At 24.4% G+C, this 57,671-nt stretch carries 47 protein-coding genes, 1 tRNA gene and 3 pseudogenes (2 of these 51 cut by a window edge); 10 read left to right on the top strand and 41 right to left on the bottom strand.

The genetic code is table 4. The annotated features are described in order from the left end of the window. Both NX779_RS02010 and NX779_RS02005 read left to right on the top strand, forming a co-directional pair. Window positions 1-1,810 carry the 3' portion of a BspA family leucine-rich repeat surface protein gene (locus NX779_RS02010; protein WP_259430534.1) on the top strand. It extends 902 nt beyond the left edge of the window, so 1,810 of the gene's 2,712 nt are visible here — the last part of the coding sequence; its start codon lies off the left edge, out of view; its stop codon occupies window positions 1,808-1,810. A gap of 18 nt (window positions 1,811-1,828) precedes the next feature. Beyond that, window positions 1,829-4,705: a BspA family leucine-rich repeat surface protein gene (locus NX779_RS02005; RefSeq protein WP_259430533.1), complete on the top strand. Its 2,877-nt coding sequence runs from the start codon at window positions 1,829-1,831 to the stop codon at window positions 4,703-4,705. 85 nt (window positions 4,706-4,790) lie between these two features. Here the strand turns inward: NX779_RS02005 and NX779_RS02000 are convergent, their stop codons facing one another. Next, complete coding sequence (locus NX779_RS02000) at window positions 4,791-6,182, bottom strand: BspA family leucine-rich repeat surface protein (RefSeq protein WP_259430532.1); 1,392 nt, start codon at window positions 6,180-6,182, stop codon at window positions 4,791-4,793. A 278-nt stretch (window positions 6,183-6,460) separates the two neighbouring features. Between NX779_RS02000 and NX779_RS01995 the strand changes: the two genes are divergently transcribed. Further along, the gene (locus tag NX779_RS01995; protein WP_259430531.1) at window positions 6,461-9,244 is read left to right on the top strand and encodes a BspA family leucine-rich repeat surface protein; all 2,784 of its coding nucleotides are present in this window, start codon (window positions 6,461-6,463) and stop codon (window positions 9,242-9,244) included. A 13-nt stretch (window positions 9,245-9,257) separates the two neighbouring features. Next, entirely contained in the window at window positions 9,258-12,128 is a 2,871-nt protein-coding gene (locus NX779_RS01990; protein ID WP_259430530.1) for a BspA family leucine-rich repeat surface protein, read from the top strand. A gap of 127 nt (window positions 12,129-12,255) precedes the next feature. Here NX779_RS01990 and NX779_RS01985 read toward each other — a convergent pair whose 3' ends face one another. Next, window positions 12,256-13,125 (bottom strand): thymidylate synthase, encoded by an 870-nt coding sequence (locus NX779_RS01985; RefSeq protein WP_259430529.1) that lies wholly within the window; start codon window positions 13,123-13,125, stop codon window positions 12,256-12,258. Window positions 13,126-13,133: 8 nt separating this feature from the next. Next, window positions 13,134-14,024 (bottom strand): J domain-containing protein, encoded by an 891-nt coding sequence (locus NX779_RS01980; protein WP_259430528.1) that lies wholly within the window; start codon window positions 14,022-14,024, stop codon window positions 13,134-13,136. Window positions 14,025-14,242: 218 nt separating this feature from the next. Here NX779_RS01980 and NX779_RS01975 point away from each other — a divergent pair, with 218 nt between their 5' ends. From NX779_RS01975 to NX779_RS01965, 3 genes are all read left to right on the top strand, one after another. Then, window positions 14,243-14,713, top strand: coding sequence for a MurR/RpiR family transcriptional regulator (locus tag NX779_RS01975; protein ID WP_259430527.1), 471 nt, complete (start codon window positions 14,243-14,245; stop codon window positions 14,711-14,713). A gap of 176 nt (window positions 14,714-14,889) precedes the next feature. Beyond that, window positions 14,890-15,099 carry a hypothetical protein gene (locus tag NX779_RS01970; RefSeq protein WP_259430526.1) on the top strand — a complete coding sequence of 70 codons (210 nt, stop codon included), beginning with the start codon at window positions 14,890-14,892 and terminating at the stop codon, window positions 15,097-15,099. Between the two features lie 22 nt (window positions 15,100-15,121). Next, entirely contained in the window at window positions 15,122-15,799 is a 678-nt protein-coding gene (locus NX779_RS01965; RefSeq protein ID WP_259430525.1) for a TIGR01906 family membrane protein, read from the top strand. Here NX779_RS01965 and NX779_RS01960 read toward each other — a convergent pair. Then, complete coding sequence (locus NX779_RS01960) at window positions 15,796-16,440, bottom strand: deoxynucleoside kinase (protein ID WP_259430524.1); 645 nt, start codon at window positions 16,438-16,440, stop codon at window positions 15,796-15,798. The genes NX779_RS01965 and NX779_RS01960 overlap by 4 nt on opposite strands. 160 nt (window positions 16,441-16,600) lie before the next feature. Between NX779_RS01960 and NX779_RS01955 the strand changes: the two genes are divergently transcribed. The 3 genes from NX779_RS01955 to NX779_RS01945 all read left to right on the top strand — a co-directional run bounded on the left by NX779_RS01955 (window position 16,601) and on the right by NX779_RS01945 (window position 19,255). Then, window positions 16,601-16,825: a hypothetical protein gene (locus NX779_RS01955; protein WP_259430523.1), complete on the top strand. Its 225-nt coding sequence runs from the start codon at window positions 16,601-16,603 to the stop codon at window positions 16,823-16,825. A gap of 269 nt (window positions 16,826-17,094) precedes the next feature. Then, on the top strand, window positions 17,095-17,910 hold the full coding sequence (locus tag NX779_RS01950; protein WP_259430522.1) for a BspA family leucine-rich repeat surface protein: 816 nt from the start codon (window positions 17,095-17,097) through the stop codon (window positions 17,908-17,910). 31 nt (window positions 17,911-17,941) lie between these two features. After that, on the top strand, window positions 17,942-19,255 hold the full coding sequence (locus NX779_RS01945) for a BspA family leucine-rich repeat surface protein (RefSeq protein WP_259430521.1): 1,314 nt from the start codon (window positions 17,942-17,944) through the stop codon (window positions 19,253-19,255). Window positions 19,256-19,293: 38 nt separating this feature from the next. On the opposite strand, the gene mtnN is transcribed toward NX779_RS01945, so the two are convergent. The 37 genes and pseudogenes from mtnN to NX779_RS01760 all read right to left on the bottom strand — a co-directional run. Next, complete coding sequence (gene mtnN, locus NX779_RS01940; protein ID WP_259430520.1) at window positions 19,294-19,965, bottom strand: 5'-methylthioadenosine/S-adenosylhomocysteine nucleosidase; 672 nt, start codon at window positions 19,963-19,965, stop codon at window positions 19,294-19,296. Next, window positions 19,958-21,063, bottom strand: a pseudogene (locus NX779_RS01935) (nicotinate-nucleotide adenylyltransferase). The gene mtnN and the pseudogene NX779_RS01935 overlap by 8 nt, the downstream one beginning before the upstream one ends. Window positions 21,064-21,090: 27 nt before the next feature. Next, window positions 21,091-22,008 carry an MSC_0882 family membrane protein gene (locus NX779_RS01930; RefSeq protein ID WP_259430519.1) on the bottom strand — a complete coding sequence of 306 codons (918 nt, stop codon included), beginning with the start codon at window positions 22,006-22,008 and terminating at the stop codon, window positions 21,091-21,093. 3 nt (window positions 22,009-22,011) lie between these two features. After that, window positions 22,012-22,278 (bottom strand): TIGR04561 family membrane protein, encoded by a 267-nt coding sequence (locus NX779_RS01925; protein WP_259430518.1) that lies wholly within the window; start codon window positions 22,276-22,278, stop codon window positions 22,012-22,014. Between the two features lie 93 nt (window positions 22,279-22,371). Then, window positions 22,372-23,115: an NAD(+) synthase gene (gene nadE, locus NX779_RS01920; RefSeq protein WP_259430517.1), complete on the bottom strand. Its 744-nt coding sequence runs from the start codon at window positions 23,113-23,115 to the stop codon at window positions 22,372-22,374. Window position 23,116: 1 nt separating this feature from the next. Continuing rightward, window positions 23,117-24,418, bottom strand: coding sequence for a GTPase ObgE (gene obgE / locus NX779_RS01915; protein WP_259430516.1), 1,302 nt, complete (start codon window positions 24,416-24,418; stop codon window positions 23,117-23,119). Window positions 24,419-24,455: 37 nt separating this feature from the next. After that, complete coding sequence (locus NX779_RS01910) at window positions 24,456-24,767, bottom strand: hypothetical protein (protein WP_259430515.1); 312 nt, start codon at window positions 24,765-24,767, stop codon at window positions 24,456-24,458. Beyond that, the gene (locus NX779_RS01905) at window positions 24,760-25,512 is read right to left on the bottom strand and encodes a DUF3196 family protein (protein ID WP_259430514.1); all 753 of its coding nucleotides are present in this window, start codon (window positions 25,510-25,512) and stop codon (window positions 24,760-24,762) included. The genes NX779_RS01910 and NX779_RS01905 overlap by 8 nt, the downstream gene beginning before the upstream one ends. Window positions 25,513-25,570: 58 nt before the next feature. Further along, window positions 25,571-25,647 (bottom strand) — tRNA-Arg (locus NX779_RS01900). A gap of 54 nt (window positions 25,648-25,701) precedes the next feature. Further along, window positions 25,702-25,965, bottom strand: a complete 264-nt coding sequence (locus tag NX779_RS01895) for a hypothetical protein (RefSeq protein WP_259430513.1) — start codon at window positions 25,963-25,965, stop codon at window positions 25,702-25,704. Window positions 25,966-26,153: 188 nt separating this feature from the next. Next, window positions 26,154-26,558, bottom strand: a complete 405-nt coding sequence (locus NX779_RS01890) for a hypothetical protein (protein ID WP_259430512.1) — start codon at window positions 26,556-26,558, stop codon at window positions 26,154-26,156. Between the two features lie 53 nt (window positions 26,559-26,611). After that, window positions 26,612-27,307 (bottom strand): hypothetical protein, encoded by a 696-nt coding sequence (locus tag NX779_RS01885; protein WP_259430511.1) that lies wholly within the window; start codon window positions 27,305-27,307, stop codon window positions 26,612-26,614. A gap of 10 nt (window positions 27,308-27,317) precedes the next feature. Further along, window positions 27,318-28,655: a methylenetetrahydrofolate--tRNA-(uracil(54)-C(5))-methyltransferase (FADH(2)-oxidizing) TrmFO gene (gene trmFO, locus NX779_RS01880; protein ID WP_259430510.1), complete on the bottom strand. Its 1,338-nt coding sequence runs from the start codon at window positions 28,653-28,655 to the stop codon at window positions 27,318-27,320. Further along, on the bottom strand, window positions 28,655-30,499 hold the full coding sequence (locus NX779_RS01875; RefSeq protein WP_259430509.1) for an ABC transporter ATP-binding protein: 1,845 nt from the start codon (window positions 30,497-30,499) through the stop codon (window positions 28,655-28,657). The genes trmFO and NX779_RS01875 overlap by 1 nt, the downstream gene beginning before the upstream one ends. A 15-nt stretch (window positions 30,500-30,514) precedes the next feature. Further along, complete coding sequence (locus tag NX779_RS01870; RefSeq protein ID WP_259430508.1) at window positions 30,515-32,386, bottom strand: ABC transporter ATP-binding protein; 1,872 nt, start codon at window positions 32,384-32,386, stop codon at window positions 30,515-30,517. A 119-nt stretch (window positions 32,387-32,505) separates the two neighbouring features. After that, on the bottom strand, window positions 32,506-33,276 hold the full coding sequence (locus NX779_RS01865; RefSeq protein WP_259430507.1) for a DNA-processing protein DprA: 771 nt from the start codon (window positions 33,274-33,276) through the stop codon (window positions 32,506-32,508). Window positions 33,277-33,279: 3 nt separating this feature from the next. Beyond that, a complete protein-coding gene (locus tag NX779_RS01860) occupies window positions 33,280-33,585 on the bottom strand; it encodes a single-stranded DNA-binding protein (protein WP_259430506.1) in 306 nt (101 codons plus the stop codon). A gap of 107 nt (window positions 33,586-33,692) precedes the next feature. Further along, a complete protein-coding gene (locus NX779_RS01855) occupies window positions 33,693-34,667 on the bottom strand; it encodes a Pr6Pr family membrane protein (RefSeq protein ID WP_259430505.1) in 975 nt (324 codons plus the stop codon). A gap of 77 nt (window positions 34,668-34,744) precedes the next feature. Then, window positions 34,745-37,006 (bottom strand): RelA/SpoT family protein, encoded by a 2,262-nt coding sequence (locus tag NX779_RS01850; protein ID WP_259430504.1) that lies wholly within the window; start codon window positions 37,004-37,006, stop codon window positions 34,745-34,747. A gap of 59 nt (window positions 37,007-37,065) precedes the next feature. Further along, complete coding sequence (locus NX779_RS01845) at window positions 37,066-37,578, bottom strand: adenine phosphoribosyltransferase (RefSeq protein ID WP_259430503.1); 513 nt, start codon at window positions 37,576-37,578, stop codon at window positions 37,066-37,068. Window positions 37,579-37,593: 15 nt separating this feature from the next. Then, window positions 37,594-39,159 carry a hypothetical protein gene (locus NX779_RS01840; RefSeq protein ID WP_259430502.1) on the bottom strand — a complete coding sequence of 522 codons (1,566 nt, stop codon included), beginning with the start codon at window positions 39,157-39,159 and terminating at the stop codon, window positions 37,594-37,596. 187 nt (window positions 39,160-39,346) lie between these two features. Continuing rightward, on the bottom strand, window positions 39,347-41,698 hold the full coding sequence (locus NX779_RS01835) for a protein translocase SecDF, variant type (RefSeq protein WP_259430501.1): 2,352 nt from the start codon (window positions 41,696-41,698) through the stop codon (window positions 39,347-39,349). Between the two features lie 111 nt (window positions 41,699-41,809). Continuing rightward, the gene (locus tag NX779_RS01830; RefSeq protein ID WP_259430500.1) at window positions 41,810-43,342 is read right to left on the bottom strand and encodes a YitT family ABC transporter; all 1,533 of its coding nucleotides are present in this window, start codon (window positions 43,340-43,342) and stop codon (window positions 41,810-41,812) included. Window positions 43,343-43,429: 87 nt separating this feature from the next. Continuing rightward, on the bottom strand, window positions 43,430-44,800 hold the full coding sequence (locus NX779_RS01825) for a DEAD/DEAH box helicase (protein ID WP_259430499.1): 1,371 nt from the start codon (window positions 44,798-44,800) through the stop codon (window positions 43,430-43,432). Window positions 44,801-44,802: 2 nt separating this feature from the next. Beyond that, complete coding sequence (locus NX779_RS01820) at window positions 44,803-45,594, bottom strand: Nif3-like dinuclear metal center hexameric protein (protein WP_259430498.1); 792 nt, start codon at window positions 45,592-45,594, stop codon at window positions 44,803-44,805. After that, window positions 45,581-46,257 (bottom strand): annotated as a pseudogene (locus NX779_RS01815) (tRNA (adenine(22)-N(1))-methyltransferase). The gene NX779_RS01820 and the pseudogene NX779_RS01815 overlap by 14 nt, the downstream one beginning before the upstream one ends. Window positions 46,258-46,259: 2 nt before the next feature. Then, window positions 46,260-47,690 (bottom strand): sigma-70 family RNA polymerase sigma factor, encoded by a 1,431-nt coding sequence (locus NX779_RS01810; protein WP_259430497.1) that lies wholly within the window; start codon window positions 47,688-47,690, stop codon window positions 46,260-46,262. 3 nt (window positions 47,691-47,693) lie between these two features. Continuing rightward, a complete protein-coding gene (locus NX779_RS01805; RefSeq protein WP_259430496.1) occupies window positions 47,694-49,175 on the bottom strand; it encodes a toprim domain-containing protein in 1,482 nt (493 codons plus the stop codon). Between the two features lie 98 nt (window positions 49,176-49,273). Next, window positions 49,274-49,510: a CHC2 zinc finger domain-containing protein gene (locus NX779_RS01800; RefSeq protein WP_259430495.1), complete on the bottom strand. Its 237-nt coding sequence runs from the start codon at window positions 49,508-49,510 to the stop codon at window positions 49,274-49,276. Between the two features lie 39 nt (window positions 49,511-49,549). After that, window positions 49,550-50,920, bottom strand: coding sequence for a glycine--tRNA ligase (locus tag NX779_RS01795; protein ID WP_259430494.1), 1,371 nt, complete (start codon window positions 50,918-50,920; stop codon window positions 49,550-49,552). A gap of 150 nt (window positions 50,921-51,070) precedes the next feature. Then, a complete protein-coding gene (locus NX779_RS01790) occupies window positions 51,071-51,649 on the bottom strand; it encodes a hypothetical protein (RefSeq protein WP_259430493.1) in 579 nt (192 codons plus the stop codon). Window positions 51,650-51,722: 73 nt separating this feature from the next. After that, the gene (gene recO, locus NX779_RS01785; protein WP_259430492.1) at window positions 51,723-52,511 is read right to left on the bottom strand and encodes a DNA repair protein RecO; all 789 of its coding nucleotides are present in this window, start codon (window positions 52,509-52,511) and stop codon (window positions 51,723-51,725) included. Beyond that, a complete protein-coding gene (gene era / locus NX779_RS01780; RefSeq protein ID WP_259430491.1) occupies window positions 52,511-53,416 on the bottom strand; it encodes a GTPase Era in 906 nt (301 codons plus the stop codon). The genes recO and era overlap by 1 nt, the downstream gene beginning before the upstream one ends. After that, the gene (gene ybeY / locus NX779_RS01775) at window positions 53,409-53,915 is read right to left on the bottom strand and encodes an rRNA maturation RNase YbeY (protein ID WP_259430490.1); all 507 of its coding nucleotides are present in this window, start codon (window positions 53,913-53,915) and stop codon (window positions 53,409-53,411) included. The genes era and ybeY overlap by 8 nt, the downstream gene beginning before the upstream one ends. Before the next feature lie 645 nt (window positions 53,916-54,560). After that, window positions 54,561-55,766, bottom strand: a complete 1,206-nt coding sequence (locus NX779_RS01770; protein WP_259430489.1) for a cysteine peptidase family C39 domain-containing protein — start codon at window positions 55,764-55,766, stop codon at window positions 54,561-54,563. 30 nt (window positions 55,767-55,796) lie between these two features. Further along, window positions 55,797-56,348: a DJ-1 family glyoxalase III gene (locus NX779_RS01765; RefSeq protein WP_259430488.1), complete on the bottom strand. Its 552-nt coding sequence runs from the start codon at window positions 56,346-56,348 to the stop codon at window positions 55,797-55,799. A 69-nt stretch (window positions 56,349-56,417) separates the two neighbouring features. Continuing rightward, window positions 56,418-57,671: pseudogene (locus tag NX779_RS01760) on the bottom strand (ABC transporter permease) (it continues 4,213 nt past the right edge of the window).

Below are 57,671 nucleotides of genomic sequence, written 5' to 3'. Positions count from 1 at the left end.
TCAATTTAAACAAGTTAATTCTAGAGTAGGAAACGGTAATGAACCATTAAAACTTAAACTTAATAATATTTTATATGAGTTTGAAATTGGAAAAGTGTGACCAGCTAAAGAAAATTTTGCAAGTGTATATCATGCACATCATTCAAGTGTTTGTACTGATATTGGATATACATGAGACGAACTCGAAGGATATAAAATAGAAACATTCAAAAAAACAACAACACTTGTTCCTAAAAAGTTGCCTAGATTTATCACGAATATTAGAAAAGCGTTTGAAGAAAATATCAATTCTAAAATTGAAGGAATTCAATATTGAAACACTAGAAATGTAACTAGTATGTGACGAACATTTGCTCAAACACCTAATTTTAATCAAGATATATCTAACTGAGATATGTCAAATGTAAGAAGTACTCAAACTATGTTTTGAAATGCAAAAAAATTTAATCAAGATATAAATAATTGAAACATGAGTAATGTTATTAATGCTGATTGAATGTTTGAAGGTGCATCTAGTTTTAATAAAAATATTAATGATTGAAAGCTTAATAATACTACTACAGTTAAAGATATGTTTAAAAACGCATCAAGTTTCGATCAACCTTTAAATAAGTGAAATTTAGATAGTGTAAAAGACGAAGGACATTTAAAGACTATGTTTACAGGTTCTAAAATAGATCTTTCTAAATTACCTGCAAGAGTGCAAGACATACTTAAATCAGAACATTCAAGAATGCTTATTGATAAAGTTGCATTATCTTTAGTAAGAACTGTATGAGATCAACATTTCAAAAGTGACGGGATAAAAGCTATGGCAAAACACTCAAATGTAATACCTTTATTACAAGGAAAGGTAAACCAAATATTAAATGTCATATCCGAAGAAAAAGGTTATCTAGGTATTATTCAACATTCACCAACAAACTCAAGATTTGCACTGAATAATAAAAATTCACACAAACCTTTTGATATAAAACTATCTGCTAATGGTGGTACAAGTAGCACGATATCTTTACCTGTTGATAAAATTTTAGAGAATGAATGTGATCCAGAATATAACCATGATATGACAGTTTGTGAAGTTATAGGGTTTTCGCATAAAAATATAGGTACAAGTAATTCAACTAAGTTTGAAACAATTAGAGCAACAAAAATGGCTAAAACTGTCAGAAAAGTCCCTGATTTTTTACCTGAACAAATTGATAGTATTCAATCTATCTTTAGAGATGCCGAAGTTGCACAAATTGAAAATCTTGATAAATGAAATACACGTAATGTAAAAAATTTCTCTTTTGCGTTTAAAGATAATGCCAGTTTTAATACTGATATTTCAAAATGAAATACTTCAAATGTTGAGTATTTTTGAGGTACGTTTGAAAATGCAACATCTTTTAATAAACCTTTGAATGATTGAAACGTTTCAAAATCTGAAAGATTTCAATTAATGTTTAAAAACGCTAAATCTTTTAACCAAAATTTAAATAATTGACAAATAAGCCCCGGAGGACATTCTGTTAATATGGAATCTATGTTTGAAGGAGCTGAGAAATTTAATGGAACTGTTAATAATTGAAATGTAAGAACTGTTAATAATTTTATAAAAATGTTTTTTAATGCGAAATCATTTATAAAAGATATATCAAGATGAGATATGAGTGGTATACCAGTTGATCAACTTAGATCTCAAACACGAGATATGTTAACAGGGACAGAATGAATTAAAAAACCATTCCAAAGTTGAGTGCCTAGAGCTCTGCTTGATAACCACATAATTAGACCTAGTAGTACTGGTCCTAAATTACCAAATTAGAAATAGGAGAATATTTATATGAAAAAATTAATATGTCTAATAACTAGTTTTCTATCTATTTCTGCTGCTACATCTTCATGATTATTAAGTAAATCTAGTAATTCAAATCCAATTATAAATAATAATCAAACTCAAACTGCTCAAACACTTATTGATAGTCTTAATAATCAAATAAATTATATTAAAACAAAAATAAAAGAAATTAAAGAAAAAATACCGTCATTAGAAGATTCTATACGTAAAGAAAAACAAAGAAAACAAGATCTAGAAACAAGACAAGGTAACCATTCTCGTGCAATAAGAGAAATCGAAACATTTGAAAAAATTATAACAGAAACTATTAACTCAATAGAAATACCTCAAAATATAAGAGAATCTAAAGATGATTTATATACAAGAATTGTTAGTATTTTAGATTTTTATAAAGATTGAAACAAAAATGTTCATGATCAAAATAACCCTAATAATATAGATAAACTTCTTGAAAGACTATCTAAATTAAAAAAACAATTAGAACAAAAACAAGAAGAAATTAAACTAAAAACAGAAATAAAAAATGTTTTAGAAAGAATTAATTCTGAACTACCTGAACTTATTGAATCTACTAAAAAAGAAATTAATGAATTAGATGTTTCTATAAATGAGTCTCAAGAAATAATAGCAAAATTAGAAAAAGGCAAAAAAGAACTAGAAAGTGAAGCTCAAGCTAACGAAGATAAAATAGAAGATCTAGAAGATAAATTAACTAAAACACAACGTTTTATTTATGATATAGCTAATAAGATATGAGAAGAAAAATTTAAAGATAATCTTTTAGAAAGTGAAAGCTTTGCTCAAATTAGTAAAGAGTTTGAAGATGAAATTAATAAAATGCTTGAAAAGAAAGTTACATTAAATGTAGTAAACGAACAAACTAATCCTGTTGCTAATACAAAAGATACAAATAATACAACACCTCAAAAACTAAAATTTAAAATTTCTGATGTTTTATTTGAATTTGATCTAGGTATTGTATGACCAAATAGAAATAAACCAGCTGTTTATGAAGGTCATTCAAAAAACAATTGTATTGAAATAGGATATTTTAAAAATAAAGGTGGTAACTGACAAATTGAAAGGTTTGATCGAAACACTCAAAAAGTTCCAAGTAAATTACCTAGATTTATAATAAATCTTGATGATGCGTTTAATGGAAACAAAAGTTCTGAAATTAGTGGAATTGAAAAGTGAAATACTTCTAATGTAATTGATATGTGACGAACATTTGCTCACACACCTAATTTTAATCAAGATATATCTGACTGAGATACGTCAAATGTAACTCTAACTCAATCTATGTTTTGAAATGCAAAGAAATTTAATCAAAATTTAAATAATTGAAATATGAGTAAAGTTACTACCAGTCAATTCATGTTTTATGGAGCTGTTGAATTTAATGGTAATGTTTCTAATTGAGATATGTCACAAGTTACAAATATGAAAGAAATGTTTTTTGGAGCCAACAACTTTAATCAAGACTTAAGTTCATGAATCATAGATAAAGCTGTAAATAACTCTCAGTACAAGGATTTATTAACCGGTACTAAAATTGAAAATGATCAAACAAAATGACCTAGAGCAATGAGAAAAGAAAACGCAGAATTTAATGGTAATGTTTCTGTTAGTGAAGCAATAGTTAAAAATATACTTCAAAGAGTGTGAAATGATAATTTTGCAAATAGACAAATTCCAGCTTTAAGAAAGTATACAGATGTTTTTCCTGATTATGCAAGTAAAGTACAAAGTTTTTTAAAAAATACTCATATAAAGGGATTAAATCTTAGACTTTCAGAACAACAAGAAAATGAAAGATTTCCATTATTAAATAATCAACCAGAAAATAGAAATAAAACATTTAATGTAGATCTTCTATTTCACAATAATTGAGTTAAACATACTTTTAAACTAAAAATTGGTGATATTGATGAAACACGCTCTATAGCTGAATATAATAGAGATCAAACCGAATGTATCGTTATAGGATTCGATGGAAGTCCTAGAGGATTTATTCAAGTTAAACAAATGCCAACAACTGTTAGAAAAGTACCAAAACTACTACCTCCTCAAATCACAAGATTGCAACGTATGTTCTATCAAAATGTAAATAGATCTATAGAAAATATAGATCAATGAGACACAAGAAATATTGATGATATTACAGAAGTGTTTAAAGAAGCTAAAAACTTTAATCAAAACATTAATAGTTGAAATACATCAAAAGTTGAACACTTTAAAGGTGCTTTTGAGCAAGCTGAAAATTTTAATCAACCTCTTTCTAATTGAAATGTTGCAAATGGACATGAATTTTCTAAAATGTTTAGTAAAGCAATTCGTTTTAGCCAACCTTTAAATAATTGAAGATTTAGTACTACAAAAACGTTTAAAATGGATTCTATGTTCAGTCACACCAAAGCTCGAACCGCGTTCAATCAAGATTTAGATCAATGAAACGTTGAAAATCTAACTAGTGCAGATCGTATGTTTGAAGAATCGTTCTTTAATGGATCTGTTCATACATGAAAAACAAATAATTTAAAAAATTTAGATTTTATGTTTTTTAGAGCAGGAGGTTTCAATAGAAGAGTAAATGAATGAAATGTCACAAATATACAAACATTTAAATATGTATTTCATAAGTGTTCAAGTTTTAATCAACCGCTATATAAATGAGATCTTACTCTAGCTGCAGGTAGTGGAGAATCAACTGCCAGTTTTAAAAATAGAGTTGAGGGTATGTTAGATGGTACATTTCTTGTGTCAAGAGGAAGAGCTTGTTGATATCCGAAAGGAATGGTACAACATGGTGTTTATCATTACTTCAATACCGATGAATGCCCTCCTGAACCACAAGACTAAAATAAAAATATTTGATGAATATAATTTAATCAAAATAAATTTATAGTAAATGAAAAACAAGATACGAATATCTTGTTTTTTTGTATTATTCTTCTTTCTTTTCGACAAACTTAGGTAATTTTTCTTCAGTTAATTTACTTCCTCTTGCGAAATCAGAAAAAGTTGGAATACTTATACGAGAACCATCTTCATCAACTCTATCTACATTTCTTTCTTTAACTTTATCAACGTTTCAATTAGATATATTATGATCGAATGAACTTGCATTTAAAAACACTTCATTCATTGAACTAATATTCGAAGTATCTCAAGCTTTGTATTTTTTACCATCAACTTCAATCTCTCTTGTTGAAATATCTTTATTAAAGCTTTTAGCGTTTTCAAACATTCCATCAATTTCATTTACACTACTTAAATCTCAAGTTGTAATGTCTCCATTAAAACTTTCAGCATTCTGAAATGTACCTACCATTTGAATGACTTTTGAAGTATTTCATTTATTTAAATCTTGATTAAAACTTTTAGCACCACTAAAAGTTCCAGTTAAAGCTACTAAATTTGAAGTATTTCAATCATTTAAATTCTGGTCGAAAGACTCTGCATTTCAGAAAGTGAAAAGTAAACTTTTTAGTTTTAAAGTGTTTCATTTACTTATATCTTGATTAAAACTTTTAGCCCCAGAAAACATAAAGTTCATAAATTCTACACTAGAAACATTTCATTTATCCAATGATTTATTAAAAGCACTAGCATTTTCAAACATTTTAATCATATTTGTTACATTTGAAACATCTCAAGAATTTATGTCTTGATTGAAGTTTTTAGCATTAGAAAATGTAGAACTCATAATAGTGATATTTGAAGTATCTCAGTTTTCAATACCTTTGATTGTTTCGTTTTGGTTATTACTAAAAGTTTGAACTAAAGCATTGATAAATCAAGGGTTTTTATCAGGAACTTGTTCTACAGTTGGTGGCATAGAGTTTAATGCAATTGCATAATTTGGTGCTTCAGATGATCCTGCATTAAAAACCCCTCATCCCATATCAGTACAAATTGTTTGATTTTCATTAAAAGTAGGTTGTTTGTTATCTTCAAGAAATTCTCCAAATGAAAATTCAAATTCATTGTCATTTTGCAATACCTTAATACTAGTTTTTCCAAGTAAAACTTGATCAGATAAGCTTGGATCAACAAGACTAACTTCATTAATATTGTGTCGTTTTAACTCTTTGTTAAATTGTTTGATTAAGTTTTTATGATAAATTGGTCGTATTAATTGATTTAAAAATTTTTCATTTCAAATGTCATTAATAATTTGTTTATTAAGTATCTCTAGTTGTTGTTTAGCTATTTTATTAACTACTATAGTTGTACCAGCAGCACTTCCTCCACCTAATAAAAGTAGTAATAAAGCAAGTAATGCTCATTTCTTTTTACCTTTTTTCTTTTCAACATTGTTTTGAATTTTTTCCATTACCTTCACTCCTAATCTTTTAGTAAATTTATTTTAAAACTTTTTATACCTATTTTCTAGACTAGAATTAATAATCTAGAATTAATAAATTAACACGTTAATATTTTTGATATCTTAAAAACATTTTTTCACTAAAAATCATTTAAATATAAGCATTAAACATACTTAAAAGAGGAAATAAAGGTCTTGCTCCAAAAAAAAAGTAAAATAATCTTGAATGCACTGCATATAATAGACAAAATGTTTTAAAAATGAAAATAAAATTTCAAGGAGGTTTTATGGTTTCAAGAAAAAAACTAAGTAGTTTATTTATTGCTCTATCATTGAGTTTATCAGCTATTGTTCCAACAAGTGCTGTTTTAATTAATAATCATATAACTAGACTTAGTTTGTCAAAAGATCAAAATGATGCCGAATCTTTAGTTAATAATTTAAATGGTCAAATTACAAATTTAAGAAATGCAATACAAAGAATTGGTCAAGAAATAGACGATAAAAGTTCACAATTACAAACATTAAAAGAATCTAATACAAAGCTACAAAGTGAAGTTGATGATTTAACTATTAAAATAGGTGCTTTTAAAAATTTTTGACCTACAATAGAAGAAGCATTAAAAGAACATAATATTGATTTTGATTATGAAAAAATAAAAGATCTAAATATTGAAAAACTAGAAGATGTAACTAATGAAAATAGAGAAAAATTCTTATTAGCTGTGCTTGCATTTTATAATTCTAGTAAAAAAGAATTTGAATCTAGTTCTAATGATATTAAAAATACGATTAGAACAAGTATAGAATATATAGAATCTTTAATAAGTCAAAAAAACTTTGAAATTGAACAATTCAAACAAGCTGTTCAACAATTAGTAAATATAAAAAGTTCACTACAAATTGAATTAACTCAATTAGCACCACACTTACATTTTAAAAAACTAGAATTAGAAAAGAAATTAAAAGAAGAGCGAGATTTAAACAATAAAATTGAGGATTTAAAATCTAAAAAAGAAAAACTAGATGAACAACTTAGAACTCTACCAAATCAGTTTAATGGTATAAATTCAGTTGTTAATAGTTTGTTTAATAAGATTTGAGAAGAAGAGTTTAAAGATCATTTATTAAATAGTGAAACTTATAGTGAAATTAAACAACAATTTGAAGATAGAATTAATCAGACTGCTAAAGAGAGAGTTAGTTTTCAATTAGTAAGTGAACAACAACAATTTAAACAAGATAATTCTAGAGAAACAAATTTTAATGAGCCATTAAAACTAAAGCTTAATGATAATTTATATGAGTTTAAAATAGGAAAAGTTTGACCAGCTAGAGAAAACTTTGAAGCTTTTTATCCCGATCAGCATCCAGATACTTGTACAGATATTGGATACACATGAAGTCAAGAAGAAGGGTATAAAATAGAAAGATTTAAAACAACAACAAAAGTTGCTCCTAAAAAATTACCTAGATTTATAACAACTCTTGATAGAGCGTTTGAGGGGAATGACAATTCTAAAATTGAAGGAATTCAACACTGAAACACTGAAAATGTAACTGGTATGTGACGAACATTTGCTCACACACCTAATTTTAATCAAGATATATCTAACTGAGATATGTCAAATGTAAAAATTACTCAAGAAATGTTTTGAAATGCTAAGAAATTTAATCAAGATATAAATAATTGAAATATGAATAATGTTCTTTATGTTAATTCAATGTTTGATGGTGCATCTAGTTTTAATAAAAATATTAATAATTGAAAGCTTAATAATGTTGTTCAAGTTGATGATATGTTTAAAAACGCATCTAGTTTTGATCAATATTTAAATAAGTGAGATTTATATAAAGTAAGTGATGAAGAAAAATTAAAGACTATGTTTAAAGGTTCTAGAATAGAAAAACAATTTTCAAAATTACCCCCAAGAGTACAAGAACTTCTTACAGAAGTACAAAGTAATTTATTGATTGATGACTTAATGGTACCTTTAATAAAAAATGTATGAAATCATAATTTTAAAAACAATAAAATAAAAGCTATGGCAAAATACTCAAACGTATTATCAATTTTTCAAGGTAAAGTTAATGAATTATTAGATGCTTTTTCTGATGAAAAAGGATATCTAAGACTAGCTCAACAAGAATCTCAAAAAAATGCTAGATTCCCACTAAATAATAAAGATAAAAATCGAACTTTTAATATACAATTAGTTGCTGGAAATGTTAAAAGTTCTGTAATAGTTCTACCAATCGAACAAATTGTTGATACTGAATGTGAAGCTGAATATAACCATGATAATACAGTTTGTGAAGTTATAGGATTTTCAAAAAATAATTCACCTCAATTCGGAAAAGTTAGAACAGAGCATATGCCAAAAAATATAAGAAAGGTCCCTGATTTTTTACCAGAACAAATTGATAGTATCGAAGGAATTTTTAGAGGTGGTAAAGTAGCAGAAATTGAAAATCTTAATAAATGGGATACAAGAAATTTAATGAATATTTCAAGTGCATTTAGAGATAATGATAGTTTTAATACAGATATTTCAAATTGAAATACTTCTAATGTTAAATTTTTTGATGATGTATTTAATGGGGCAACAAGTTTTAACAAGCCTTTAGATTCAAGATTTATTAGTATAGGAAACAGGTTTTTTACTGCTTGAAATGTTTCAGAAGCTCGTGCATTTAGAAGAATGTTTTTAAACGCAAAAAAATTTAATCAAGATTTAAATAATTGAGAAATAGGTGGTTCTAGAGGTCGTCATGTTGATATGGAATCTATGTTTGAAGGAGCAGAAAAATTTAATGGAAAAGTTAAAGACTGAAATGTAAGCAGTGTTATAAATTTTAAAAGGATGTTTTATAAAGCGAAAGATTTCTTGAGAAGTGTATCGAAATGAGATATGAGTGCTGTAAATAATTCTGAACTTAGAGCTCGTACAGAACTTATGTTCAATGAAACCGCTTGACTTCGACATGCATGTCAAGGTTGGGTGCCTAAAGTTCTGTTTAATGCACGTATCTATTTCCCTAGTACAGCATGTGCTGAATGAGTAAATTAGAAAGGATATTTATATGAAAAAATTAATATGTTTAATAACTAGTTTTTTATCTATTTCTGCTTCAACATCTGCGTGATTATTAAGTAAATCAAACCATTCAAATACAACTATAAATAATAATCAAACTCAAACTGCTCAAACACTTATTAACGGTCTTACTCAACAAATAAATTATATTAAACAAAAAGTGGCTCAACTTGAACAAAAAACAAGGTTATTAAAAGGTGAAATAACTCAAGAAAAACAAAAAACTATGCAATTAGAGGAAATGAAATCTGAACTTTCTAGTAAATTAAAATCATTTGAGCGATTTGAAAAAAAAGTAAATGTTCTAATCGCTACACTAGATTTACCTGAAGATTTAGCTAAAAAAGAAGATTTCACTCAAAAAGTTTTAGCTATTTTAGAATTTTATAAAAATACTATCAAAAACATTGATGATGAAAACAATCCAAACAGTTTTAAAAAACTTTTTGACAAACTTATAGAATTAGAAGAAAAAATAATAAATCGTCACATTAGTTTTGAACAAATAAAAGAAGAAAGATCTAACTTAGAAGAAGCAAATATAAAATTAAATGACCAAATTAGTGAAACTAGAAAAAATATTGATGATATCAATAAATCTATAACAGATTCTATTAATAGAAAACGAGAATTAGAAAGCAAAAAAAGAAAATTAGAAAGTGAAATCGATATTAATAGAGACAAAGTTATAAAACTAGAAACTAAAGTAAGTAAAATTAGTGAATTTATTTATAAAATTGCTAATAATATTTGAGAAGAAAAATTTAAAGATAATCTTTTAGAAAGTGAAAGTTTTATTCAAATAGGTAAAGAATTTGAAAATGAACTTAATAAAATGCTTGAAAAGAAAGTTACATTAAATGTAGTAAACAAACAAACTAGTCCTGTTGTTAATACAAAAGATACAAATAATACAGCACCTCCTCAAAAACTAAAATTTACAATTTCAGATGTTTTATTTGAATTTGATCTAGGTATTGTATGACCGAATAGAAATAAATCAGCTGTTTATGAAGATAATTCAAAAAGCAATTGTGTTGAAATAGGATATACTAAACATAAAGACGGCAAATGACAAATTGAACAATTTGATCGAAACACTCAAAAAGTTCCAAGCAAATTACCTAGGTTTATCACAAGTCTTAGAGACGCGTTTAAGCAAAATGTTAGTTCTGAAATTGAAGGAATTCAACACTGAAACACTAGAAATGTAACTAGTATGTGAGCAACATTTGCTCAAACACCCAATTTTAATCAAGATATATCTAACTGAGATATGTCAAATGTAAAAAAAACTCAATCTATGTTTTGAGAAGCAAAAAAATTTAATCAAGATATAAATAATTGAAATATGAGTAATGTTACTGATGTTATTTTTATGTTCAACGGAGCTACTGAATTTAATGGTAATATTTCTAATTGAAATATGTCAAAAGTTATAGAAATTGAAGATATGTTTAAACAAGCTACCAATTTTAATAAAGACCTAAGTGCTTGAATTTTAAATAATGTTAAAAAGCCTCATCTTAATGGTTTATTAGATGACACTAAAATTAAAAATGATCAAAGTAAATGACCTAGAATAATGCGAGATAGTCATCAACAAAGTGATAGTAACGTTTTTGTTGGTAGAAGAATAATTGAAAATATTCTTAAAGTAGTATGAAAAAATAATTTTACAAATAGACAAATTCCAGCATTAAGAAAATATGCTGATGTTTTGCCGGATTATTCAAAAAAAATAAATGATTTTTTACAAGATACACCTTTTAAAGGTATTGATGTAGAACTTTCAAAACAACAAGAAAATGAAAGATTTCCATTATTAAATAATCAGCCAGAAAATAGAGATAAAACTTTTAGTGTAACTGTTATATTTAATAATAATTGAATCGGAGATTCTTTTAATTTACCGATTGGTGATATTGATGAAACACGTTCTATAGCTGAATATAATGATGAAAAAACTGAATGCATTGTTATAGGTTTCTCTGAAGATTTGGGTCATATCAGAGCAAATCATATGCCACCCACTGTTAGAAAAGTACCAAAATTACTACCACCTCAAATCACTTCACTTGAGAATACGTTTCATAAAAGTGAGCAACAGTCTATAGAAAATATAGATCAATGAAATACAAGAAATATTATTCATATGTCAGATTTATTTAATGAAGCAACAAAATTTAATCAGAATATTAATAATTGAAATACAGAAAATGTTATATCTTTTAACCGTGCCTTTTATCGTGCTTCAAGCTTTAACCAACCACTTTCGAATTGAAAGGTTCAAAAATCTTTAAGTTTTTCTGCAATGTTTCGTGAAACAAGAGACTTTAATCAACCTTTAAATAGTTGAAGATTTAATACTAAAGAACTTTTTAGAATGGACCAAATGTTTTGAGCAGCAAAATCATTCAATCAAGATTTAGATCAGTGAAATGTTGAAAATCTAGAGAATACAGAGTTTATGTTTGCTGATACATTTTCATTTAATGCAAAAGTAAGTACATGAAAAACAAATAATTTATCAAAATTGGATTATATGTTTCATGGAGCAGGTAATTTTAATAGACGAGTATATGATTGAGATGTATCAAATGTAACAACATTTACCCATGTGTTTTTTCAGTGTGGTCAGTTTCTTCAACCACTAGATAGCTGAGATACTAGTATAAGGTTAGTAAATGAATCAACAGAAAGTTTTAAATCAAGAGTTAAAGGTATGTTAGATGGAACAAAACTTGTACAGGGTGGTGTATATCCTTGATATCCAAAAGGGATGGTACAACATCGTGTTTACCCTAGATCAGAACTCTACGATAATGGTTTTTATCCTGGTCATCCAGAAGATTAAAATATAAGATAAATTATTTTGTTAGAGTTAATTTAATTAACTCTTTTTTATTCTAAAGTTATTTAAATTGTAACCATAAAATATTTAAAAACAAAAAGATTTCATAGAAATCTTTTATCTAATTATTCTAAACAGCAACAGGTGCTTTAATTGCATCATGACAATCATAATCAATTATTTCAATATCTTCAAATTTACAGTCTAAACTATTTTTAACATGATCAGCAATTTTTAATTTAGGTAGTTTTTTACATTCTCGTGATAATTGTATTTTAACTTGATCGATATGATTCGAATAAATATGAGCATCTCCAATTGTATGAACAAAATATCTAGCTGTTAAATTACATTCTTTTGCAACTAAAGCTAATAATAATGAATAACTAGCAATATTAAATGGAACTCCTAAAAATAAATCTCCACTTCTTTGATATAACTGTAAATCTAAATACCCATCTTTTGAAACATAAAATTGATATAGTGAATGACAAGGTGGTAATAACATATCATCAACTTGACAAGGATTTCAAGCACTAACAATATGACGTCTTGAATAAGGATTTGTTTTAATCTCATGAATAACTTTTTTTAATTGATCAACACCATTAAAATCACGTCATTGTTTTCCATAAACTGGTCCTAAATTTCCTCATTGTTTTGCAAAATCATCATCTTGTTTAATTTTTTCAACAAATTCTTGTAGTGTTTCACCTTTATAAACATCACTTTTTTTAAAAGCTTCATAAGGTCATTCATTTCAAATATTAACTTTATTATCTACTAAATATTTAATGTTAGTATCTCCTGACATAAATCATAACATTTCATGAAAAATACCTTTATAAAACACTTTTTTAGTTGTAACTAGTGGAAAACCTTCTCTTAAATCATATCTAGCTTGTACACCAAATTTTGAAATAGTTCCTGTTTTAGTTCTATCATCTCTGATTTCACCATTTTTTAAAACATCTTCTAATAAATCTAAATATTGTCGCATGATATCTCCTATTTTCTATGTTTTTTTAATAAATTATATGCACTATTAATTTTTTTCATCATTTCTTGAGCTTGGTTATTATTAAGATTATTATCTGGATGATATTTAATAGCTAATTGTTTATACTTAGTTTTAATTTCATTTCAAGTTACATTATTTTCTAAGCCTAGAAATTCTAATGCTTTTAATTCATCACTAAAACTAGTTTCAAATAAATAATCATCATTTAAAAAATCATCAAAATTCTTTTTATAATCTGTTTTAGTTTGATTTGATATATCTTTTAAACCAAAAACTTTATAAATATATTGCAATTTAAGTTTAGTAATACTTAAAAACTTTTCACTAATTAAATCTAAAATACTAGTTAAATTATTATTTAAAATATTCAATTTAATATCATTATTATTTAAATAACTAACTTTTAAATAAGAATCAATTAAATGAGAAATGATATTTAATAACTGATTAGCTACAATTTCTTTAAATTGAAAATATAAATCAGATAGATAATTTGAAATTTCTAAATTATATTTTCTAACATTAATTAAATTATTTTTAGCATCATATAATTTGTTAATGTTATTTCAAAAAATATGATTAATTGTATTTGATATAAAATTTAAAGTTAACTTTAAATTTTCAATTAATTTTTCATCTAATTTATCATTATTTATTTTTATAAAATCTATGGTGTTATAAAAATTAATTTTAAAAATATCAGTTAAATATTCATTATAGTTAAATTGATCTAATTTAATAATTAAATTATCTTTATTAATATCATTAATTATGTAATTTAATTCAATTTGATTATTAAATTTTAATAAATTAAATGATAATGCTTCTTGATATTTTTGATAATTACTAGTTTTTAAGTTTAAGTCAATATCTTTCATATATACACCTACGAAAATATTTTATTATAGATATTTATAATAATTGTAATTTATCATTAATAATTAAAAACTTGAAATTCTATTCAATAAATAAAATATAAATCATAAATTTTATGTAATAATACTAGTTAATTAAATAAATAAGGTTAACAAACTAAAGCAATTTAATAATAAAGTATAATAAAAGTAGTAATCAATTTTTAGTGGGTGTATTTAAGATGATTTCATTAATTAAAAGTTTAAAAAGTCATGCAGATCTAAAAAATGGATCTGGTTTATGTTTATTTTCTAGTTATTTACTAGATCAAGCAATTAGTAAAAAACATTACCCTTCAATGAAACAAACTAGTGTTGAGTGTCACGTGAGTGAATCATCCGTAACTTTATTTTCTAAAAAACTAGGTTTTACAGGTTATAGAGAATTAATAAGTAAATTAAAATTTGAAATTACATATTTTTCAGTTGATGAAATTGATAAAGAAATAAAACAAGGACCAAAAGAAAAATTAGAAGAAACTGTTTTTTCTAGTTATAATAATAAACTTCAAGATCATATTGTAAAATTAAAAACTCAATTAAGTAAAATATCAAAATTAGTAGATAAATTTTATCAAGCTAAAAATATTCATTTATTTTCAGGTTATGTTTTACAAAAAGAATTAAATTGATTAAGTAATTTTTTGTTATAAATGAAGCAAGAGTTATTGAACAAACTAATATCTTTTCAGATTCATTTAAACTATATGAATTAAAAGAAAATGATCTAATTATTTTATTAATAGGTGATGAAAAAGAAATACCGTTTTTCCAAGCTATATTAGAAAACGTTCCCGATGAGTTTAAATCTAATTTATTTATATTTTCAATGTCAGAAATTTTAAGTAGTAATTTAGCAAATTTATATAATTTAAATTCAGATTCATTTATTAATTATGGGTGAAAATATCATCAGTTATTTGAACATAGTCAATCAATATTTTTAAAATATTTACTAGATCAATTAGCTTATTTAGTTAAATGAAAAAATAAACAAGACGAATTTGAAGAAATTCAACAATTAAAAAACGCTAAATAAGTAATTGTTGATGGAGAAAGTTATGAAAAATCAAAATAAATCAAACAATCTTTATAAGTTTATTAAATTTTTAAATGTTGTTTTTTATGTGTTTTTAATAACTACTTTTCCAATTGTTTTTATAATTTATTTCCGTCCATTTTATTATTGACAAATTAAAAGTTTAGATATTGAACAAACTTCACATTATAGTTATTCAACAATTAAAACAGCTTATGATTCAATTATGAATTATTTAAGTTGGTTTAGTTCTTATAGTGTAGGATCATTGAAAAGTTCAGTTGATGGTCAAGCTCATTTTCATGATGTTAAAATTTTATTTACTATATGTACTAGCTTATTTTTAATTTCTTTACTAGTTGTTATTAGTATAAGTATTTTCAAATTTAAACACAAAAATAATTTTAAAACTAAATTTAATCAAAGTTTTTATGCTTCGGTTTTTATAGTGATATTTGCTATTATAATTTCAATATTTGCTTTGATTAATTTTGATAAAGATTTTGAAATATTTCATAAAATATTTTTCTTTGAAAAATATAATTGAATTTTAAATCCTGATACTGATCAAATAATAAATATTTTACCTGAAGAGTTTTTTAGAAATTGTACGATATTTATTCTATCAACAACAATTATTATCTGTTGTTCAACTATAGTTTATAATCTAATAAAACTAAAAAAGATTACTAAAAACTAGTAATCTTTTTTATTATCAAACTTTTTAATTCTATCAACTATTTGTTTTGCATAATCTGAGTGTTCTTGATTTGTAGAATCAATTACCATAATTGGAAGAACGTCTTTATAAAATTGATATCAAGTTTCATAGTTTCGACATAAGCTTCTTCAGAATTTATCATTAGTTTTAATTTCTTCATTTCTATGTCTTTTATTTATTCTTTGTATAGCTGTATCTTCATCTACTTTTAAATAAATAACTAGATCATATTTAAATTCTTTTAATTCTTTGTCATAAAAATTAGGTACTACACAACTTAAAAAATAATCTTTAAAAACATTATAATCAACATCATTTAATCTACCATAATTATGATCAGTTTCAGCAAATACCATTGAATCTAGTAATGATCTATCATAAATTATATTTTTTTGATTTATATATTTTTTAAATGTTTTCATTCTATCTGTTAACATTCATAAATCTAATTTATAGTTAATAGTTTGAATATCATTACTATTTTCATCATATGCTTGTTCAAAATAAGGTGATTCAAAATTTTCATCAATAAATACGTATGAATCATCTAAAAGTGTTTTTAAATCTTTTAATAAAGTGCTTTTTCCTGCACCTGTTGTTCCAAATATAGCTACTCTCATAAAACCTCTATAATAATAAAATTTTAACAAAAACTTTTATTAATGTTAACCTAATAAATTCTAACAATTACCTATTTTATTAATATTTAAATTATTTTTAAAAATATGGTTAAAAAATATATAAATTTACTAATACATTATTGAAAGATAGGAGAGTAAAATGAAAAAGTTTTTAAAAATAATGTGTTTGGCTAGTTTATCAGTTTTAAGTGCTGGATCTATTTTTGGAGTAATTTATCACCAACATAATTCTAATCTAGTAAAAGAGAAGATAAATCAGTTAGTGATAAAAACACTGAAGATCAATCTGAAAATAACGATCAAGATAGTAACAATGCTAATGATGAAATTGACAAAGAAGATGAAAAAGATGATGAAAAATTAATAATAGATGACAAACCTGAAAATGAAAATATAAACTATGATACTAAAATTGATGAAAAAGAAAAGCAAGAAGTAATAGCTAGAAAAGAATTTGAAGATATTTTAGATCATTCTAATAAATCAAATAATGAGATATTAGAAAATTTAATTAATGATACAAAAGAAGAGTTAACTTCATTTGAAAAGAAAGCTGTATATAATGAAGATAAAACAATTTGTAAAGAAATCGGATATTTTAAAAATTATGATGGCGAAATTCAAATAGAAAGAATGCCTGAAACTGTAAAAGAAGTTCCAGAAAAATTACCTTGACAAATAAACTCTCTTGAAGAAGCTTTTAAGTGAAATAAAAATAAAGAAATTAAGAATTTAGAAAAATGAGATCTTAGATTTGTTAAAAATATAAATTTAATGTTTAATGAAGCTCATTTATTTAATCAAAATATAAATAATTGAGATACATCTAATATCGTTTCAATGAACGGTGTATTTTATAATGCTTGATATTTTAATCAACCAATAAAAAATTGAAATGTTTCAAATGTAATTAGTATGAAAAAGATGTTTAGATTGGCTAAAAGTTTTAACCAACCAATAAATAATTGAAATGTAAGTAATGTAAAAGATATGGAGCAATTATTTTCTTTTGCTGAATCATTTAATCAAGAGTTGAGTAATTGAGATGTAAGTAATGTAACTAATATGATGTTAATTTTTTGTGAAGCTCACTCGTTCAATAAAGATGTATCATCTTGATGTTTTTCTAAAGAACTTAGATCATTAGCTCATATGTTTGCTGGAGCTGAATCATTTAATAATGATGGAGTACCATTTATTTCTAGATTAATAAAAAAATCAAACGGAGAGACCGTTAAAAGTTGAGATATATCTAACATAACAAATATGGATGGTATGTTTGAACGAACAAAAAGTTTTTGTCAAGATATATCTAATTGAGATTTGAGAAGAGTTTCAACAAAGTTTTTTGTAACTGAAGGATCTGGAAACTGATTTAATCCAAATTGATCAAAAAATATACCCAAATCTGTACGTAATAGATATTATGACGGAGCTATATGAGATTAAAAAATAATTTTTACTAATAAAAGGAGACAAAATGAAAAAGTTTTTAAAAATAATGTGTTTAGCTAGTTTATCAGTTTTAAGTGCTGGATCTATTTTTGGAGTAATTTATCACCAACATAATTCTAATCTAGTAAAAAGAGAAGATAAGTCAGTTAATGACAAAGAAAAAGAAGATGAATCTGAAAATAGTAATCATAACAATAATGATTCTAATAATGAAACTGATAAAGAAAACGAAAACGATGATGAAAAATTAATAATAGATGATAAACCTGAAAATCAAAATATAAATTATGATACTAAAGTTGAAGAAAAAGAAAAACAAGAAGCAATAGCTAGAAAAGAATTTGAAGATATTTTAAATAATTCTAATAAAGCAGATACTGAAGTAATAGAAAGTTTAGTTAACGATACAAAACAAGAACTAACTGTGTCTTATAAAAAGGCCGTTTATAATGAAGATGCAACGATTTGTAAAGAGATCGGTTTTTTCAAAAATGATAAAGGTGAAATTCAAATAGAAAAAATGCCTGAAACTGTAAAAGAAGTTCCATCTAAATTACCTTGGCAAATAAATTCTTTAGAAAATGCATTTTATGAAAATAAAAATATAAAAATTAAAAATTTAGAAAAATGAAACCTTCAATTTGTTAAAAATATAGATATGATGTTTTATAAAGCTTGTTTGTTTAATCAAAATATAAATAACTGGGATACTTCGAATATAGTGTCTATGAAAGGGACGTTTCATTGAGCTGAGGAATTTAACCAACCTCTGAATAATTGAAATACTTCAAAAGTAACTAATATGAAAGAAATGTTCCATTATGCTAAAAAATTCAATCAACCATTAAATAGTTGAGATGTATCTAATGTTGAAAGTATGCAATCACTTTTCGATGATGCAATTAGTTTTAACCAAGACCTAAATAATTGAAATGTAAGTAATGTGGATAACATGCTTTGCATGTTTAATAATGCATATAGTTTTAATAAAGATATATCCTCATGAATTTTTAAAAATCTTAAAACAACTGCTTTTATGTTTTATAATGCATATTCCTACAATAATGGAGGAGTTCATTTAAAATCTAGAAAAATAAAAAAATCTAGTGGTGATACAATTACAAGTTGAGACCTTTCATCAGTAGAGAGTATGGCTTATATGTTTCATAATACACCATCTTTTTGCCAAGATATATCTAACTGAAATGTAAAAAAAGCGTCAACCGTATGCTTTTTGAATCGTAATTCTGGTAATTGAAGAGAACCTAACTGATCTAATAATATACCTAAAGTAATAAGAGACAGATATTCTAATCGCAAAGATGAAATAGTGAGTTAAAAAGGTGGACTTCTCTTTCTTCCACCTTTTTTTGTTTATTATAAATTTATTTCACTTATAAATTCTCAAATTAATTCTGAAGCTTTTTTAATAAAATCTTTGAATTGTAAAGAATTGGGTTTTTCTTCAAATAAAACATCACTAATAACTTTTACTGAAACAATATCTTTTTCAAATAGTCTTGCTGTATGAAAAAATCCTGTACATTCCATATCAATAACATCAATATTTTGATCTATTTTATTTATAAATAAATCAACGTGTTGTTTATTACATATAAAAATATCAGATGAGGCAATATTAACTTGACTAACAATTCTATTATTTTGTTTTACATGTTTAAATAAATGATTTTCATGTTCAAAAAATTCTTCCATTCTTGGAACTTGACCATATTTATACCCAAATGCAGTTGCATCAGCACAAGAATAAAATGCTTTTTTTACAATAACAAAATCTTGTTGCTTTAATGTTTTATTTAATGAACCACAAGTTCCTATATTTAAAATTTGATCTATATTATATTTTGATAGAACATAAGATAATCCAACACTTGCGTTAACTAATCCTATTCCTGTAATTGCAAATAATATATCATCTGATTCATATAATTTAATAATTTCATTATTTTCTATTAATTTAGCTGAAGAATGTAAAATAGATTGTTCTAATTCTTCATACATTGCACTTATTACTAATTTTTTACTCATTAATTTCACCTAAATAATGTTTAACTGTTTCTATTAATTTTAATCCTATACTACTAATTCCATGTTTTTTAATAGCTACTTTATATTGATTTTCTAATAAAGTTTTAAAACCTTTTTCTAAATCTTCAAAACATAATTTACGAAGTTGTTCAACGCCTTCATAATCTCTTTCAATACTTATTTTATCTGCACAAAATACGATCATATCTAACATAGACATATTTTTACTTCCAACAGTGTGGTTAAAAACTGCATTTAAAATTTCTTCATCTTTAATTAATCAATCATATTTTAAATGTAAATACCCTGTATAAGAATGTCAAACTGGAAAAGGTTCATTTAACAACTCAGGAAGATATTTATTTAAATATTGTTCTTGTTTTTCTTTATCTCATCTTTTTGTTATATCATGTAAAGTTCCAGCAACTAATGCTTTTTGTGCATCTACATTTCATTTTTTAGCTAATTCATATGACATTTGACCAACGTTTTTACAATGAATATATCTTTTTTGATCCATGTGTTTTTCTAATCTTTCATGCATATATAACAAGTTAAGATTAGTATAATCATTTATTTCTGGTATTTGCTTATCTAGATTTTTAAACTTCTAATATCAGTTGAAGATAAATTATTATTTTCAAAATCAAACATTTCTAAATTGTATTTTAAAGCAATTTCTTTGTTATAAGTTTGGCTTCTTTTAAAAACTTTAAATTCAATTAATTTAATTAAATCATCAAAATTATTTCATTCTTCAAATCTATCTAATTGATCTGAACCCATAATAAAACAAAATTCATATTCAGGATATTTTTTAATCATATATGAAACTGTTTCATATGTTTGAACAGATCTATTAGTTTTTATTTCATAATCATTTATAAAAATAAAATCATATTTATTTTTAATAATTTCTAGCATAGCCAAGCGATGTTCAACTGAGCTGTTTTGTTTTGATTTAAATGGATTTAAAAAAGTTGGTATTAATCAAACTTGATCAAAACATAATTTTTGATAACATGCTTTAGCTATATTTACATGATCTGTATGTATTGGATCAAAACTACCCCCAAATAATGCAATTTTCTTTTTCATCTATGATCACCTTTAAAAATTAGTTATTTATTGTGTAAGAAAAGGAATTAAAGATAGTCCTTTTTTCTTTCTTAGTAACATATAAGGAATAAATACTATAAATAATACAATAGCTAGTATTACAAAAAATACAATTAGACATTGTTTATTAGCTTGTTTTCTTGATTCTTTAATTTCTTCAGAAGATAAAATTTCATAACCATAATATGAAGAAATATTTCCTTTTCTTCATTTAATTGAGATTAGTGAAAACGCGTGAAATAAAATTGTTGCTATTAAAATTACTCCAACAATAATGATTTCAGTAATAATTTGTTCTTTGTTTTGACGCTTAAATATTTCATTAACTCCTATCATTATTCCAAGAGTTAATGATCCATATAAATAAATAGTAGAACATAATCAATTTATATAAATTGGACCTTTAATTAAATATTTATAATGTTTAATTAAAAAGAAAGGTATAGTGTCTTTTCCGATTAATAAATTTGTTTTATAAGTTCTAACACCTAATAAAATTTGTCTATAATCAACTAAACCGATAATTAAAATAATTAAACCTATAAAACCAACAATTCCCATAAGAATAGGATTAGGAATATATGATTTATCAATGCCTAAAATATCAGTTTTTTCATTAGCTGTAAAATAAACTATTAAGAAAAAAGCTGATATAAGGAGTAATAAAATACCTATTAATTGAATACCTAATATTCTATATTTTTCCATTCTAATTTCTTTTGCAATTTGATCAGGCATTTCAACATTGTCTAATTCTTTTTTAGAAAATTTAGGAAGTAATAAAGAGTTTTTGTTTTCTGATACAGATTGATCAGTTAAATTAGTTTGCTGAGTATTAGTTGATTCTTTTAAATTTGTTTCATTAAAATAATTATCATTTGAAACATCAACAGAATCTGTTTTTTTACTTGTAATATCATCCATAAACTAAACCCTTCTCTCTTCTTGTTGCTGAGATTTTTCTTGTTTTATATTTTCTATAATAGAAACTATTTCATCATCTATATAATTTAACTGTTTCTGTAATTCTGTTTTTTTAAGTTTTGTATCGTTTTTTCTTCTTCTAAATCAAATCAATAAAATCATTAAATAACCGATTAAAGTTAAACAACCGATTAAAATAAAAATAGTTAAAATTGTGATAAAGTTTACATTAATACCAAAAATTTCAACACCTGAAGCATAAAGTATCATGTAAATCACTCCTATTTCTAAATATAATTTTAACATGTGAAAAAAGCTAATATCTTAATACTGTTATTAGATTTCTAAAAAAGACTAGTTGATCTAGTCTTTTCTATCATATGGTTTAGGAGCTTTTGCGATATTTCTTTTGTGCTCACTAATTTTGTGTAAATAATCTATTCTTTCTTTTAGCTTTGGATCTGAATTATTTCCTAATAAATAGCTGTCAATTTCATCATAACTAAATCCAATTTCAGCTTCATCAGTTTGATTTTCTCACAATCCTGCTGTAGGTTGTCTTTTGATAATTGATTCTGGAACGTTTAATAATTTTGCAGCTTGTTTAACTTCTGATTTTAATAAATGAATGATTGGAACAAGATCAACTCCACCATCACCAAATTTTGTAAAGTATCCTATGTGTCATTCATCTAAATTATCAGTTCCTAAAACTAAATATTTTTTAGTTTGACCTATTGTATATAAAGTTGTCATTCTTAATCTTGCTTTGGCATTTGACATAGCTAATAAACTAGGTTCTTGATCTAAGTTTGAAAAACTATTTTTAAATACATCGAATGTAGGTTTTAAATCAACTTCTACATTTTTTAAATCACATTGTTGAACTAATTCACTTGCACATTTAAAATCTTCTTCACTTGAATAAATTGGCATTCACACAGTTAAATAATTGTCAGGAAATGCTTTTTTAGCTAAATTAGCTACAACAGCTGAATCGATTCCACCACTAATTCCAACTATAACACCATCAGCATTAGCTTCTTTTACAGATTCGCGGATAAAATCAACTAAATAATTTAAATAATTTTCTAATTTATTTGACATATTAATCCATTCACTCCAATTCATAATCGAACACTTTAACAAAATCACCTTTTTTGATTCCGCGTTCTTCTAACATTTTATAAACACCTGTGTTTTTTAATTTTTCATTAAACATTAATAAGTTATCATCAGTTCAAATAGGGAATTTTTGATATATTTTCAGAATTGTATCACCTGAAATCTCTCATTTTCCATTTCCTCTGTTGATTACCTGAATATCTGGTTTTTCTTCTTCTAATGTATAAATTGCAACATCTTCATTAGATTCTTGATTTTCCATTTCTCATAAAGGAACATCTTTAGCATCTTTTAAAACATCATAAATTTTAAATAAGAATTGATCTATGTTTTCTTTTTTTAACCCTGAAATCTGTACAGTATTTTTATCTTTAAAGTAATTAATAATTCTTTCATCTAACATATTTATTTGAGCTTCATCTAAATCCATTTTATTTAAAACAATAATTTCAGGACGTTTTTCTAAATTTAAATTATATGCAGTAAGTTCTTCTTTAATTAATTCATAATTTTGAATTACATCTTCAGTTCCATAATTTCCTGACATATCTAAAACGTGACAAATAACTCTACATCTTTCAATATGTTTTAAGAATTGATGACCTAATCCTTTTCCTAAACTAGCACCTTGAATTAATCCAGGAAGATCAGCTACAACAAATGTATCTCCGTTTTTAGTTCTAGCAACACCTAGTTGAGGATTTAATGTTGTAAATGGATAATCTGCAACTTCAGGTTTTGAATTTGATATAGCCCTTAATAAAGTTGATTTCCCTGCATTTGGTTTTCCAACAAATCCAACATCAGCTAGAACTTTTAATTCTGCTTTAATTTCAAATTCTTGACCAGGTTCACCTGCTTCAAAAATAGTTGGAGCTTTATTTCTAGAGTTTGCAAATCTTGCGTTTCCTCTTCCACCTTTTCCACCTTTAGCAATCATAACTACTTTTTGATCTTTATTAATATCTGCTAAAATTTCACCAGTTTTAGAATCAAAAAGCACTGTACCAACTGGAACTTTAATGATTTTATCTTCACCTTTAGCTCCGTGCATATTTTTGATATCGCCTTTTTCTCCATCTTCAGCTTGATATCTTTTTTGTAGTTTTAAATCAAGTAGTGAATGTTTTCCTGAATCTCCTTGGAAATAGACTGATCCACCATTTCCTCCATCTCCACCATTAGGACCACCATTAGGAACAAAAAGAGCATGATGAAAACTAACCGCACCATCTCCACCTTTTCCAGCTTTAACAACAAAATTGGCAGTATCAATAAATTTCATTTTAAACACCTCTTTTTGATTTTATTATCAGTTATTTTTATTTTTGTTCTGTTAAATTATTTCAACATTCTCAACATAAAAATGTTGCGATATTATTATTAAAATTCCACTCTTCTAACGAATCTCATTTAGCGATTTCTTCAGTTGCTATTTTTTCAACTTCTTTATCAGTTAAATTGCGATTTTTATCTTTTAACACTCTTCCTAGTGGAGTTGGACTATTTTTAACAACAAACTCAATTTCTTGTTCATCACACAACGAACAAGTTAAATTAAAAGCTTCACTCATTACATAATTATAATCATTAAATTTTTTGTAATTATTAGGGTTAAAGTTTATTTTACTCATCTATAAAAGCACCACTTTCTTTTATAATTTTTAAGATTAAGTCTACTTTTTCTTTATTAAATGATATCTTAGTTTTTATTTGTTGAAGATCTAAATTGATACTATTAATTTCATATGTAGTGTATAAAACTGCAGTTGTTATTTCATTAATATCATCTAAATCAATGTTAGGAAAACTATTTAAAAAATAAGAAAATAAAATTTGTTTTGACATTTCAATTAGACTAGGATTTTTATCAGTTATAAATTCAATTAACTTATTTTCTATTTTTTCTATTTTCAAATCAATTGATTGAACATCTATTTGAGTCGGATTAATAATATATTCTTTATCTTTTAAAACTTTAAAATCAATATTAATATCTTGATCTGATAAAGCTAGTAGTAAAAACGTTTTATTATCATTGCTATTATTTTTAGAAATTAAATATTTTTTTACATCATCTAATAATAATCTTATATTAACTGAAGCTAAATTTTTTATAGCTATCATTTGTTGGATAGTATCTTTTGAATTTAACATTTCTCTAATTTTATCAATATTAAAATTATTATTATTTTCAAACAGGTTTTTATTTTGTTCGGTTCTAATTATTTTTAAATATTTTAATAAATCAGATTCTACGTTTTCAGGAATATAAGGCATAGAAAGTTCTGTGTTTATTAATTTTAATGCATTTTCAAAATCATTATTATCAATAGCTTTTTTAATATCATTTAATAACTCATCGTAAAAGTTGCTCATATAATCTCCTTATATAAAATAAAAATTCATGCCTAAGCATGAATGTTTGTTTTCGAAGTGGTGCCCACGAGAAGGCTCGAACTTCCGACCTCACGCTTAGAAGGCGCGTGCTCTATCCAACTGAGCTACATGGGCAATTACATATATGAATATACCACATTCATATATGAAATCAAATATATTTTTTAATTAATTTTTAAAATTTTCTAATTTATTTAAGATAAATAATGTGTCAGTGAAATTTTCATCATTTTTGTTTCTATTATAAGCATTTAACAGCTTGCTAACTTGTATTCTTATACTATCAATATCTTTTTTATTATAAACTGCAACTTGTTTTTTATATGGACCAAATGTAATAATATAATACTTCAATAACATTTCTCATGAATAGTTAAATCTTTTTGCAGTTTTTGGAGCAATTACTAACATTAGTGAAATTATTTTTAACATAGTTACTAATTGAGATTTTTTATTATTTAAATCATCAAGTGAATAATCTTTTTAGTCATTTCTTTAAAAACTTTACTATTTAAATCAATATTATCAATACTGTTTAATAGATCTGTTTTTTCATATATTTGATCTTGATTTTTTTATATAGATTTAAAGTTGTAACTAATGCGATTTTTTTCTTTCAATTAAGAATTCTCCAATTTCATAACTATCTTTTTTAACATTTCTATTGTTTTTAAATAATTAATAGCATATAAAGACTGACTTAAAAAATCAACAATTCTGTCAGTATCACACACAAATTTAGAATAATCTTTTAATTTAGAAATATGTTCACCAATTTTAAAAGGATTAAAGTCTTTAAAGTTTACAGGAGATAAAAACTGATCTGGTTCATCTTCTTCTAAACTATCAATAAATGTTTGATTTGATGTTTGTTCATCACTTGTGCTAACTGATCCTTTATTTAAAAACAAGTGCATATAATTATATAAACTGTAAAATAAGTCTTTTCCATCATCTAAACTACATAATGATTTAATTTTCTCTTTTAAAAATAAAGCTGTAAATTTTGATAATTGAAATAACAATTTATATTTTTTATCTAATGAAAACGTTGATCAATTAGATTGTTTAAAATTGATTAAAAAGCATTAAACTCTTCGTCAAATTTTAAATTTTCAATATCAGATTTGTAGTAATTGTATTCTTCTGGGGATAAATGTCTTCCTTTTTCAAATGTTTTTAAGATTCGTTCTTTAGTATAAAACGATTTTATATTATTAAACATTTCACTTTCATTTGTAATATCAATAAGTATCATTGTTACAAATAAAGGATAAGCTGCACCAAAATAAACAATTTTTTCATTACTATCTATTAAGTTGTAAATAAACTTATATTTTTTAGCAAGTTCTATTAAAACTAGTGATAAAGAATAATTATCATTATTTAAAACATTATCATTTATAAAAGAATTATTTTTAATGTAAGGTAATGCTATATTTGAAATAACATAAAGTATTTCTTCTTTATCTTGAGTTGATAATTCTTCTTTATATAAACTTTTTTTCTTAGTTTCAGAATTAATATATTTAAAAAATAATAAGTAATTTTCAGTTATATATTTAGATATTTCACTTATTTCTGATAATTCAATATCATTTAAAGTTTTAGATTTTAAGTTTTGATAGTTAAATAAACCAAAATATGTGATTTCAAAAATTTCATCAATTTTTTCTTTCATAGACATATTAGGATTTTTAAAATTATTATTTTGTAATAATTTATTTTCTTCATTAAAGTACGTTCAATATATCGAATCACTTTTAACAGCCATAGAAATACACCTACTCTTCGATTTGTTTGATATATGTTTTCATATTCTCTAAAGCTCTATCTGAGTATAATTTCTTTTTGTTTTCTTTAATTTGTTTTTTAGTCATATTAGAAACTTCTAAATCTCTTAAAATACCTCAGTTTGCTTTCATTGGTTGGAAGTTAATTGGTGAAGTATTATGAATATAGTGTAATAATGCTCCAGCTACAGTTGTATCATCTGGAATAATCAATTGTTTATTTTCTAAGAATCTAGAAATATTAATTCCAGTAATTAAACCACTTACACAAGATTCAACATAACCTTCAACTCCAGTAATTTGTCCTGCAAAAAAGATATTAGGATTAGATTTTAATTGTAAAAATTCATTTAAAACTTTTGGAGAGTTTATGAAGTTATTTTTATGCATAACACCATATCTAATAAATGTAGCGTTTTCTAGTCCTGGTATCATTGAAAATACTCTTTTTTGTTCAGGTCATTTTAAGTTAGTTTGAAATCCAACTATATTATATAAACTATCTTTAGCATCATCTTGACGAAGCTGAACAACAGCATAAGGTTTAACTCCATCAGGTCTGGTTAATCCTTGCGGTTTTAAAGGACCAAATAATAGAGTTTGTTCTCCTCTTTTAGCCATACCTTCAACTGGCATACAACCTTCAAAATATTTTAATTTACTTTCTTCTTCTAAGTGTCCTATAGCAATTTCTGCATTGATTAACTCATTGTAGAATTTTTCATATTCTTCTTTAGTCATCGGACAGTTTATATAATCTTGACTATCACCTTTGTCATATCTATTTTGTCTGAATGCAATATCCATATTAATAGAATCTTTAGTAACAATAGGAGCGACTGCATCAAAAAAGTAAAAATCATCTTTTCCTACAATTTCATTAATTTGATTTTGTAAATTTTCTGTTGTTAAAGGTCCAGAACAAATTAAAACTATTTGATCTTTAAATTCTTTCAAATCAGTCACTTCTTTATCATAAATTGTAATGTTTTTATTTTCTTTTAACGTATTAGTAATAAATGATGAGAATTTTTCTCTATCTACTGCTAAACTACCACCAGCAGGAACTCTTGCAAGTTCAGCTGATTTTATAATTAAAGAATCTAACATTCTCATTTCTTGTTTTAATGTTCCAACAGCATTGTTTAAATCATCACTTCTTAAAGAATTAGAACATACTAATTCAGCAAAATCATCTGATACTTGTACTGAATTTTTCTTGATCTTTTTAACTTCGTAAAGATTTACTTTATATCCTCTTTTTGCTAACTGGTATGCAGCTTCACAACCTGCTAATCCAGCTCCAATAATATTTATAACTTTATTCATTATTCCATTAATCCCGCTTCATATAAATTTCTAAAATGACCAGCTTGTTTTTTAAGTTGATCAAATGTTCCTTGTTGAATTATTCCGCTACCATTAGGACCTAGCACATAAATTTGATCAACGTTTTTAATTGTTGTTAGTCTATGAGCAATTGTAATACACATTCTTCCTTTTATCAACTCATCTAGTTTAGATTGAATTTCTTTTTCAACAACATTATCTAATGCACTTGTTGCTTCATCTAAAATAATAAGATCAGGGTTTTTTAAAAATACTCTAGCAATAACTAGTCTTTGTTTTTGTCCACCACTTAGTATAAATCCTCTTTGTCCTAAAACAGTGTTGTATTGATCAGGTAAACTCATAATAAAATCGTGAAGTTCTGCTTTTTTACATGCTTCAATAACTTCTTCATCTGTTGCATCAAATTTAGAATATTTAATATTATCAAAAAATGTTCCAAATAGAATTTGTGGATCTTGTTCAACATAACCAACTTTATCTAGATAAGCTGGTAAATTAATTTTAGCTAAATCATGTTTATTATTTACTAAAATTTTTCCTTGACTTGGTGAGTAAAATCTTAAAAGTAATTTTGCAATTGTAGATTTTCCAGCTCCAGTTTGTCCAACAAACGCATAACTTTTACCTTTTTCAAATTTTAAATTAACTTTTGGTAAAACTATTCTGTCAGGTTTTTTAGGATATGAAAATTCTATATCTTCAAAAGTAATACTATCAATTTTTGATATTTTATATCCTTTTTTATTTGGAGAAATACTTGGTTTTGGATCGGTTAACTCACTTATTCTATCAGCAGCATTAGCAGCAGCTGTTGCAGTTTTTAAACTTGGAATTAACATTGAAACTGCTCCAATTAATGATGAAAGTAAAGGAAAGGCTAAAGAAATAGAAACTTCTAAATCATGATTTTGAATTGAATTATTTAAAAATTTAATACCTAAAATTATAAATACAAGAGGCATTAATAATCTAATACTAAATCCTAATCATGTACTTAATGTAGCATTTGAATAGTTAACTTTTGTTAGTTTTTCTTCATAATTTTTATCTTTTTCATCTAATCTATTAATTTCATATTCTTCAGTTCCAGAAGATTTTATTAAAGAAATATTGTTTACTCTATCAGTTAAATCTGAATCATTTTCTCTTTTTGCATCAAATGAAAGAATCATCTTTCTTCTCATATCAACAAAAAATCCTACACCTAAAATATTAACTACTAATAAATAAATTAATGAAATTGTTGCAACTAAATGTTGTTGTTCAATAAATAGAATTGTAATTGCAGTTGTTGAAGCAACCATAGAATATATTAAGTTAGTCATAAATTGTTGTACACCTAATGATACTTTTTGAGTGTCTCCAACTAATCTTGTTAAAATATCTCCAGAAACATGATCAAAATAGAAATCTACATCTTGATCAGTTAATGCTTTTAAAATTCTGACACGTTGCATAACTTCTATTTTTGCTGAATACAATACAATTGTAAAGTTAGTAAAATATTCAAATACTAAAATAATTGCTAAGTTAACAGCTAGTACATACAATCATTGTGTTGAATTTAAAGAAATAGAATTAAATAAACTTACATTTTCTGATTTAAGTAATGCTTCAAGCATTTTGGCTGAAAATAAAGGAAGAATTCCAGATGTAAAAGCATTTAATGCAGTTATTAAAACACAACTTCAAAAAATTAATGGACTTTGTCTAGCAAAATCTATGTTCATCTTAAAAAACATTCCAAGTTTTTTAATTGTAAATTTTCTTTCATTATCGAAATAAATTTTCTTTTTAATATTTTTTAATTGTTTTTTCATTTTGAATTCTCCTTTCTACACATCATATTTTGCAAATCCTGCATCATAAAGTTTTTTAAATTGACCTTCTTGTTTTATTAACTCTTTAAATGTTCCTGTTTGAACAATACCTTTTTTAGGTTCTAAAATAATAATTTGATCAACATTTTTAATTGTTGAAAGTCTATGTGCAATAGTGATACTTGTTCTATTTTTCATTAATTCTTCTAATTTAGATTGAATTTCTTTTTCAACAACATTATCTAATGCACTTGTTGCTTCATCTAAGATTAATATTTTTGGATCTTTTAAAAACATTCTAGCTATAACTAGTCTTTGTTTTTGTCCACCACTTAAAATAAATCCTCTTTCACCAATAACAGTATCATATTTATCAGGTCAACTCATAATTAGATCATGTAGTTCAGCTTTTTTACATGCTTCGATAACTTCTTGATCAGTTGCGTCTGGTTTAACATATTTAATATTATCTAAAATAGTTCCTAATAATAATGCTGGTTCTTGTTCAACATATCCAACATTAGCTAAGTAACTTGGTAAGTATAAATCTTTAATATTTATATTATCGTTAATTAAAATTTCACCCGAACTTGGATCATAAAATCTTAATAATAATTTTGAAATAGTAGATTTTCCAGCTCCAGTTTTACCTACAAATGCATAACTTTTACCTTGTTCTAGTACCAAATTAAAATTAGGTAATATCACATTATTTGGTTTATTAGAATAAGAGAAATTAACATCTTTAAAAACAATGTTTCCCTCTATTTTGTCAATTACAATACCTTTTTTATCTAATGAGTGATTATTAATTTCATTTTTAATACTTGTTATTGCATCAATACGTCTTGATGATGAGCTAGCTTGTAATAATCCACCAATTGCTCTTAAAAACATCATAACTGGACCTATCATCATACCAGCACACATAATCATAGGACCAATTAATAGTTTTAATTGATTTAAATCATTTTTATAAATAAATGAAGCAATTACAATCATTGCAACTTGAATAGTGTTTATTCCAAAAAATAACACTGACATCATTGAAGCTTGAGAATAACTTATTTGTTTATATTTTTGGTAATACTTTTTATGAACATCTACAAATCTTTGTTTTTCATATTCTTCAGTACCACTAGCTTTAATTAATTTAATAGTATTAATTCTGTCAGTTACATCACCATTAATATTAGAAATAATTTTTCTTAAATTAAAAATTAGTTTTCTCATAGGAATAAATGAAAGTACAAACATTAATCCTAAACCTAAATAAAGTCCAATTAAAACAAGACCTACATATAATGTTGTTGTTGCAAATAAAGCAACTATTGTAAAAATTAAAGAAAAGAAAGCGACTAAAATGATATTTGGAAAAATTGCAGCTTGCATTCCAATTAGTTGTGTATCAGTTACAACTTTAGTTAATATTTCACCTGTTTTTTTATCAAAATAATAAGACATGTCAGCAGAAATTAATTTTTTAGATACTTCGTGTCTTAAATCAATCTCTATTTTTTTACCTAGTTCTGCTCCAAAAAAGTTAGAAACATAAGTAAAAACTCCGCTTAAAATTAAAACTATTATTCAAATAGCTAAAATAACTTGTCAACTTAAACCTCATCAATCAGAAGAAGTAAAAGCATTATTTCTTTCGTGCATAATTGAGTATTGAAATTGTTGTAATAAAAATGGATTAAAAGAAGAAAATCCAGCAGATAAAATTGAAGTGATCACTAAAATAGCTGTTCATTTTTTATAAATTTTCATATATTTTATTAGAATAGCTATAAAGTTTTTATTACCTTTTTTTAGTGAACGTCTTTGATCTGAAATTTCTTTATCTGATAAAACATTTTCTTTATCTTTGTTTTTATACACTTTCATAAAAGCCTCCTTGTCCATATGTTAATTTTAACATTTTAACTATAAAAAAATCTCTTAAGCACTATGCATTAAGAGATTTAAAACTTTAAATTACTTTTTACTATCATAAAGTCTTAATTTTAAAGTTCATTTAAAATATCATCTAAGTTTTCAACTAATGTTCCATTTTGTTTAATAGCTAAATTGTTTGCTTTAAACTTACTATTAACTTTTTCTGGAAATACATAGAATTTATTATCATCTTCTAAACATAAATCTAAAACTGACTGAATAGAAATAATCTCTTTATTTTGACAAATTACAACAGCATTTGCTAATCCAACTAATGTTCTTGAAATAGAATCTTTTTTATAAATATCACTTATTTTGTCATTTATTTGATTATCTGAAATTATTACTCAATTATCATAATTATCAATTAATTCAAACATTTCATTATTGATTGTTTTTAAATTTTTAATAGATAAATCAGTAAGTAAAATAAATGAACCTTTTTTACTAATAATATGTTTAATAACTTCTATAGAAAAATCATTATTATATTTAAATGATATTATTTTGTTGTTCGCAATTAAATCATCTATTAATTTAAATGCATTTTTCTTTCCATAAACATCAACTGTTGAATCTAAAACTAATGAAAAGATTTTACTTTTAGACTTTGTTAAGTTTATATTTCCTTTATAAAACAAAACAAAAGGTGGTCTTATAATATCTTTTAAATGTTTAGGATAGTTACGATCTACAAGTGATATAAAATCAGTTTCTAATTGATTTGAAATATTTTCTAATGTTTCAGGTGAAATTTTTTCTTTATCTTTTAAAGCGTTGAAAACTTTTTCTCAATTGTATTGATATTTTAAGGCAAAAAATAATAATATATTACGCATTGACTAGTTTAAGTATAAAATTCTATTAGCAAAAATTTCATTTCTTACATTAGTTAAATCGTTATTAGAAGTAAATGATTGAATTCTTCCTTCAATTCCAATTACAGCTTGATCGTGTAATAAAAATTCATCATCAACAGTGTTAGATCATGCTTTAACATTAATATAATCAACACTTTCTCCTTCTTTTACTTTATAAGGTTTAGGTACTTTTACAACAAACTTATATAGTTTTTTATCTCCATCTTTTGAAGTGTATGCAATAGTAGCGTCTCCTTCTAATTGACCAATAATATTTACTAAATTCATAATTTCTTTCCTTTCTTTATCTGGTTCATTATAGTATTAGGAGAAAATTTCAAAAATTGTTCAAAAAATAAAAAAATTCTCTATTTTTTAATAGAGAAGTTTAAATATTATTTAATTTGAGCGACAAATTCATCAAACTGAGCTTCTTTTGAATCTAAATTAATATTTCGTTCAAATCTTTTGTTAATAATTTTTCAATAAATAATTGAAGATAAAATTGTAATCATACAAATAATAAAAGTTGTAGCAAAGAATATAAATATTCCATGCACTCCTAAAACATTAGAATTAAATACTTGAACAAAAAAGTATGGAAATGATGTTGCATCATCAACACTTGCTCCACCAAAAACAGCAACAGCTCCTCTGATAATTGCAATTACACCATATAAAACTAAAATAGTAACAGATATTGATCAAACTCTGTATAAATTCTTTTTATCTGTAAAGTATTTTTGATCATGATCGATAAAAAATAAGTATGATGAAATCATTATTAAAGGACTAATTACATGAACAATTGTATTTTGCATTAACTCTCAATGATTTAGTTTAAATTTGTTTGCCGCAATACTTACTGGAAATAAAATGAAATTATAAATTACAAATGTAACTGTTATAAGTAATGTTATTGTAAATGTACTATCAGGTGATAAGAATTTTCATTTTTTGTTTTGATTGTCTATTGTAATTGCGGTTAATATAAATCAAAAAGCAACTAAAAGATTACTTATTGTTGTAAAGAATGAGAAAAAGTAAACTGCAAATTCAGAGATATTAAATGAAATTCTATTAATTAAACCTTTGTCATCTAAATATATTGAACTTCAATTTAAAAGCTTTTTTACATTACTAAATTGTTGAGAAATTAAATCTTTTAACTGTTCAGAAGTCATGTGACCATTTTTTGAAATAAAATCATTAATTTGTTGATTTACTAAAGAATAATTAATTACTGAAATTATAAAAGCTAAAAGTATTGTTGTAAGTAAAAATGCTCCGAATAACAAAAAGTATCAGAATTTTAATGTCTTGTATTTACTTTTATTTTCTGATATTGTATTTTTAATTTTTATTTTCATAATAACCCCCTTTAGTATTTAGAAATTTTAATTTGATTTTTTATAGTTTTATTAATTATATACTTAAAATTGATGAATTAATGTTTTTGTATCTTTTTATTAGAAATTGATCTTTCTACTTCTCTAATTCCCGGAATTGATTTTAAAGCTAAAATCATCTGATTTAGATGGTTGTGATCTTTAACTTTAACAGTTATTTCTCCTTGAGCTGATAAAGTTTTTTCATCAGTAATAATTTTTGCATTTATAATAGAAGTTTTTAATCCAGATAAAATTTTACTTATATCATAAATTAATCCTGATCTTTCAACTGCAAAATATCTTAGTTTTGTTGTATAAGTACTTTGTTCAACAATAGCCTCATTTCACTGAACTGACACTAATCTTGATTTGATAGTTGATCAATCTAAACTATAACATTCTTTTAAATGAACTTTAATTCCATTAGTTTTAGTCACAAATCCAACAACTTCTTCATAAGGTATTGGCATACAACAACTTGCAATAGTTGTTTTCATATTTGTAATACCATCAACTAAAATATCATTTTTAATGTTTTTATCGTAAATAACTTTAGATTTAATAGTATTAAATACTTCATCATCTTTAGAATAATCTTGTTTTAAATATACTTTTTCAGCTGCTTGAATGGTAGTGTATTCACCTTTAACAACATCTAATAAAAACTCATTTAAATTAGCATAACCCATTTCTTTTACAATTTGAGTTGATTCTTCAATACTATTTTTCTTTCATCTTCAATCTTTTTGATTAATATAGGCATTAATGTTTAATTCAGCTTTTTTAATAAGTTGAAGTTGTTGTTCTTTTTTATCTTTACTTTCTTCGTTTAATTTATTATTTAAGAATTTTTTAATTCTATTTTTTGCAGTAGAAGTAGCAGCAATTTTTAATCATTCATAGGTTGGTTCTTGTTTTGGAGAAGTTTTAATTTCAACAACTTGTCCTGATTTTAAAATAGTGTTGATAGGACTAAACACTCCATCAATTCTAGCTCCAATTGTTTTTTCACCAATTTCAGTATGAATTCTATAAGCAAAATCTAAAACAGTTGATCCAAAAGGTAAAGTAATAACTGCTCCGTTTGGAGTTAATACATAAATTGAAGAAGTAAACACATCTTCTTGAACTTGTTGTTCAATACCGTCATTATCAAAATCTAAAATCCTACTAAAGATATCTAGTTTTTGATCGATATCTTTTTGACGTTTTACAACATCAACGATTTCTCCTTCTTTATATCTTCAGTGAGCGGCTGCTCCAGTTTCAGCTATTTCATCCATTTCTTGAGTTCTAATTTGAACTTCAAAAATATGACCTTTAGAATCAGATAAAGTTGTATGTAGTGATTGATAAACGTTGTTTTTTGGAGTTGCTATATAATCTTTAAACTTACCTGCTAGTGGAACGTATTTTTGGTGAATAAAACCTAAAATTTTATAACAATCATCAATAGATTTAGTAATAATTCTAATCGCTAGTAGATCTGTGATTTGTTCAAAGTTTTTTCCAAAAATATTCATTTTTCTATAAATTGAATAGAAAGTTTTAGGTCTACCAAAAATACTAATTATTTTAATATTTTTTTCTTTTCTTAAATATTCATCTAAATCATTAATAATTTTATTTATAGTTTTTTGACGTTCTAAAATATCATTATCAAATAATTTTTTAATATTTTTAAATTCATTCGGATTTAAAATTTCAAATGATCTATCTTCTAGTAAAGATTTAGCATTTTTCATACCAAGTCTATGAGCAATGGCAGAATAAATTTCTAATGTTTCTTTAGCTATTTCTATTTGTTTTTCTGCTCGTAAATTAGATATTGTTAAAATATTGTGAAGTCTATCAGCAATTTTAATAATAATAACTCTAATATCTTTTGCCATTGATAAATAAAGTTTTCGTAAATAAACTGATTTTAATTGTTGACGTTGTTCTTTTGCAAAGAAACTAACTTTAGTAACTGATTCAACTAAATTAGCAACTTCTTGACCAAATTTTTCAATTATTATTTCTTTTTCAACAGGAGTGTCTTCTAAAACATCGTGCAATAATCCAGCAATAATAGTAGATGGACCCATTTTTCATTGAGCTAGATAATAAGCAGCAGAAAGAGGATGATAAATATATGGATCACCATTTTTACGTTTTTGACTTATATGAGCTTGATAACTAAATTCATAAGCTTCTTTTATTAAGTTTAATTCTTTTTGATCTTTAATGTATTTTTTAACTTCATCTAATAGTTCATCACAAGTTTTAATCTCTCTATAATCAAGTGCTGTAACTGATTGTTTTGTTGTTTGAGACATATTATCACATCCTTATATATATTTATTATAAAAAATTAGGGGCAAATTCCCCTAACTTTTTAGTATTTTATTAGTTTTTGTAATTTGTACTCAGAGAATAATTTTTCATCATGTAAGAAAGATAAGTCAATTAAGAATGAAATCCCTTCAACCTGAGCATTGTTTAATTTAACTAATTCAATAATCGCATGCATTGTTCCACCAGTAGCTAAAACATCATCTATAATAACTACTTTATCACCAGGTTTTAAATCACCTTTATGCATTTGTTGATGATCAACACCATATTCTAAAGCATACTCAACATCATAAACTTCTCTTGGTAATTTGTTTGGTTTTCTTACTAATACAAATCTAGTATTTGATGCATAAGCAACAGCTGAAGCGAATAAGAATCCTCTTGCTTCTGGAGCAACAACTACATTAGCACCAGATTCTTTTACAAATTGAACCATTTGATCAATTACATTTTTAAATGCATTAGCATCATTTAATAAAGGTGTGACATCTTTGAATACTATCCCTGGTTTTGGGAAATCTTTAACATCTAAAATATATTTTTTTAAATCCATAAATTATACCTGCTTCTAGTCATTAATTCCTACAATAATTTGTTCTTCTTGAGAAACTCTATAATTTTGAACAAAGTGTTTGTATCCTAAAATGTATATTATACGTTTTCTTTCTAATAAAATTCATAAAGGTAGTGCAATTACTAATGATACTAGTGTTGAAATTAACACACCAATAATAATTGTTACACCCATACCTATAATTGAAGGCATACATAAAGAAATAATTAATGCATAAGTTATATAAATAACTGTTACTAATAAAGTTCTGTTTAATCCAAATGTAAAGACATTTACAAACACTTCTTTTAAGAATGAGTTTTTGCTTATTAATGAATCTAACTGTTTATCAGTACGTTGTTTATTTTGTTTTATAGTCGATCTTATTTCTTTTTGTTTTAATTTGTATTCTTTATATGACTGATTTTCTTTTTTACTAAATATAAATTTAAATTTTCAAATCATAGTCAATCATAGTTTGTGAACTTTGTTTTTAAATCCTATTTCTTGAATTTTATCATTTACTTTTTGTTTTAATAAAGCTTTGAACTCTTTGTGGACAATTAATGATTTTTCTCTTATTTTATGTTTTATAGCTCTGATTTCTGAAGAAACATTAACTTCTTTGTCAAATACTTTGCTAAATGCTTTTAAGCTCTTAGCTTTCATAATTGACTTACCTTTTCCAAGTATTAATACTGAAGTAATAACAGCAAAACTTAGAACAGCTAATATAGCACCTAATATTTCAATTCCAACAGGAACTCTTAAAACAACTACTAATGAAACTACTAATAATACAGTTAAAGCAACTGATAATGCTAAAGCAACAAAATAAGTTCATTTAAATCTAATTATCATATAAACTGATAAAGCTATTAATGCAATTCCAAACACGATTGCCATTTGTTTAATTTGACCAAATGAAGTGTATGGTGTGTTGATTAAGTTGATAATTCCTTCATCAGATGAGTTTCTACTGTGATCATATTTTGATGTAGTAGCATCAGGATTACCACTAAATGTTTTAAAGTTATATAAGAATCTTTCAAAAACATTAACTAAAGTTTTGTCTTTTAAGTTAGTAATTCTAAATGAAACTCATGGTAATTCATTAGCTTCATTACTTCTTGATAGAATATCAACAAAGTTTGAACCGTATTCAATTTGAAGTTTTAGTTTATATATACTTGATGGATGATCACTTCTTCAATTTCATAAATCAAGATATCTATCATCAAAGATTTTTTTGAACACTCCAGAAGTTACAAATGCAGATCATTTGTATTTTTCTGAATTTGATAATTCATCATAACTTCTGTTATTAAATTCAGTTCTACTGATGAAATTATCTTCTTGTACTTTGTAATCTAATAGTACATGACCCATCTCTTTGATTCTGTTTGCACGGTTAACATCACCATTGCTAGATTCAGTACTTTGATATTGTAAGAAAATAGAATCAAGTCTATTGTAAATATCATCAATTTGGTTTCCATACATTGTAATTGAAACACTGTTTCCAAAACTTACGTTATAGTTTGGACCAACTGATAATCCTAAACTTATTCCTAAAATCATAAAGATCATAAAGAATATAGAAAAGATTTTATTTACATTAAATATTTTTCTTTGGTTTGATCGATTTTTTAAAGTTGATAATTCTTCTTTTGTTGATTGAGTGTTTAATTCAGCTAAAATTAGATCTCTTTTAATTTCTAAATCTTTAATTCTTGATTTTGCAAAGAAGCTAAAGAATTTATTATTTTTAGTCTTTTAACAATTTTTGCAATTTTTTGATTAATAGTTGAAATTTGAATTGCATCTTTTTAAGTTTTTTATCTTTTCTTTGTGCAATAATTTTTTGTTCAAGATCTTTATAGAAATTATATTTATCTTTAGCTTGTTTTAATTTAGCTAAATCATTAGCAGTTAATTTTTCTTTAGAATTTAAGTTTTCAATCTTAGAATTGTAATAACTTACTCTAATATCATTTAATAAGCTTGATTCATAGTTTCTTTGAGTGTTGAAAGGTAATAATCAAGGATAATTAGTAAATAATTTAGCTTTTATTGATAATCAAGTTAATAGACGTAAAGTAATGATTGCAAATGCAATTACAAATAATATACTAATAACTCCAATTGTAGCTATACTTTTTAAAGCACCACTTCCTAAAATGAATAATAAAATATTAGGAATTAATATAATAAATGATGCATCTAATAAAATTGTTAAAGTATCTTTATTGCTAATGTTAAATGATGATTCAGGAGAACGTTTTTCAGCGTGAATATTCTTCTTGAATGCTTCAAAGTAAATGATGCAAGTATCTAATACAAGACCAACACTAATAAATAATAAAGTTAATATTTCTGGTCCAACTGATATAGAAAACACAATAGGTAACAATAGTGTTAAAGAGCCAGAAATTGCTGCGATTATAATTGCAAATAATCCTAATAATCTATATGCAAATACCATAAATATCATTACAGCTAATGATAGAATTGCTAAGAATACTATTGTTACATACAACATTAATGGAGTTATTTCTTCATCATTTTCTTCTATTGATAAAACTTTAAATTCATATCCTAAAGAAGTTTGAACAATATCAGAAACAATTTGTGTTGACATTGTATAGTTAGCAACAGGAATATAAAGTTTAGTTAAGTTACTTTTTGTATCAGTAACAAGTGTTGGAACACTAGAATTAATTCTTTTTGCTTCACCATTAATTGTTCCTTTACTTAATAAAACTTGATCTCTGAAAAGGTCTTGTTTTAAGTTTTTATTAACTACAGTACTTTTATCAGCAATTGTTGTTTGTCTGAATAAAACTTCTTTCATCATTACAGAAATGATGTCACTAGCAACTTTATAGTATGGACCAATTGTAGAAGCTCCACTTAACGAACGTATGTCAGATGTAGCTTGAATTTGACCGAAATATTTCCCTTTTCCTTGTCCGTCTTTTTCAACATCATTAAAATCATCTGCTTTAGAGTTTGAATCATATAAATATTTATTTGTTGAATTTATAAATTCAAATTCATAATCTTGAGCAACATTAGTTACATTTCTTGAATCATTTTGTCCATATAAAACGTGTTTTAAATCTACAAGATCATCAATTCCACCTTCAGAATCACTTTTTCATCATTTTTTGATGTCTTTTCCTACTAAACTAGCTTTAGCATTTACTCATTCACCAGTATTGTTTTTGGTTTTATAATTAATAGCAAATAAATCTGTTAATGCATTAGCAGCTTCTGAATTTTGTGCACCATTTGATGAAATTCATTGTCTTACTTGTTTAATTATTTCATTTAAATAAACATTTAAAAATTTATTTTTGTTTGCATTTGATTCTGATTGATCAATATGAACATAATAACTTCTTAATCTAGATAACACACTACCCATTGAAGTTATCATTGTCATTGGTGTTGGTTCGTTATTATTTTTATTATCTTTATTATCACCTGATACACCTAGTAATTTTTTTAAATACTCTTCTTTGATTTCAAAAGTAACAAATGGAGCGTTTCTTGTTTGAGTATCACCAGGTTGTAATGATTCAGCTGCAGCTTTACCTAAAAACTCATCAATTGACAATTTGTTTTTAATAGGTGTTTTTGAGCTATTTTTATCAAAAACTCCGTCTACACCAGCTTTTCCCATGATTGTTTCATTAAAAAGAAGATCTTTATAATCAGCATCTAAAATAAACAATCCACCAGCGCGTTCTATAGATTCTTTGAAAAGTGCTTGACTGTTATTGTAGTTAGCTTTCGGCGCTTTAACTAAAACACGTGATTTACCACTTTGTTCTATTTCAACTGAAGTATTAGAAAAAGGTGATAACTTTTGTTCTATAGCTTTAGCTGCTTCAGCTGAATTTCCGTTAGGTAATCCTTTATCATTATCTGGTTTTTTAGATTTATCAAAAACTCCAACCATGGCTTCAAACCCTTTTGAGAATTTTGAACCAGGACTAATATTTTCAACAACTTTGTATGTTGAAACTCCAATACCACTTACTAAAGATGCTAAAAGTAAAAATATAGATGACAGACGTAATATTTGTTTTATATTAAATACTCTTTTTTTCACATCTTTCACCTCTCTATTTCTCTCTACTTATTTATTATTTTTATTAATTAAAATTGTTTTTTTATAATTTAAAGAAAAACACATACATATTATAGCATTTTAGAATTTATTTTAAGCATGGAATTTTTTTATATTTCTTGTTTTTGAGTCTTTTATTATTCTATTTTTAGTCATAACGATTGAATCGTGTTCAATTTTTTTAACTATTTTCTTATTTTCAATAACTTTTTTACATAAAATCATCTCAAATTTTTCATTATCTAATGAATAATTAAACTGTCCTTTTACTTTCATAGTTTTAATAAATGAAATATTCATATTAGTATCAGTTTTAATAACTTCTTCTTCTAAAGTTTTTCAATCAACTAAACTAATCGAAATCATAACAACACTTTGTTTTACTAGTGCGGAATTTTTTCTTACAGTTTTATTTTCAATGATATTAATATCATTTCTATATCCTAATTCAAATAAACAATCTTTTACTTGTTCAGGTTTTGAAGTATTTATTAAAATTGTAATTATTTTATTTTTTGGATATATTTTATCAATAACTATTCCTTGAATAATCATTACTACAGCTGAAGCAAATAATGATGGACCGAAAATGAATTTAAATTTAATTGTTCAAATCAATGAAGAACCATAATTTGTAAACTTAGCATTTGAAGCAATTATTCTAGCAATTTCTTCTTTTGTTCAATCGGTGTTTGATGTTGTTCAATTAAGCGGCAGGTATAAAACACTTCCTACTACTTTACTAAATTTTTTACTTTCAACTGCTGCATCGTACAATTTATTAAATTTTTCATCATTTAACATTCTTATTGTTGATAGTTTCATATCTGGATCAATTAGATCAACTGATAAATTAATTGTGTTTAGAACAATCACAAGAGCTAAAATGATGAAATTAATTTTCATATTAATAGCACCAATTTGTCTATTATATTTTTTAGAAACATAATAACTAATAAAATCAGTTCCAGCAGTTGAAGAACCTACTGTATAAGTTAATGAATAACTAGCTCCTAAAAAAGCTCCACCAAAAATTGAAAATACAAACATTCAAATAGTTGAAGTTCATTCTCCTGGAATTGAAGAAATTAATTTATAGTTAGAAATTACATTAAATTCTCTAGGATTAACAACAGGAATAATATTTAAAATTTGATTTCAAGCTAAACTTAAAAAAATATATAAAATAGAAGTTAAAGTAAATTTCAGCCCTACTTTCATAAACCCGAAAATAAATAAAGGGAAATTTATTAAAAATAAATAAACGAAAAATAAACTTGATGAATTTAATATATTACTTGATTGATCACCTTTAATTAAATTAGCTGTAGTAATAGCAAAAAAACGAGCAAAACTAGATAAACCACCAGGAAATAATCCTGCATCTCCGGTTGAAGAAATAAAATAATCTATTGAAATAGTGGTTAAAAGACTAGCTAGAGTTATAACTAAAATATCTTTTAAAAAATGTTTTTTAAAATATGTTCTATTTTTTATTGATCTTTTTTCTTTTTCAAAATTCTTTTTATAGATTTTTTCATATATTTCTGTTTGTTTTAATTGATTAATTTCATCAACTGACATTTTAATTTTTTCGTCAGTTTTAGAATAAATTATTCTTTGCATACGCTCCCCTTTTCAATTAATATATGCATTGTAATTTTAGCTTTCGATGTAATATATTATAAATTAATAAAATAAGAATTATTTTGATTAATCAAATAATTCTTGTCTTCTTTTCTTATATTTTTCTTTTTTAATTTTTTCAATGCTTTCTTTAATGTGTTTACGTCTAATCTTACTTTTAATTTTTTCTAATTCTTGTTTTCTTTTTTTTCTATATCCTGGTTTAACTTTTTTATTTTGATATTTACTTATGATTTTTTTAGACTCAGGATCTAATTCTTTATAACTAGTTTTTTTAGCTTGTTTTTTAACTGTAATATCAACTAGTTGATTATCTACTAATTTTTGAATTTCAAATTCAATTCCTTTTTTAGTTAATTCATCAATTTTATCTTTATTTTTAGCATTAAAAATAACATAACTTATACCAGTTAATTTATTTCTTCCAGTTCTTCCTGATCTATGGATGTAATAGCTTAAATCTTTTGGTAGATCTATAGAAATAACGTGACTAACACCTTCTATATCAACTCCACGACTAGCTACATCAGTTGCAACAACATAGTTGTATTCGTGATTTTTAATTTTTTTAAGCATAGCCATTCTAGTTCTTGGTTGAAGATCTCCGTGAATTTCACCAACTCTAGTAATATTGTTTTTTCTTAATATATTTACAATATTTTTAACTTCTTCTTTTTGATTAACAAAGATTAAACATAAAAATGGATTTATAGAATTAATGATTTTAGTTAAGCTTTCTTCAGTTTCGCGGTTTTTAGTATCAATTAAAATATGTTTTACATTATTTGATGATAATTTATTGTTTGAATCATCAATAAAACTAGCGTTTTGTACATATTTTTTAGCAAATATTTTTAATTCTTCACTTATTGTTGCACTAAAAATTCCGATTGTAGGATTGTTATTAATTTTTGACATTAAATAATCTACATCTTCAATAAATCCTAGATCAAAAATCATATCACATTCATCAATAACTACATATTTAGCAGTAGTTAATCTTAATTTATTTTGATCATATAATTCTTTTAATCTAGTTGGTGTTCCTACTACAATTTGAGGTTGAACTTTTTCTAGTTGTTCAATGCTTTTATTAATATCATCTCCACCAATAAACATACTACAACTTAAATCAGGATTGTTTTTAGAAAAAACTCTTACATTTTCATAAATTTGTTTTGCTAATTCTCTAGTTGGTGTAACTATTACAGCTTGAACATAACTTTTTTCTCTAGAAACAGTTAGATCTAAATTATTTAATATAGGTAATAAAAAACTATGAGTTTTACCTGTTCCAGTATGAGCTAAAGCAATTACGTTTTGATATTTTTTAAATAATGGAATTACTTTTTGTTGAATAGAAGTTGGATAAATAAACTCTATTTGTTCTAAAGTATCATTAATATATTTTTTGAATCCAAAATCTGTAAATTTCATAATTACACCTTCTTTCTAGTAATAAATTGATTGTTTATATCATAAGTTAAAATTTCAAAATCGATAAATTTATTAGTTAATTTATCTTTAATATCATCAACAAAATAATTTTCCATATAATGACCTAGTTCAATTAAACAAACATTATTATCATTTGCATATATTCACTCATTTCATTTTACTTCACCTGTTATAAAAACACAATTTTTTAATGAGTTATATATCATTGTCGAAGCTCCAGATCCAGTTGTGATATAGATTTGATTTGTTTTTGAATTTAAATCAATATTTGAATTAAATCTAATTGATTCAGAATTAAATATTCTTCCTAACAATTCAATTAGATCTTCAATTTTAATTTCTTTTTTAAGATAAAAAATGTTAGATTCATTTTCATAACCATATTTTTTGTATTTTTTTATTTCAATTTCTTTATTAATAATTTCAGTTAAGTTTTGATTTGAACTAGCATCATAATTTGTGTGAATAGAAAATACAACAATGTTATTTTTAGTTAGTTTTTTAATCATTTCTTTTTTAATAGGATTTTGCTTTTCTTGTTTTAGTTCTGCAAAAATAAAAGGATGTCTTGAAATTATTAGATTAACATTATTTTTTAAAGCATATTCTAAACAATCATTAGTTAAATCTAAACAAATTAAAACTTTATTTACATTAAAATTTACATCTAACGCTTTTTTATTAAAGATTTGAAAACCAACATTATCTCAATCACTTGCTTTTTTAGGATTGAACTTTTTATCTAAGTACTTTGTTATATTAACTAATAACATTTATATATTCTCCTATTTGATCTATTTGAGCTTGTATTTCTTGACTTCTTGGATTTGAAGTATCAATTTGTTTTAAAATACGTTTTAAATTGTTTGATTCACTTGTTAAGAAATTTATATATTCTTGATCTTTTATAAAAAATGATTTATCACCAAACCTAATGTATTGATCATCTTTTAAATCTGATTTTAAATTTTTATCAACTACAGCAATTCAATAACAATGTTTATCATCAATAACAAATTGTTCATGTGTTATTTTAAAATCTTTATCAACTGTTCATTTTCTAATTTGAGAAATTTGAGTATTAGAACAAATTATATATTTTGAAATTTTTTTATGATCTTTTGATAATATATCTAAAATAGTTTGAGAACCCAATCCACAAATAGTAACTATATCAATATTTTCAATTGATTCATTAGATACAAATTCTAACCCGTTACTTAAAATTGTAAAAATTTGGCTATCAAAACCAAATTTTGAAATATTTTCTTTTGCTGATTGAAGTGGTTTTTTATTTAAATCACAAGCATAAACTTTTTTAGTTTATTATTTTTAACTAAATAAATTGGTAAATATGCATGATCAGTTCCAATATCAGCAACTACATTAGCATTATCAATTAATAAAGAAACAGATTTTAATCTCTTACTAATCATAATTAACCTTTATAGAATTCTTTTAAAGTTCTACCTGATTTATTACCTGATGAAGGTTGTTTAAATCTTCTGATAGTTTTAGCTTCTATTTGTCTAATTCTTTCTCTTGTAACAGATAATTCTTTTCCAACTTCTTCTAAAGTTTTTGGTGAATCATATTTACTTAAAGCATTGTTAATAACTTTATTTTTAAATGCTCTAACTTTTTGAATAGGAGTATCTAAATGAATGTCTAAATCTTCAATAACTTCTTTTAATTTTTGAAATTCAGGATCGTTGCATTCTTCAGCTAATCTTAATAAAGTTCTTAATTTAGTTGGGGCAATTCCATAACGCATTCTAATAACTTTTTCTTCTCTTGGCGGCATGTCTTCAAATGTTTTTTCTAAAACTTCTTTTAATACTTCTTTTTCAGTATATTCACTTGGTGAAACCATGTCTTTGTCTTCAACAAAATCACCAAAATGAGTATCATCTTCGTCACCAAAAGGTTTTTCTAAACTTACTGGTTCAATTGATATTTTTTTAATTTCAACAACTTTTTCAGCTGTCATTCCTTCACCAATTTTGTTAGCAATTTCTTCTGAATTTGGTTCACGACCTAATTCTTGAGTTAATTGTCTTTCAACTCTTGCTAATTTGTTAATTGTTTCAACCATGTGAACTGGAATACGGATTGTTCTTGCTTGATCAGCAATAGCACGAGTTATTGCTTGACGAATTCATCAAGTTGCATAAGTTGAGAATTTAAATCCTTTTTCATATTCAAATTTATCAACAGCTTTCATTAAACCGATGTTTCCTTCTTCAATTAAATCAGCAAAATCTAATCCACGGTTTAAGTGTTTTCTAGCAACTGAAATAACTAATTTTAAGTTAGATTCAATTAGTTTATCTCTTCCTTCTTTAACTTCTTCAGGATCAGATGAGTTAATCATTTTCGCATAAGTTATTTCTTGTTCTTTAGTTAAAATAGGAGCTTGTCCAATTTTGTAAAAGTAAGTTTTAATAATATCTTGGATCTTAGTTTCGTTACTAATTCCACCTACTCTATACTTCATGTGAGTTGAAGTTCTTGCTGTTTTTTTACCTCTTAGAGCATCTTTTTTAGCGCTTTGAAAACGAGTCATTAATTCTTCATCATCGTTATCTAGATCTTCTTCATAATCTTCATCAATATCATTTAATTCTAAATCTAACTCTTCTTCATCTTCTAATAAATCACTAAAAATAATTCCTTTACTTTGGAATAATTCTAATAATTTTTCATACTCATTATCACTTGCGTTAGGAAAAATATTTGTAAATGTTTGTTGCACTTCTTCTGAAGAAATAGTGTTATCATTTTTTTTAGCAAAATCTAGAGTATAGTTTATAAAATCTTGAATTGAAGTTATCTTTTTTAATTCTGATTTGTTATTAAATTTCAACATCGTTTAGCCCCTCTTATTACTTTTAACAAGCCTTTGAATGCTTGCGTAAATTTTCTTTTTGTCATCTGTACTTGCTTTATGCATTTTTTCTTTTAATTCTTCAACTTGAAGCAAAGTTCTAAAAGATTCTATTTTTGCAAAAGCATCTTCTAAACCTTTTTTCTTAATTGGTTTCATCAACATATCATCGTTGATTATTTTTTCTTGTTTTTCATTAAAGTCTAAAATATTGTATTCTTTTAATAAATCTAGTGCTTGTCTTGCATTGTGACCTTTATATCTATCTGAATTATAAAGATTAATTAAAGCACTTGTTGCATATTTAATGTCAGGATTTATCATTTTATCAATATTAAAATTTATTTCATTTATAAATTCATCACTATGTAATAAAGAAACAAAGATTTTTTCTTCTGCCATTAATGCTTGTTTTGCATATAAGTCTTTTTTGCTAATAATATTATTTTCTTTCTTGTTGATTATAATATTATTTTTGTTTGTTTGTGAGTTTTTAACAATATGACTATCATTTTGTTTTATATTAATTTGTCAAATACTTTTAATAGTATCTAAAGATAAATTAGTTTTTTTACAAATTTTGTTAATAGCCATTTCTTTTAAAACGTCACTTTTTATTAATCTTGAAAATTGATAAATTTGTTTTATAAAATTTTCAACTTCAATCGGATCGTTTTTATTGGTAAATTCTCATAACTTATCAATAGCATAATCTATTGGATGAACAGCATTATCTATAATATTTTTTACATAATCAATTTTATTTAAATTAATCAATTCATCTGGATCTTGATTAGTTTGGTTGTTAACTATATAGATATTTAATCCTGATTTTAATAATTCTTGACTAGCTTTTAAATTAGCTTTAACTCCAGGTTTATCTCCATCTAAAAACATTAAAACATCTAAGTTGTGTTTTTTAAATATTTGAATATGATGTTGACTTAAACTAGTTCCCATTATTGCAATAGCATTATTGATTTGAATTCTACAAAGAGCAATAACATCCATAAATCCTTCTAAAACAATAATTTTTTTATTCATTCTGCTTGATTTTAAAGCTGTAGAAATGTTGTATGCAAGTTTAGCTTTTTTAAAAACTTTATTTTCTTTACTGTTTAAATATTTTGGTTCAACTCCACTTGTATAACTTCTTGCACTAAAACCTATAATGTTATTTTCTTCATCTTTAATAGGAAAAATAATTCTATCAACAAAATAATCTTTTGTAAATTCTTTTTCAACTATTCCTAGACCTGCTTTTTCAATATCTAAAGCTGAATAACCTTTATCTAATAATTTTTGAACTAAATTAGTTTTTTTAGAAGCAAATCCAATTTCAAATTTTTTAATTTCATCAAGTGAAATATTTCTTTGGTTTAAATATTTTATTGCATCTTGACCTAAACTAGAAAATAACGTTACTTTAAAAATTTCATTAGCTTCGTTATTGATTTTAAAAATCATTTCTATTTCAGGATCTATTTTAGGAGTTTTATAATCTTTTAATTCTTTCTAATTCTATATTTGAAATATCGCAAATTTTTTAACTGCAGAAATGAAATCTATTTTTCATATTCTTTTACAAAATTAATTACATTTCCACTAGCTCCACAACTAAAACATTTATAAATCCTTTTTTCAGGTGAGATTGTTAAAGAGGGGTGTGAATCATCATGAAAAGGACAAATGCACATATAATTTCTTCCTTTTTTAACTAAATTAACATATGAAGAAATTATAGAAATGATATCAACTTTATTTACAATATCATCTATTTTTTGATTTGATAACATTTTCATTTGCCAAACCACCCCTATATTTAACTGATTGTTAAGTTTTTATTTAAATTGTTCATTAAAAAATTGTTTTAAATCTTTTATAGCAACTCTTATTTGTTGCATTGTATCCCTGTTTCTAACTGTTACTTTTTGATCTTCTAAACTTTCAAAATCATAAGTAATAACAAATGGTGTTCCAATTGCATCTTGACGTCTATAACGTTTTCCAATGTTCCCTGTATCATCATAAGTTGCATCGAAGTCTTGTAATAATTCATTAAATAATTCTTTAGCATTATCATTTAACTGTTTTGATAAAGGTGTAACAGCAACTTGATAAGGAACTAAAGTGTAAGGTAATTTCATAACAACTCTTGAGTTATTTTCATCTAATTGTTCAATGTTAAATGATTCTCAAAATACAGCTAACATCATTCTTTCAACACCAACACTTGGTTCTATAACGTGAGCAAGAACTTTTTTATTAGTTGTTGAATCTAAAACTGTTAAATCTTCACCTGTTGCTTGTTGATGTGCATTTAAATCAAAATCACCACGATGAGAAATACCTCATAATTCTCCTCAACCAAATGGGAATTTATATTCAACATCACTTGTTTGTTTTGAATAGTGAGCTAATTCATCTTTTTCGTGTTCTCTTATTCTGTAATTTTGTTTATCAAATTTTATTTTTTCAACTAAGAATGTTTCAACTTGTTCACTTCAGTATTTGAATCAATCAGTACTATCAATTGGATCAAAGAAAAATTCTAATTCCATTTGTTCAAATTCTCTTGTTCTGAAAATGAAATTTCCAGGAGTAATTTCATTTCTAAATGATTTACCAATTTGACCGATTCCAAATGGTAGTTTTCTTCTAGTACTTCTTTGTGCATTTTTAAAATTAATAAAAATACCTTGCGCAGTTTCTGGTCTTAAATAAACAGTTGAAGATTCATCTTCTATAACACCTTGACTAGTTTTAAACATTAAAGCAAACTGTCTGATTGATGTAAAATCAGTTTTATTACATTTAGCACAAGCAATTTTATGTTTACTAATAAATTCTTCTAATTGTATATTATCCATACTTCCAGCATTTACCGATGGATCGAATTCTTCAATTAATTTATCAGCTCTTCATCGACTTCTACAATTTTTACAATCAATTAACGGATCGTTAAATCCATCAATATGTCCAGAAGTTTTTCACACATTAGGATTTAAGATTATTGAACTATCTAATCCTACGTTTAAAGGATTTCTTTTAACAAAAAAGTCTCATCATGCTTTTTTTAACTTATTTTTAACTTCAACACCTAAAGGACCATAATCTCAACTATTTGCTAATCCTCCATATATTTCAGAACCTTGGAAAACAAAACCTTGAGATTTTAAATGGTTAATCATTTCCTCTATTGTTTTTGTCATAGCTATCTCCTTTTAATAAACTCAAAATCAAATTAAAATATATCTTATTTATTATAACATTTTATAGCATAGTAAAACACCAATTATTTTGATAATTGGCTTATAACTAATAAGATGTAGTTTTAAAGATATTTATAAACTAAGCAAATATTATTTTATTAATTTGTTAAGATCTTTTAATTTTGTTTCTAATATTTCTTGTTCTTGATTGATATTTATATGATCAGTACAAGCGATAAAATAACTTGTTTTATATTCAGTGTATGATTTTAAGTGTGATTCTAAAAATTTAACTAAATCTGCAGCTGCACTATCATCAGTTGAAGAATAAATCTTACTATTATCAGCAAACATGTATTTTTTATAATCTTCATAATCATTTAAATAACCAAAATTACTATCAATATAATTATTTAATTTAGATAATTTAAGTTTCATATCTTTAATGTTTTTTTGATAAATATCTTGGCATTGTTCACATTTCTTATATTCATTTTTTATTTCAATTATTCTTGATAAAACGTTTTGTTTATTTTCAATAACTTTTAATTTAAATTCTTTTTCTGAATCTAATTTAGCTCTTTTTTTAATATATTCAGAGTTTAGTGAAATGTTTATATTTTCATTGTTTGATACATTTTCAATAGTAGGTTTTGTTTGTTTAGGTTGTTCTTTAACTTGAACATTTTCTTTGAAAAATAGTTTTTTAAGTAATTCAAATATTTTCATAATTTCTCCTTTAAAAGCATTTATTACTATTTGATTATATTACATTAAACACTTATTCAAATTATCTAACTAATTAAAATTGAGAATCTAAGATTTGATTAATAAATACTGCATCATCAAATTCTTTATACTTACTTAATTCATACATACTATTTGTAAATATACCAACTTGATCTTTATAGTAATTTAATAAAAACTTAGCTAATATCATTAAATAATTTTCTTCAACTTTTCTTTCTATTATTTGATTAAAATTATTATTTGAAATAAATCTTAAATAACTAGATAGATTGTTATTAATAAAAATAGAGTCATTATAATAACAATATCGACAAACCATACAATAATTATTAAAATTAATCGCAACTATATCATCTTTTAAATTACAAAAACCACAATTAGATAAATCTAATTTATGACCAATAAAATTTAAAAAATAAAACATAAATAATACTGTTGTTTTAAAAGCTTGACTTGGATTTTTATTAATAATATCAATAGAAGTTTTTAATATATTAAATAGTTTAAAATTCTTAACATTATTATCTAGAGTATTTACTAGTGAAGTTATGATATTTGCATATAAATACAAATTATAATCTTTAGTTATATTTAAGTGAGAATCTATTAAAACACCTTTTTTTAATTTAGATAAATTGAACTTATTTCTTGATTTAAATATTTCAAATTCAGATAAAGATAAATAATTAATAGAATATTTATTTTTACTTACACTTTTATTAACTCCAAGACTAACAAAACTTAATTTTCCATACAAATTAGAATAAACTGTAACTATCTTATCAAAATCTTGATAATCAAAACTATCTAAAACAATAGCTTGAATGATTTTTTCACTCATTAGTATTTATCCTTGTCATAACCCATTTTTTTAATTAAACTCGCTGAGTTTCTTCAGTTTTCTTGAACTTTAACAAATAGTTCTAAATTAACTGGTTTTTCAAAAATTTCTTGTAATTGTTTTTTTGATTTATATCTAATATCAGAAATTTTTGAACCTTGTTTTCCAATAATAATTCCTTTTTGAGATTGTCTTTCAACTACAATTGTTGCAACTATATTAATTTCATAATCATTTTTTTCTAATTGATCGATTAAAATTGCAACACTATGTGGAACTTCTTGACCAGTTTTTAATAAGATACTTTCTCTTATAATTTCTCTTATTGTAAAACGTTCTGGTTGATCAGTAACTGTATCATCATCATAAAATTGGAAATTAGTTTCTGGTAAATATTTAACAATTAAATCTAATAATTTATCAATATTAATATTTTCCAAACTACTTGTAATAATAATTTCATCAAATTGATTTTGATATGTGTTTCACTCACTAGCTTTTTGAATAAGTTGTTCTTTTGAAACACTATCAGCTTTAGTAATAACTAAAATTTTATTAGTTTCAACATTTTGAATTTGTTTTAATAAAAACATATCGTTTTTACCAATCACTTCATCAGCTGGTGCTAAAAATAATAATACATCAACATCTTTTGTACTTTTTAAAGCACTAGAATTCATAAATCTATCTAATTGTTTTTTACTAGTATGAACTCCTGGAGTATCAATAAAAACAATTTGATATTGATTTGGTTTTGTATAAATTCCTTTAATGTTATTTCTTGTTGTTTGAGCTTTATTAGTAACAATTGAGATTTTTTGTTTCATTATTCTATTTAATAATGTAGATTTTCCAACATTTGGTCTTCCAACAATTGAAACAAATCCTGATTTAAAATTATTCATGTTCATTCTCCACTTCTAAATAATCATCTTCTGTAAATTTAATTTCATATTCTATGTTTGATAATTTTAAAATTTTATCCTGTAAATCAAACATAACAGCTTCTTCATCTTCTAATTCATGATCATAACCTAATAAGTGTAAAAAACCATGAACAAATAAAAATCCCATTTCTTGATCGATAGTGTGATTATATTTAACACTTTTTCTTTTTGCTTCAGTTAAATTAATAAAAATATCTCCTAATTCTCTAAAACCTAGTGTTTTAATTTCTTGATCTGTCATTTCAACAGGAAAACTAGTAACATCAGCAATATAAGAATGATTTCTATACTGTTTATTTATTTGTTGAGCTTGATCATCATCAACAAAAGTAATAGATAATTCAACATCATAATCAAATTTGAAAAATTCATAAGCTTTTGTTAAGATTTTTAATCCAAAATCCTCTCAGTTTTTCATATCAACTTCTGTATTATTAAAATAATTAATCTCTAACATAAAACAACTTCCTTTAATGTCTTAATTATACTTGAGTATAGTTAAAAGTTGTAATCAATCTTGTATTAGAATTATAATTTTCAAATAATTTTAAAACATTTTCTATATCTTGTTTTTCTATAATTTCAAAATCATCTTTTAATAAAATATATTGACTGTTTAGATAAAAATTCTTAGTAATTTAATAATTTCATATTCTTTTTATTCAGATCAGCACTATTTATTATTTTGATTAAATTTATATTGTATTTAGTTAGAAGATTTTTAATAATTTCATTTTCAAAGATATTTTCTTTATTAGTATCAACAATAATATTTTGAAAAATTGTTGAATAATTAATATTAATATCATCTAAATTTTTAATATGTTTTTAAGAGAAAGTTTAGAAATATTTTTAATATTTAAATCATTTATTAAAACTAAAATATGATCAATTTGATTAATATCTTTAGTTAATAAATTTAGTTTATATTCATTTGAAATAACATTAATTTTATTATTGAAAATAAAGTGTTTATCAGTTGATAAATCTTTTAATTCAAAACTGTTAATATTTTCAAATTCTTGATATTCGATTTTAGTATCATAGTTTTTAAATTTAGTTGCTATTTGTTTATATTTAGAATAATTTTCTACAAAATAAATTACTTTTTTAGATCATTACTATGAATTGATTTAAATAAAATCACAATAATAAGTAAACTAAATTCTAAATAATTAAACTTTAATAATTCTCAACTAACAAAATAAATAACTAATAAACTTATCTTTTCAACTATTGAAAAACACACATTTAAAATATCTAGTTTAGTTTGATCTAAAGATTCTATTGTTTTAAAAATATTATCTTTATCAAATAAAGCGTTTTTATTAAATAAACTAGATACGAAATTAGTTTCTTTATTTTCTATTGATTTGTTTTCTGTAACTAATTTATAAATAAAACTGATTGTTAATCATATTAAATCAAAAACTAATAATACTAAAAATATAGTTTTATTAACATAATAAACAGCAGATAAAATTACAATTGAACTTATAAAACTTGAAATTAAACTTAAAAAATTAAGTGTTTCAAAACTAGATAAAAATTTAATTTCACTATAACTGTTAACTAGATCTAATTTAGTATTGTTTTCAATTAGATAGTTATAAAATAGTTTAGTTTTTTTAGCTTTATTTTTCTTATATAAACTATTTAAAAGTATTTTTGAAATTTCACCAATAGTTATGTTAATTAAAAATATAAATAAAAAGTAAAGATAAATAGAAATAGAATTATTTTTGTTGAGAAATGATGATGAATAAATATATAAAAATCTCATTTCTAAAACAACTAATAACACTGAAAATAGATTAATTAAAATATAAGCAATACAAGTCAAATTGAAATTATAAAAAATAGATTTAATATGATTATAATTTGCTAGAAATTGTCTTTTATTAGATTTAAAAATTAGAATATAGCCTGTAAAAATTTTATAAAAATCATTATAAGTAAATTTTTCTTTTTTAGTTTTACTTGGATCATAAACTATTAAAAAATCTTTTTGTTTTTCAACAACAACAAAATGCATCATTCCTGCTTGATTAACAACTTGAGCTAAATAAATTTCTTGATCAACTTGTTCTAAGTCTTGTTCTATTTCTAGGGCTGTTGTTTTTAAAAAGTATTTTTCACTTAAATTATTAATATCAAAAAAACTTAATGATTCATCATTATAATTGTTTTCTACTTTAAGATGATCTACATCATAATTTTGATTGTAATAATAATTAATAACCATAGCTAAACATGCTATTGAACAATCGTTAATTTGAGTTTGTTTTACAAGTTTAATAAAAATCACCTCTAATAATGTATTAGAAGTGTTTTAAAATTATTTACCTAAAATTACTAAATTTTTTTCTAATTCTTTACTTATTTGTTCACCTTTTAGATATCTAACAAGTTCTAATCCAAATAAAATAGCAGAACCCATACTTGCTCCTGTAATAATATTATTTTCAGTTGCAAATGCTTTTTTGACATAATTACTATTTTCTAAAAATTGATTACATCCTGGAAAGTAACTAACGTTTTTATTATCTAATAATTTAGTTTGACCAATAATTTGAGGAGCTGCACAAATTGAAGCTATTAATTTATTTTGACTATTGAAATGTAAAATTTCATCAATCATACGTTGATTTCCAACTAAACTCATAACTCCACTTCCACCAGGTAAAAACATTCCATCATAATCATTGATATTAATATCTTTTCACAATTTATCAGCTTTAATAGTAATGTTGTGAGCTCCAATTACTTCTAAATCATCAATTGTTGAAACTATATCCACTTGAATATCAGCACGTTTTAAAATATCACAAACACTGACTGCTTCTGTTTCTTCGAAACCAGGATTTAAATACATAATAATTTTTTCCATACTCTAATCTCTTTTCTATTTATTCTAATTATAATAAAAAAGCTAAACAAAATTGTTTAACTTTTACTATTAGTCTGTTGTTTCTTTTAATAATGATGCAAGTTTTTTCTTTCTAATTTTATTTGATGAAACTAGAAGAGATCCTACAAACGAAATTCCGACAATTGCTATACTTGTAAATAAAGTTCATAATGCAAATCCATATGGAATCGCAAATCCAAGTCTTGTAATAATCGTAATTACTATTGATATTATTGACCAAGTCAGAATTGTTGAACCTATTCAAACTAATAAACTTAATACTGATACTGTTCCAAATGCATATTTATTAATTGAAAATGTTGAATAACCTAAAGCTTTCATCAGAGTCATAAACTGTTGATATTGAGAAACATAAATATCTCCAATCAACATAACAAGTAATGCTGAAGTAACAATAACTGTAATAATTAATAACATACCTATTGAAATAGCGATAAATGTAACTTGATCAATAAGTTGTTTTGAAGTTTCTAATAATGTTTGATTTTTAACCATTGATCCAACATCAAACGATTCACTAGGTCCGGCTGAACCAGTACCAATTAAATAAGTTCCATTATATCGATTTGGTGGAACAAAACTTATACCACTAGTTAATTCTAAAGGTTCAGAAGCAACATTTGAGTATTTTGAATTATGTCACATCATTTGAGATTCTTTAAAAATATCTCCGTCAACAAATTTCATAGCTTCAAAGAACTTGTCACCAGATTTTGAGAATTTTGAAATTTGATTAAATTCATATCTATCAAAAGCTGAAATTATATCATTTTCATCTTTTTCTCCAGCTTTTATGAAATTTTCTGTTTTATTGAATAAATTGTCTTTAATTCCTATTTTTTTACCTAATGAATAATCCATTACTAAGTTAGCTAAACCTTGATCAACAAGAGTTAAGTTACCGTTATATGAATCAAGTATATCAACTGGTGTTGCTTTAATTTTTAATTCACTATTTTGGTATTTAACTTTGCTACTTTTTTGCATAATAGCAACATCTATTCCATTTCTGTTTGCTGAACTAGTTGATTTTATAATTCAGTTTAATGGTTTTGATAAGAAATTATCTGCTCCTGTTTTAGTTACTTTATCACTAGTTAAAGTGTATCTTAAATCATAAGGTCTAATCATTAAGAATTTTTCATTGTCATTTTTAATAGATCATGCATTTTTTACACTTTTAGGAACTTCATTTGCTGGTATATCTTTTCTATATCATTTTTCTTCATCAGATATATTTGGATCTTTTTTAGAACTATTATTTGCATTGATAATATCATC

It is taken from the genome of Mycoplasma cottewii, assembly GCF_024918975.1.
Classification (GTDB): Bacteria; Bacillota_I; Bacilli_A; order Mycoplasmatales; family Mycoplasmataceae; genus Mycoplasma; species Mycoplasma cottewii.
The sequence above is the reverse complement of the archived record's forward strand: the minus strand, read 5'-3'. Positions and strand labels throughout refer to the sequence as shown.